This is a genomic window from Pseudomonas nitroreducens TX1 (assembly GCF_000313755.1).
GTDB lineage: Bacteria > Pseudomonadota > Gammaproteobacteria > Pseudomonadales > Pseudomonadaceae > Pseudomonas > Pseudomonas nitroreducens_A.
This window is the reverse complement of the sequence record NZ_AMZB01000131.1, coordinates 1-56,988: the sequence shown is the minus strand read 5'-3', so window position 1 is coordinate 56,988 and position 56,988 is coordinate 1. Positions and strand designations below refer to the sequence as shown.

The window sequence follows — 56,988 nt, the reverse complement described above, 5'->3', positions numbered from 1 at the left end:
GAATTCTGATGCAGGACAACGGGGGGTTTCAACTGTCTGATATCGCCATACGCCCGCACAACGGGCGCTGCAGCGGCAAAGCATGCAGCGCGGGCACCGCTGTGGCATAATGAGCGGCTTTGCCAGACGCCTGTCGACCTCGGTCGACAAGAACGCCTTCCCTGCCCGCCTGCGCCGTCTGCGCCCGGCGCGCACCATGTCCAGCCAAGGGTCAGTCAGTTGATTTCCACCGCCAATATCACCATGCAGTTTGGCGCCAAGCCGCTGTTCGAGAACGTTTCCGTCAAATTCGGCAACGGCAACCGCTACGGCCTGATCGGCGCCAACGGTTGCGGCAAGTCCACCTTCATGAAGATCCTCGGTGGCGAGCTGGAGCCGTCCAGTGGCCAGGTGATGCTGGAAAACGGCGTACGTCTGGGCAAGCTGCGCCAGGACCAGTTCGCCTATGAAGACTTCAGCGTGATCGACACCGTGATCATGGGCCACGAGGAACTGTGGAAGGTCAAGGCCGAGCGCGACCGCATCTACTCCCTGCCGGAGATGAGCGAGGAAGACGGCATGGCCGTGGCCGAACTGGAAGTGCAGTTCGCCGAGTTCGACGGCTACACCGCCGAATCCCGCGCCGGCGAGCTGCTGCTGGGCCTGGGCATTCCGCTGGACCAGCACTTCGGCCCGATGAGCGCCGTGGCTCCGGGCTGGAAGCTGCGCGTGCTGCTGGCCCAGGCGCTGTTCTCCGATCCGGACCTGCTGCTGCTGGACGAACCGACCAACCACCTGGACATCAACACCATCCGCTGGCTGGAAAACGTCATCACGGCGCGTAACAGCACCATGATCATCATTTCCCACGACCGCCACTTCCTGAACAGCGTCTGCACCCACATGGCGGACCTGGACTACGGGGAGCTGCGCCTGTTCCCGGGCAACTACGACGAGTACATGACCGCGGCCGAACAGGCCCGAGAGCGCCTGCTGTCGGACAACGCCAAGAAGAAAGCCCAGATCGCCGAGCTGCAGACCTTCGTCAGCCGCTTCTCGGCCAACGCCTCCAAGGCCAAGCAGGCCACCAGCCGTGCGCGCCAGATCGACAAGATCCAGCTGGAAGAGGTCAAGCCGTCCAGCCGCGTCAGCCCGTTCATCCGCTTCGAGCAGCACAAGAAGCTGCACCGCCAGGCAGTGACCCTGGAGAAAGTCAGCCAGGGCTTCGACGGTGTCGCGCTGTTCAAGAACCTGAGCCTGCAGGTGGAAGCCGGCGAGCGCATCGCCATCATCGGCCCGAACGGCATCGGCAAGACCACCCTGCTGCGCACCCTGGTCGGCGAGATGGCGCCCACCTCCGGCGAGGTGAAGTGGACCGACAGCGCAGACGTGGGTTACTTCGCCCAGGACCATGCCGAGGACTTCGAGGACGATTACAACCTGTTCGACTGGATGGCCCAGTGGACCCAGGGCGGCGAGCAACTGGTGCGCGGCACCCTCGGCCGCATGCTGTTCTCCAACGACGACATCAAGAAGTCGGTGAAGGTGATCTCCGGTGGCGAAAAGGGCCGCATGCTGTTCGGCAAGCTGATCCTCAAGCGCCCCAACGTGCTGGTGATGGATGAGCCGACCAACCACCTGGACATGGAATCCATCGAGGCACTCAACCTCGCGCTGGAAAACTACCCCGGCACCCTGATCTTCGTCAGCCATGACCGCGAGTTCGTGTCCTCCCTGGCCACCCGCATCATCGAACTGTCTGAGAACGGCGTGACCGACTTCAGCGGCACCTACGACGACTACCTGCGCAGCCAGGGCGTGATCGTCTGACCTGCGCCCCGCCGTGACGAAAAAGCCCCGCCAATGCGGGGCTTCTTCTTTTCCCTGCGCTGGCGTCAGGAGCGGCGGGGGCCGGTTCGCGAGCAAGCTCGCTGACGAAAAACACACGCAATGCTCAGCGGCCGGAAGTCTGCATCGTCGCGCTTCCGAGGCTGACGTCGAAGAACTCCGCCGCCGAGGCGGCCAGGTCGCGGTGGATCGCCTTGCGGTCCAGCCCCTGGGTGTCGGCACACAGGTCGGGGGTGGCTTCCATTTCCTCATCCGAACAGGGCGACATGAAGACGAAGTGCCCTGCCCCGTCCAGCACCCTCAGGTCCGCCTGCTGCGGCAGCTTGCGCGCCAGCGCGGCGGCGTTTTTCTTCCAGTCGAGGATATGGTCGTTGTTGCCGGTGTAGAGCAGCACGGGCACCTGCACGTCCTCCAGCTCATGGACGCCGTACATCAGGCTCAGCGGCGCGAGCAGGAGCAAGGCGCCAACGCGCGGGTCTGCCATGGGCACCAGATCGTTCCGGTCGGCGCGCACCTCACCCTTCTCGCTGCAGGCGTCGCGGTCGTCGGGGTGCCGCTGGCAGTATTTGATCAGCCGATCCAGCCTGGGCTGTGCGCCGGCCAGGATCAGCGCGGTTTCGCCACCCGCCGAATAGCCAATCACTCCGACCTTGCGTGGATCGGCAATGGCCGCAACCTTCGGATCGAGCAGTGCGGCACTGATGGTTTCCGACACCTGCAATGGCCGCCCATACAGGTTGCTCACCGCGCCCAGGCGGCTGTGGTCATGCAGGTTGTCGCCGGGATGCAGCAAGGTCACCACCACGAAGCCCTTGCGCACCAGTGCCTGGACCAGGTCGCGGTGGGCCAGCGGGGTGCCGTAGTTGCCGTGGGACATCACCAGCAGCGGGAAGCGGCCATTGGCGGTCTGCCCCTCGTAGGCGACATCGAGGATGAAGTTGCCCAGGTGCAGCGGCTGTTCGGGGGCGCGTGTAGGGTAGAAAGCGATGGCCTTCATTGGCTGCTGGTCCAGTGGATCGCTCACCTGCAGGCGGTGAAAACCCACATTCCAGCCCTGTGCCGCCCAACTCGCGGTACTGAAGGTAACGAGCAGCAGCAACCAGAACAAGCGCCTCGCCATGGTGCAATTCGCCCCCGATGTGTCCCCGGATCAGGCGCCACGAGGCCTTGTTGGTGAATGCTCAGCCCCCCGGGCGCCGCCTGCAGGAAATCACTGCATAGTACGCGCCAGTCGGGCTCGCTCCGCGTCCGCAGACAGGCGGCGCTGTCCGGACACAAAAACGCCCCGCATGGGCGGGGCGTTTTCTTCTCAGGGCAGCGATCAGGCAGCGGCGAACTGGCTGGCGATGCTCGCCTGGGCGCCGGCGATGGCGTTGCGGCGGGGTTCGTCGCCATAGGCCAGGCCTTCAGCACGAACGACCTCGATGTCGGTGATGCCGAGGAAGTTCAGTACCAGTTCGAGGTAATTCTCGTGGGCGATGCCGGAGGGTTGGCCTGCATGGATGCCGCCGGCGGTGGAGACGATGATCACCTTCTTGCCGCCCGCCAGGCCTTCCGGGCCGTTCTCGGTGTAGCGGAAAGTCTTGCCAGCGACGGCGATGCGGTCGATCCAGGCCTTCAGCTGGCTGGGAATGGAGAAGTTGTACATCGGAGCACCGATGACGATGGCATCGGCGCCGAGGAACTCTTCGATGCTCTTCTCGCCCAGGGCGGCTTCGTGCTTCTGCGCAGCATCGCGCAGCTCTGCCGGAGTGCCGGCGGCAACCAGGCTGGCGGAGGACAGGTGGCTGATGGCGTCGGCGGCCAGGTCACGGTAGGTGACTTCGACGCCCGGCTCGGCGGCGGCCCAGGCAGCGACCAGTTCGGCGCTCAGTTGGCGGGAAGCGGAGTTGTCGCCGAGGATGCTCGAGTCGATATGCAGCAGTTTCATCTGTGTTCTCCAGGAAGGGTGCCACGTGGGTTGGCGGAGGCATTTGTCGTTGGAGGCAAGACTACGCATGTGGCCAATCTTCGATAAGTCGGCAAAAATGCAATGATTCGTCTCATCAGCAGGACAATCCCATGCAGGACCTCAATGACCTCTTCTATTTCGCCAAGGTGGTGGAAGCTGGAGGCTTCGCCGCCGCCGGGCGCCTGCTGGGCCTGCCGAAGTCCCGCCTGTCGCGGCGTGTAGCGGAATTGGAAGCGCGCCTGGATGTGCGCCTGCTGCAACGCACCACGCGAAAACTGGCGCTCACCGACCTCGGCGAGCGCTATTACCGGCACTGCCAGGCGATGCTGGTGGAAGCCGAGATGGCGGACGAAGTGGCCGCACAATTGAGCGCGGAGCCTCGCGGACGGGTGCGCCTTTCGTGCCCGGTGGCACTGGCGGAAACCTCGCTCAACGAAATGCTGCCTGGGTTCCTCGCGGCTTACCCGCAGGTGAATCTGGAGCTGATGCTGACCAACCGCCGCGTCGACCTGCTCAATGAGAGCATCGACGTCGCGCTGCGCGTGCGAGCGCCGGGGGATGAAGACCTGTCGCTGATTTCGCGGCGCCTGCGTCGGGCCAAGACTGCGTTGGTCGCTGCACCTTCATTGCTCGAGGGCGTCGATCTGCATCAGCCGGAGGACCTGGCCGCCCTGCCCGTTCTCGGCGCCATCGATAACGACCGCCGCGTGCACATGAAGCTCACTGGCCCGCTGGGAGAAGTGAAGGAACTGGCATTCGAGGCGCGGCTGGCCGTGGAGGATTTCAACCTGCGCAAGAACGTGGCGCTGGCAGGGCTGGGCGTAACGACACTGCCGTTGCATTACTGCACCCAGGAGCTGGACGACGGTCGTCTGGTGCGCGTGCTTCCCGCCTGGAGCGAGCCGGAGGCCTACCTGCAGGCGGTGTATCCGCACCGGCGCGGCATTCTGCCGGCGGTGCGGGCGTTGCTCGATTATCTGGAGGAAGGCTTCTCGAAAGACGATTGGCCCGTCTGAAGACAGCCCTTACGCCGAAGTCGCCGCCAGGCCCATCAGTGCGCCGATCCAGCCCAGGAGGCGGCCGCCGCTGAGCCAGTCGACCCAGAACAACTGGTGCAGCAGGACGATGGACCAGAACACCAGCTGGAAGGACAGCTTGCGGGTCTTGTGGCGAAACACCTGTTGAGCGAGAAAGGCGCCCGGCCAACCGCCGAGCAGTTCCAGCAGATGCAGGCTTTGTTCGGGGGTGCGCCAGTCGTTGCGCTCGGCGCTGCGCTTATCCCGCCAGTAGGCGAGGAAGGCCAGGACGCTGAACACCGGATAGAGCAGCAGGAACCAGACGAAATAGCTGTCCTTCAGCCAGAGCACCGAGCCGATGACGGGCAGCGCCAGCAGCACCGCAAGGACTGCCAGCGCCTTGCCCAGGGAGCGTTTCGGGGCGCTGGGAAAGGCCACTTCGCGGCCGCTGCGAACGCGCTCGCGGGTGGCCGCGGCGACCGGCTTGCGGCGGATCGCCGGGGTATCGATGGCCAGCCCGGCAAGACGGGCGTGGTCGGCGCGGGGGCGGCCGTCCTTGCCGGTGCCTTCGACATAGCAGACCTGGTCGCCCGCTTCCGGCCGGCGGTCGCCGCGGAAGTCGGAAATGTGCAGGAAGACTTCCTTGCCGCCGGCCTGGGGACGGATGAAGCCGAAGCCCTTGTCATCGTCCCAGCGGCTGATGGTGCCGTTCTTTTCCACGTTCACTCGCTATCGGATCAGGGTTTGACGCTGCTCCAGTCGATCAGGGCGAACTGCCAGGTCGCCAGGATCAGCAGGCCGAACACGATACGGTACCAGGCGAAGGCCGCATAGCTGTGGTTGGCGATGAACTTCAGGAGCCCGCGCACGGCGATCATGGCAAAGATGAACGAGGTGACGAAGCCGATGGCGAACACCGGCAGGTCCGCGGGCTGGAAGATGTCCCGGTACTTGTAGCCCGAGTAGACCGCAGCGCCGACCATGGTCGGCATGGCGAGGAAGAAGGAGAATTCGGTGGCCGCCTTGCGCGACAGGCCGAACAGCAGGCCGCCGATGATGGTGGCGCCGGAGCGCGAGGTGCCCGGAATCAACGCCAGGCACTGGCAGCAACCGACTTTCAGGGCCTCCTTCCAGGTCATGTCGTCCACGGTTTCGGATTGGATCACGTGCTGGCGCTTCTCCGCCCAGAGCATGATCACGCCGCCCACCACCAGCGCCACGGCCACGGTGATCGGGTTGAACAGGTAATAGTGGATGTAGTCGGCAAAGGCCACGCCCAGCACCACCGCCGGGAAGAAGGCGATCAGCAGGTTGACCGTGAAGCGCTGCGCCTTGCGCTGGGTAGGCAGGCCGCAGACGATATCGAGGATCTTGCGGCGGAACTCCCAGACCACCGCCAGGATGGCTGCCAACTGGATGATGATGTTGAAGGCTTCGGCGCGCTCGCCGCCAAAGCCGATGAGATCCGCCACGATGATCTGATGGCCGGTGCTGGAAATCGGCAGGAACTCGGTAAGCCCCTCGACCACGCCCAGGATGAAGGCCTGAAAGGCGCTCCACAAATCCATGCTACTTCCCCCGCGAGGCACACTGGCTCGCACACTTCTAATGGTTATTCCGCTGCCAGCTCCCGGCGCGCCGGCGCCGCAGCGGCGTCGGCATGCTAATGCATTGCCTGCGGATGGCTATGAAATTCACAAAAATTTCTCGCAACCAGCGCCCGCAGCGGAGATGTTGGCAGTTCGGTAAAAAAGCTCGGCTGTCCTCGCCCGCCAGATGCAGACAACGGTGAACCCAACCGGTTCGTGCCATCATGCAAAATGCCTAATTCCTTGAAAACACAGCGCTACGCAAATACCCGAAAGGTTAAGAAACACCCTGTTGTGTTAGCCCGGTGACACACTGGACCGCGCGCAGACGCAGCGCTCAGCAGCTTGCCCGTTTTCGCCCAGCGTTGTGTTTCAGCCAAGCGACAGAATCCGCCTCGATTGTGCTTTGCCCCCGTACCAAGGCTCTCGCCACGGTTTTCCGCGCTCGTTCCGTATCAGCCATGAAACGCGCCGCGCCGTGATGGCGCGCATGGCGTTACGCCATGTCATTGATTCTGAATAGCTGTATAAAAGCGGCACGCCCCCTGCTCCACCCTGGTACCGCTGGTTAGGGCTCAGCGCACCAAGAAGGATCGCCATCATGGGGAACACCGACTCACGGATAGCCATCATCCTCGTCACGCTTGCCTGCGGCGCGGCCAGCGTATCGCTGTTCCCTGTCGCACTCGCCGGCGACGGCACCATCGTCCTGCAACGCCAGGTGCAACCCCGCGTCGCCACGCGGCCGACCGACATTCCCGACCCGAACCCTGTCACCGTCAACCCGAACATCTCCGAGCAGGTCGTGCGCCAGACCGGCAACGCCGAGTTGAGCGACAGCGACTTCGCCGGCGTCACCAGCGGCTCGAGCCTGCAGCGGCACATCCTGCCCGGCGGTCAATTGGTGGGCATGGACAACGGCGCCAACCAGGCTCTCAACGGCAACGCGCTGGGCGCCGGCGCGGCAGGCGGGGGCGCCGGCATCTCCAACTCGGTGAACCGCACCGTACAGCAGGGACTCTCGCCCCTGCGCATGCTGACGGGGGACCGCTGAGATGAACGCGCGCCTGCACGCTCTTGCTCTCCTGATCTGCAGCGTCTCGGCCCTGGCCGCGGATCCTTCGATGATCAACAACGCCAGCATCGACAGCGCCGTGCGCAATTACCGAGGCGTCGCCAGCGTTAACCAGGCGGCTGGTGACGCGCAGCAACAGGCCAACGGACGCGCCATCGCCATCGGCAGCAATGCCCAGGCCACCACTGAGTTCCGGCAAGTGGTCAACGCCAAGGTCGACCTCGGCCAGGCGGCGTCGGCCAGCATCGCCGGCAACGCCTTCAGCAACGGCAATGGCGCACTGGGCGTGAACCAGGCCGCCGGCACCGCCAACCAGCAAGTGAACGCCATGCGGATCAGCGTCAGTGCCGTGCCGCAGAGCGTCGATGACAGCGTGCTTTCCCAGCAGAACGTCGCGCTGCCAGTGAACTCAGGCTCAACGGATTCCACCACGGGCAACCGGCAGGTCGTCACCAGCGACCAGGCCTTTGCCGGCAGCCGTGGCGTCGTGCAGATGAGCCAGAGCGCCGGGGTGGGCAATCGCATTGCCAACACCCTGAGCATCCGGGTCGCGGACTGACCCACGCCAACTCCTAAAACACTAAGCACGCCAACAAGCAAGGAGATACACCATGAAACCGACAATGGCTCTCAAGCCACTGGTTTTCGCCGTCGCAGCGGTCATGGCTGTAGCAGTGCACGCGGATAACCGTAACAACAACGGTCACGGCCATGGCAACGGCCACGGTCATGAACAACATCAACCCAAGCCTCCGTACGATCCCTACAAGGACCCGCGGATCGACGCAGGCGCCAGCGCCACGGTGGAGGACACCCAGGAGAGCAGCGACAACACCGTCGTCAACATGGGCACCAAGAACACCGCTAACGTCGACGGATCGCTGGGGAGCGCATCCGGCAACGTGGGTGTCAACGTGGCCGGCGGCGACCTGAACCAGCAGGCCAACGCTGCCGCGCTGGCGACCGCGGATGAGAAATTCATCTTCGGCTCCGCCTTTGCCTCCACCGAAGTGACCCAGACCAACACCGGCAACACAGCCCTGAACCTGTCCACCACCAACAAGGCGACGCTCAACAACTCGGCGAATGGCGCGTCCGGCAACATCGGCATCAACGTCGCCGCCGGCAACTACAACCAACAGAAGAACGACATGGCCGCTGCCGTCTCCGGCGGCGCCACTGCCGAGTCCTACAGCGGTGCAACCCAGACCTCCACGGGCAACACCGTGGGTAACGTGGCCTTCCTGACCTACGAGAAGGAAACCCTGAAGTCCGAGTTCAAGGCCCACGGCACCTACAAGGGCGCTGGCACCGGCTACGTGGTCGACGAGGCCGGCTATGGCGGGCACGACAGCCGCAATGGCGGCGGCAAGACCGACAAGGATCCGCTGTTCTTCGTCGAGGCCGGCACAGTCGACCTGAAGGGCCAGGCCACCTACCAGGTCCTGGTCCCCACTGGCTGGAAGGACCCGGTCAAGAACGACGCCAACCTGAGCAACTCGCTCAACAACGTGTCGGGTAACGTCGGGGCCAACGTCGCGGCAGGGGTCGGCAACCAGCAGAGCAACTCGCTGTCCATCGCCGCAGGCTGCAAATCCTGCCTGTAGCGACACGGCGTAGCACCTGGAGGCTCCGGCAACGGAGCCTCCCTTCTCCGCAAGCCATCCGAAGGCGTCACGATCATGCGTACGTCCGCCCTGCTTTTGCTCGCCCTCTTCAGCCTCACGACGCAGGCTGCGCAGCTCCCCTTCGCCGTCCTTCCCGGCGGGGCGATGGCCTACAAGCAGGTCGAGAGCATCCGCGAGCGCAAGTTCAGCAACCTGGTCCAGCAGAAGACCGACTTCAGCTGCGGCGCTGCCGCGCTAGCGACGATCCTCCGCCAGGCCTATACGCTGGACGTGGACGAGGAGTTCGTGATCAAGGGGATGCTGGTGCGCGCCGACCCGGACCTGGTGCGCACCCAGGGCTTCTCGATGCTGGACATGAAGACCTACCTCGAAGGCATCGGCATGCGCGCACGCGGGTACCGGATCCCGCCGGCGTCCCTGGAGAAGCTGACGATCCCGGTGATAGTGCTGATGGACATCCGTGGCTACAAACACTTCGTCGTGATGCAGAGGGCCTACAAGGGCTACGTCTATATCGGCGACCCGGTGCTCGGCCACAAGCGCTTCACCCAGGAAGATTTTCTCAAAGGCTGGAACGGCATCATCTTCGCCGTCATCGGTCCGGGCTACGAGCAGGCCAATGCCCTGATGAACCCGCCCGACCCACTGACGGCCAGGGACCGAATCAACGCGTTCAGCCCGGTCAAGGATGCGGAGCTCATGGAATTCGGCTTCATCCAGAGCGACTTCCTCTAGGACCGCACAAGAACGGAAGGCAGGAATCCTTCCGGGGAGAACCCCAATGAAAGTGATCCCATTGCTTGCCGCCACCTGCCTGGTAGCCTGCCTGCCGGTCCAGGCGGAAAGCGTCTTCAAGCCGATCGAGTTGAAGGATCAGGAGCTGGCCCAACTTCGCGGCAAGTACGTGATGCCTGGCCGGGTCATCAGCTTCGGCATCGTCATGAGCAGCACCTGGAAGAACGCCGTGGGCGACAACATCGGCGCCAGGGTCAGCATGCAGGTCCAGGAGTCGACCATCAAACCGCAGTTCTACGTGACCACCATCGATGAACCAGCCACCGGCAACCCGGCTCCGCCCGCGGCGGGCACTGGCACCGTTACCGGAGGCGCCGGACTCAACCAGACCCAGGGCGTCACCCAGAGCGTCCGCGCGGCAGGCGACTACAACACGGCCGCCAACACCGTCAGCATCGATGTCAAGGAAGCCAACCAGGCGCCGCCCATGGCAGCCCCGCAAGGAACGCCGCTGGACGCCACCCCCGTCACCGCCAGTAACGGCGCCGGCACCGTCAGCGTGACGGCGGGCAATGGAGGCATCCAGCTGGCGATCAACGCCAACGGCCAGGGCGCCGCCATGCAGCAACTGGCCGCCGGCGGGCTGCTCCAGGCCGCGCAGATGGTGGGCGGGAATAATGCCGTCAACAACCTGGCACAGCTCAGCGTGGTACTCAAAAACAACCTTCCGTCGTCTGGAGCGCTGGACTGCAATCTCGACCAACTCAAAGGGCTTCGCACCATGGGTATGTGATTTCGCTCCAGTGCGACTGTGAGGTCCAACCTAAAACAAGGACAGCGCGCCATGCACCGATCGCTCTCGCTAGGAACTGCAATCTGTGTATCCGCATTACTCCCCTCGACCTTCGCCGCCGCAGCGACGGAGGCCGAGGTGGAGACGTTGAAACAGGAGCTGCTGGAACTCAAGCAGCGCTATGAGGCGCAGCAGAAGGCGCTGATGGTGCTCGAGCAACGGGTCAGGCAGGTCGAGGAAGCACCGGCCGCACCCGCCCAGCCCAAGCGTCTGGTCACCTCCACCGGCAAGCCGACGCCGCCGGGAACCGGCACTACCGTCGCCTCCAGCGGCAGCTCCTATGGCGAGTCGCTCAAGGACGACGCCGGCCCGCCCAAAAGCGTGGAGAACCTCTACGATGAAGCCAGCGGATTCTTCGGCAACGGCGCTTTCAGTTTCGAGACCGGTATCACCTACACCCACTACGACACCAAGCAACTGATCCTCAACGGCTTCCTCGCACTGGACACGATCTTCCTGGGCAATATCGGCGTGGACAATATCAATGCCGACAACTGGACCCTGGACCTCACCGGCCGCTACAACTGGAACAACCGCTGGCAGTTCGACATAAACGCCCCCGTCGTGTACCGCGAGAGCACCTTCGAATCGGCCGGCGCCGGCAACTCCACCGCGCAGTCCACCGACGAGAAGGTCACTCGCGACCCGACCCTGGGCGACGTCAACGTCGGCATCGCCTACAAGTTCATGGACGAGACCGAGTCACGCCCCGACGCGGTGGTGAGCCTGCGCATCAAGGCCCCCACCGGCAAGGAACCCTACGGCATCAAGCTCAAGCGCGCCTCGGACAACGACAACCTGAACGTGCCCGAGTCCCTGCCCACCGGCAACGGCGTCTGGTCGATCACGCCCGGCATCTCGCTGGTCAAGACCGTCGACCCCGCCGTGTTGTTCGGCAGCTTCTCCTACACCTACAACCTCGAGGAATCCTTCGACGACATCAGCCCTACCCAGGGCGTGAAGCAGAAAGGCAAGGTCGATCTCGGCGACTGGTTCCAGATCGGTGCAGGCGTAGCTTTCGCCCTCAACGAGAAGACCAGCATGTCGTTCTCCTTCTCCGACCTGATCGCCCAGAAGAGCAAGATCAAGGCCGACGGCGGCGACTGGACCACCGTCACCGGCAGCGACGCCAACGCGGCGTACTTCAACTGGGGCCTGACCTACGCCTGGAGTCCCAACCTGACCATCGTGCCGAACCTGTCCATCGGCATCTCGCCGGATGCGCCGGATTTCAGCTTCAGCGTGAAGTTCCCGTATTACTTCTGAGGGCTCGGCTGTCCTGAAAAGGCCCCTGAAGAAAAAAGGCGGGCGACACGCCGTGCCGACCCGCCGAACTGGAGCCAAAGGAGTTTGCGCAGTTACCAGTTGAGGACGGCGCCCACCGCGAAGGTGTCGGTGTCCTCGCTGACGGTGGAGCCCTTGCGGCCGTCGATCTCGTAGACGTTGTATTCAGCGACCAGTTTCAGGTTGTCGTTGATGGTGCGGAAGTAGGCGATGCCCTGGGTGGAATAGTCCGCCGCGCTGCCCAGGCCGTTGCCGTCGTCGCGGGTTTCGCCGGTGGACAGGGCCACGCGGTTCTTGCCCCAGCTGTAGGAGCCCTGCAGCAGCACGCCACGGCTGTCCACTTCACGCAGGGCGGCTTCGCCGGCGTTGTTGGTGAAGAAGGGGTTGATGCCCTTGGCGGTGAAGCCCGAGCCGGTGAGCGAGAAGCCACCCATCTTTGCCTGGATGCCGTACCCCAGCCCCTTGGAGGTCACGCTGTCGACTTCGTCGTTGGTGTTCTTCGAGGTCTGGTAGGCGCCGTTGACCCAGCTGTAGATCTGCGCGCCGCCGACGTCGAACTGGTAGCTGATCTCGCTCTCGTAGCGCGGGTTGTCCTGGTAGGCCTTGTCGTCGAGGCCGTCGCTGGCGTCCTTGTCGATCTGGTTGGTGTCGATCGGATCCATGATGCCGACCGCCACGCGCAGGCCGTCCACCAGGTTGTTGTTGCGGTAGGTGATCTGCGAGGTCGGGAACGGGTACGGGTAGCCGGTACCGATGTTGCCGAAGGACACGCCCTTGCCGTCCACCAGGCCGAGTGTGTCGCTGGCGTTGCCGAAACCGGCGAGCAGTTCGTCGAGGAAGATGTTGGAGCGCGAGAACAGGCCGAAGTCCTTGCCGATCAGCACCTCGCCCCAATCGCCGGCGACGTTGCCGTAGAACTGGCGGACGTCAATGGCGGTGTCCGTACCGTCCTGTTCGCTGTCGTTGATGGTCACCCAGAACGAGGAGCGCCCGGTGAGGGTCAGGTCGTCGATCTTCTTGCCGAAGTTGAAGCCGATGTAGTTGGGCAGGAAGCCCATCTTCACCCGCGACTGGCGCCGGTCATAGGTATCGCCGTTGCGGTCGACGTCGCTATTCACATAGAAGGCGTTGAAGTAGCCGTCGGTAGAAAAGGTCGTGTCGTCCTTGTCGTACAGCGTGATATCGGCGCAAGCCGGCCCGGCCAAGGTGGCGAATGCCAGCGGCAGGAGCTGGCGGCGGACGGCGATGTTGTTCTTGTTCATGGCGCTCTCCGGGTGGGGGTGTCGACTGCGGGACAGTCGTGTCGGAGGCGATTATCGAAACGCCCGATGCCACGCCATACGCTGCTTTGGCGCAAGTTCCGCGGGTCTTGCGGGTGTATTGAAGGCGTGCTGCGCAAGGCTCTGCGACTGCCGAGACCTAGGGCGCGCGGCGATGGTCGCGGGCATCTGCGACCGCCGGGCCGCTACTGCGGACCGCTACTGAGGATCAGTACCTTGGGCAAGCCGCTGGGCGTAAGGCAAAAGTCGCCCGCGGCACCGTCTTGCGGACGGCACCCTTGGTCGAAAGTACGAGGATCAGACGTGGCTGAGCAGCAGCCAGTGACCGTCCTGGGCGGAGGTGAGCGCCGAATGCGCAGCACGAAGCTCGGAGGCGCAGAGGCTCTCCAGTGCCTCGGCCATGAGCTCCCGGTGAGACGGCGCAACACCGGCCAACTGGTCGCTCCAGGCCTGCTGCAAACGCTCGGCGAAGTCGCCCGGCGCGCGCGCCAGTTCGGCAGCCAGCGGAGCACGCAGACGGTCAACGCGCTGCGGGTCCATGCGCTGCAGGGCCTCGCCCTGACGGAAGAGAAAGCTGTCCACCTCCGCCTGCAGCTCCACCGCCGACAGTAGCGGCGACTGCACGGCGAAAAGGATGCCACGCCGCATACCCACCTGGCGGAATCCGCAGTAGAGCGCGTAGGCCAGTTGCCGCTCGCCACGCAGCCAATGGAAGAAGGCCGGCTCCAGTACGCGGGCCAGCAGGCGCCAGGCGGCTTCGTCCGCCGCCGAACGGGATGCCAACGGGCAGAACAGCAGCAGCGCGGCCTCACCCGGCATCTCCAGCACCTGCCGGTGGCGGCCGGGCGGCCCATTGCGCGGTGGCAACGCGCTGGTGGTCGAATAGCCGGCCAGGGTGTCCGGCAGTTCAATACCCAGGGCCAGGGCATCCCAATGAGCCGCCGACCAGTCCGGCAAGGCTTCGCTTTCTCCCACCAGCAGTGCGGGCAGCAGGTCGAGCAACTGGCGGATGGGCATTTCCCCTTCACGGCGCCGGCGCTCAGCCGCCAGTAGCCGAGCGCCCTGCCCCAATACCCTGGCGGAGGGCTTCTGCAGGGCATCGATCGCCGATTCCGCCAGCTCCGCGAGAGGGTTCTTCGCACCGGACAGCAGCAGCGCCCAGTCGCTTTCCATGGCCTCCAGACGCAGCGTGACGCCTTCGTGACGCGCGGCCCCAGCCAGCGGGCGCAGGGCCTGCCGCGCGGCAAGAAAGGCTTGCCGACCCGGCGCCTGGGCAAAGCGCCAGCGCAGGTGCAAAGCCGCAGGCTCCACACCCACGAGGTGCTGCGTCGGGGTGAAGGACCACGGTTCACCACGCAAGGGTTCAACAGTGCGCTGCGGGCTACGTGCAACGTCCAGGGTGAAGCCGGCCGACGTCAGCGACTCGCCGATCACTGACTCGCAGGCAAGCAGTCGAATCATGCGCGAAGCCACCAGTTGGTCCAGCCAAGCCGAAGCCCCAACGCCGCTCACGCTACGCCGCAACTGTTCCAGTGCAGCCGATGACTCATGGGCGGGAGCGGCGGCCAGAAGCTCCGCCGGCAGCTTGCGCAAGGCCTCCAGCCAGGCGAAGAAAGCTGCCTCCACAAGATCGGCTGCCGAGGCTTCAGCCAGCTCGAAATCGAAACGCAGTAACGCCTGGCCGTTGGCGAAACGGCTCAGCCGTGCACGGGCGCCGTCGCCCAGGCCGTTCTGCCCCAGGCAGGCCAACAGCGAGCCAGGCGCCTCGTCGGCCAGCCAGCCTTGCAGTTGCTCCAGCAGCACGCCGCCCGCGCCCGTCATACCGTCCAGGGCGAACGCCAGGACCAGTCGCGGCGCACCGGGCAGACGAAGCTTCAGCTCCTGGCCGCTCAGCGGCAGGAGGGATTCGACGCCAGGAGGATCAACCAGCCCGCCAGACGGGAACACACCCGCCTCGCGCTGGGCCAGGGCTTCCAGTTCCTCCAGCGATTGCGGACCCTGCAGCCAGAGCTCCAGCGCCCCGCCAGCCTGAGAGGCGCGGATGAAATCACGCAGCGCCTTCTGGAACGCCGGGCTTTCCACCTTCAGGCTGTCGCGCCGGCCGGCTACGAAGCGTCCCAGCGGATGCCCAGGCGCTACCGCCAGCGCCAGGGCCGCGTCGATCAGGGTATCGGGGTCGCGGGCGCGGGCAAGGAACTCCGCTTCCAGCACCTCGCGTTCGGCGACCTGCACGGCTTCATCCAGAACCGGTCGCGCGAGCATGTCCACCAGCCGCGCCAATCCATCCTCCAGTGCCATGGCGGGCACTTCGAAGAAGTAGTCGGTATGCCGCGCGCAGGTACTGGCGTTGACCCGCCCGCCTCGGGCCTGTACCCACGGCATCAGGCGCTCGCCCTCGACGAAGCGCTCGCCACAGAGGAACAGCAGGTGCTCGATGAAATGCGCGAGGCCGGGGAAGGCTTGCGGCTCGTCATGGCTGCCACGGGCTATTCGCAGCAACGCAGCGGCGCGGCTGGCGCCGGGAGCATGGACGAGCGCGACGCGCAGGCCGTTGGCGAGGGTCAGGCAGCGCGAGTGATCGCTTGAGGACATCGGCGAGGTGCCTTGAGAGGGATGCTGCAAAGATGACACCTCACCGGAAGAGTGCGAATGCTGCGTTGGTCTAGCGCGCCCCGCAGCGAGGAATATCACTTGGGATAATGCGCCAACCGGGTCGCCCCTGGCGACAGTCACGCGACACTCTGGTCAAGCCAGTTCCGCGCGATAGACCCCCGGCGTCGTGCCGTACCAGCGGCGAAATGCCCGGATGAAGCTGGACTGCTCGTCGAAGCCGAGCCGGTCGGCGATCTGCCCGATGCTGCGGTCTGTCTGCAACAGAAGGTCCTGCGCCAGTAGCCGTCGGTGCTCTTCGACGAGTGCGGTAAAGCTCCAGCCCTCACGCTGCAGTGCCCGATGCAGGGTGCGCGAGGTCAGATGCAGGCGCAGCGCAACCGCCTCCTGCGTTGGATTGTCCGCCAGGCCGTGCAGGATCTCCGCGCAGGCGCGCTCCAGCTCCAACCCCGTCCCGGTTTGCTCCGCGTATTCGATCAGCGACTGTTCCAGCGCTTCTCGGATGGCCTTGCTGCCTTCGCCACGGGGCGTTTCAAGGGCCGCCAGGTCAAGGACCATTTCATCCACTGGCGCGGAAAAGGTCAGCGGCGCCCGCACCATGCGGTGCCAGGCGTCGGCATCGTCCGGTGCAGGGCGACGCAGGCGCACTTCACGCACCGGTGACGACAAGCCCGGTGCGCTGCGCAGGTGCCACAGTTGCCGGCTCATCCAGTAATCAACCTCACACGAGGCCGGGTAGTAGTCGCAATACGGCCGCAGGACGATGCACGCGCGATCGCCCTCCACCTCCAGGCGCTGGTCGATATGCGCGGCGACCAGGGGCCAGAAGTACAGCAGTTGCTGCAGAGCGCTGAATCGGTCTGGCATCAATTGCATCAGGTAGGCCAGCCCCTGCAATTGCACGGGATCCGGCTGACGCGCCAGCTCCAGGCCGATGGCCGGGTCACCGCTGTGCTCCTGCGCCACCTCCCAGAAGCGTCGCGCCAGGAACAGAGGAAGGCGCAGGTTGCTGGCGCGCAACGCTGCCGGGTTGACGCCCCAGGCGGCGAAGAAGCGCGCCATGTCCAGGCCCTTCTGCTCCAGCCCCTGTACCCACGACAGAGTGATGGAGCCGCATAACGCGCCTCTATATCGATGTCCGGGAAAACTATTTGTCCCGTCGCGACTATCTGCCTGCACTGCCCTGCTCCCATCGTGCCCCACAGGCCGCGGTCATTCCGCGGTCAGGACCGGAATGTAGTGGCCAGCCACCGCTTGCGGCAACTGCATTGCGTCCCGACCTGCCAACTACAACAACTACAGGTACGTCCCAGCATGAACCACCTTCGCCTTCCCCGGGGGATCGCGCGCCCCAGCCTGCTTGCTCTCTGCGTTGCCGCCGGCATCAGCCCGCCGGCACAGGCCGCCACCTGGCAGCTCAACGACGACTGGAGCGCCACCACCAACACGACGCTCAGCCTGGGTACCAGCTGGTCGCTGGAAAACCCGGACAAGCACCTGCTGACCGGAGCCGACGCCCGCAGCATCCGCCGCGAGGGCAGCGGCATCAATTACAACGGCGACGATGGCAAGCTCAACTATCGCCGGAACGACACGATCTCGACCCTGTTCAAGGGCCTGACCGACCTGGACGTGCAGGACGGTTCCCAGGGCGTGTTCCTGCGTTTCAAATACTGGTACGACCAGGCGATGGAAGACGGCAACGGCGACTTCCAGAAGTTTGACGACTCAGGCTGGCAGGACCTCGCCAGATTCAAGGGCTTCGAGAACCTCGACGCCTATGCATGGAAGGACTTCCAGGTTGCCGACCGCAAGCTCGGCGTGAAGGTCGGCAAGCAGGTGCTCAGCTGGGGCGAGGCGCTGTTCCTGCAGAACGGCATCAACGCCATCAACCCGCTGGACGTATCGGCCTTCAACCGCCCTGGCGTCGAACTCAAGGAAGGCCAGTTGCCGGTGGAGATGGTCAGCTTCAACTACGACCTGGCCGACTCACTGAGCCTCGAAGGCTTCTGGCAATACAACTTCCGCCCCTCGGTGCTCGACGGTTGCGGCACCTTCTTCAGCGCCAACGACAACATCGCCGAAGGCTGCCAGGTGGACTACATGGTCTCCGGCGGCACCGGCACCACCGCGCAGGCGTTGGCCCAGGGGCGCTACCTGCAACGCAGCGCAACCGACTACCCCAGCGACACCGGCCAGTACGGCCTGGCCATGCACTACGTGATCGAGGCGCTGAACGACGCCGACCTGGGCGTCTACTACGCCAACTATCACAGCCGCACCCCGTTGATCAACGGGGTGATCGCACGTACCGGGCCCGCCTCGGCGACGCGCACCAACCTGAACAGCGGTGACTACTTCACCGTCTACCCCGAGGACATTCACCTGTTCGGCCTGAGCCTGAGCGGTGTCGTCGGCACCACCGCACTCTTCGGCGAATTGAGTTACCGCCCGAACATGCCGCTGGGCTACAACCCGGCAGACCTGGTGGCTTTGCTTTCCGGGCAGAGCAACACGCCGATCCAGCCCATGACGCCCGCCGAACTGGCCGGCGCCCGCGGAGACGAAGTGCAGGGTTACGTGCGGCTGCCGGTCTGGCAGTTCAGCCTGGGCGCCACGGACACGGTGAACAACGTGCTGGGCGCAACACGCCTTGCCTGGGCCGGCGAGGCCGGGGCGAACCTTATCCAGGGTATCGGCGATGACCGCCTGGGCCGCGCCGGCTCGTTCGGTCGCACACCTCCCACCAACGGCGCGCTGTGCAGCGCCGCCTCCGCCGCAGGGACGCCGGGAGGCGTGACGAGCGCGCAACTGGCCAACTACAACGCCGACAACTGCAACACCGACGGTTTGATGGACCACTTCTCCTGGGGCTACCGCCTGCGCCTGGCGCTCAACTACGAGGACCTGCTGCCGGCGACGGTGGTCACGCCCTCGGTGAACTGGCGCCACGACGTGCAGGGCTACGGCCCGAATTTCCAGGAAGGCCAGCAGGCCGCCAGCCTCGCCCTGACCTTCGACTACCGCAACAACTACTCGCTCGAGCTGGCCTACAACAGCTTCTTCGGCTCCAACGAGTTCTCCACCGTCGATGACCGCGACTTCGCCTCCGTCACCCTGAAAGCGAGCTTCTAGCCATGAGCCACATTCTTCGCAAACTACCGCTGGCGGTCGCGCTACTGGCCGCCTGCAGCCTGGCCCAGGCCAAGCAGACCGACGCCGCACAACTGGACAACAAACTCACACCACTGGGCGCCGAGCGCGCTGGCAACGCCGACGGCAGCATTCCCGCCTGGACCGGCGGCCTCAAGGCCGGCGCAGCGGCTATCGGCACCGACGGCGACTACGCCGACCCTTACGCCGGCGAACAGCCACTGTATGTCGTCAACAAGGCCAACCTGGCGCAGTACAAGGACACGCTCAGCGCCGGCCAGCAAGCGATGTTCGCGCGCTACCCGGACTACCGCATGCGTGTGTTCCCCAGCCATCGCAGTGCGGTGATTCCCCAGGCCTACCAGGACGAGTCGCGCAAGAACCTCACCCAGGTCAACCTGGCCGACAACGGCAACGGCCTGACCGGCTATCACTTCGGCGTGCCCTTCCCGCAACCCACCCAAGCGCTGGAGGTGTTGTGGAACCACCTGACACGCTACCGCGGCGGCTCGATCCTGCGCGACTTCTCCTCTGCCACCGTGCAAGCCAAGGGCGACTACACCCTGGTCACGTACCGGCAACTGGTGGGCTTCCGCGAGAAAATCAGCGACCTCGACCCCGAGGCGAACCTGCTCTATTACACCCGCGTACAGACCAACAGCCCATCGCGCTATGCCGGTGAAGTGACGCTGGTGCAGGAACCGATCAACCAGGTCTCCACGCCCCGTGCCGCCTGGCAGTATATACCCGGCCAGCGGCGCGTGCGCCGTGCCCCCACGGTCGCCTACGACAACAGCGCACGCTACAGCTTCGGCCAGGTGGTCTCCGACAGCGTGGACGGTTTCAACGGTGCGCCGGATCGCTATGACTGGAAGCTGATCGGCAAGCGCGACCTGCTGGTTGGCTACAACGCCTTCGCCCTGGCCAGCAAGAAGGTCAGCTACGACGAGCTGCTCAAACCCGGCTACCTCAACCCCGACCTCAACCGCTACGAGAAACACCGCGTCTGGGTCATCGAAGCCACGCTCAAACCTGGCGCGCGCCATGTCTACGGCAAGCGGCGCTTCTACCTTGACGAGGACACCTGGCAGATCATGGCCAGCGACATCTACGACAACCGCGGCGAGCTATGGCGCAACTACGAGTCGTTCCTGACCCAATACCATGACCTGCAATTGCCGATGACCGCCGTGGAAACCACCTACGACCTGATCTCCGGCCTCTACGCGGTGAACTACCTGACCAATGGCATCGACCACCGCACCGAGTTCGGCAAGCCCGTGAAGGAAGCCGAGTTCACCCCCGCCGAACTCAAGCGCCTGGGCAAGTAAGCCTAACAGCAGGGGCTCATTGCGCCCCTGCCTCCACCCCTCTTCAGGATCGATCGCACATGCCACTTTCCACCCGAACCCGCTGGGGCCTGGGCCTGACCGGCGCCGCCCTGCTCGCTGGCGCTTGCGCCGGCTACAGCCTGTACCAGCAGGCCCGCGCCACCGCCGAAGCCTATGCATTCGGCTATCCGCTGGTGATCATGGAGCTGACCAAGCAGTACCAGCTTGGCCGTGGCGAGACCGCGGTGAACCAGCTCAATCACCGCACGCGCTTCCCCGATTACCGCTTCAACAGCGTCGTCGCACCGAACGTCGACACGCTCTACTCGCTGGCACACCTGGATCTGCGTGCCGAGCCGGTGGTGCTGAGCATCCCGGATTCTGCCGGGCACTACTACATGATGCCCATCCTCGATGCCTGGACCAATGTGGTCATCAGCCCCGGCACCCGCACCCTCGGTGATTCGGCCCAGCGCTACCTGATCGTCGGGCCCGATTGGCAAGGCACCGTGCCCGAGGGCATGCAACTGGTCCGCCTGCCGACCCAGATGGGTTGGATCATCGGCCGCTTCAAGAGCAGCGGCCCGCGGGACTATGCCGAGGTCAATGCGCAGCAGCGGCGATTCGGCCTTGAACCGCTCAGCCATTGGCAGAAGTCCGACGCACCAACGCGGAAAGACCCGGCCATGGCCCGCCTGCCTCGCCTGAGTACCGACCTGCCGCCTGACCAGCAACTGGCACAGTGGACCCAGGCCGAATTCTTCTCGACGCTCTGCCAACTGCTTCCCAGCAACCCACCCAGTGCCGCCGATGCACCGCAAATGCAGCGTATTCACGACGCCGGGCTACTGAGCAAGGATTGCCACCCTCAGCAATCGGCCTGGCAGCGACTGGGCAGCCACATCGGCTTTCGCAAGGTGACCGAGCTGATGGCGCATGCCGAAGAGCTACGCGACAAGATGCCCGCCGTCAATGGTTGGAAGGTCAGCTACGACCTGGGCGATTACGCCGACCGCTACGCCCAGCGCGCACTGGTGGCGAAGATCGGCCTGGGGGCCAACACCGCGGACGATGCGGTCTACCCCAATACCCGCGCCGACACGGACGGCCAGTTGCTCAGTGGCAAGCACCGCTACCTGATCCATTTCGACAAGGCCCAGCTGCCGCCGGTGAAGGGCTTCTGGTCGCTGACCCTGTACAACACGCACCTGCTGCTCGCCGACAACCCGCTGGACCGCTATGCCATCGGCGACCGCGACGACCTGCATTACAACCCGGATGGCTCGCTGGACCTGTACATCCAGCACGAGGCGCCATCCCGCCCGGAACTGCAGAACAACTGGCTACCCGCACCGGAAAACGAGTTCAGCCTGTTCCTGCGCCTGTACTGGCCGAAACCGGAAGTCCTCAAGCGCGACTGGCGACCGCCGCAGGTACAGCGCCAGTCCTGAGCGGCGGCCACTCGATTTTCATCGGCAACTCCTGACTGCTCCACTTGCGCCCCGGTCCCCGCCGGGGCTTTTTTTGCCGTGACCGTTGAAGGCAGAGGCCACGCCGGTCATGCTCGATATCCGCCGCCACTCGCCACGCCCCCGATGTCCATGAGCCACCCCACTCCTGCCGCTGACACGCCTGTCCCCAGCACCCTGGCCACGGTGGTCCGCTGCCTGGCGACAACCCTGCGCGAGCACTACGGCATTGACCCATTGCCGGTGCTGCGGCAGGTGGGGATCGACCCCGAGATCATGGACGACCCCGCCGCGCGGCTGCCGATGACCTCGTTGAGCCCGCTCTGGCTGCGCTGCGTCGAAGTCACCGGGGACGTACATTTCGGCATCCGCGCGGTGCGCTACCACCAGCCCTCGAACCTCTATGGAATGGACCTTGCCCTGTACGCCTGCGCGACCCTGGGCGAAGCCGTGCAGCGTCACGTGCAACTGGTCAATCTGGTCAGCACCGTGGGGCAGCCGGACCTGATGCAGGACGAACACGGTGACTGGCGCATGGAGTTCCGGGTCAAGGACAACTATGTACCGACCAGCGTCGCGCGGGACTTCTACTGGCACTTCCACGTGCGCATGTTCGAGCGTCTCGCCGGCCGCCCGGCGACCAGCTTCCTGCGCGGCATGGAACTGGCCCGTCCCGCTCCCCACGATCTGTGCGCCTGGGAGGAGCTGGAAGTACCGGTGCACTTCGGGCTCCCGGTCAGCGCCCTCATCTTCCGTGGCACAAGCTGGGATTTGCCATTGCCCGGCGCCAACCCGCGCCTGCTCGCCCAGGTCGAACGGCCGATCCTGCAATACCTGGCCCACCATGGGATGCCGCTGCCCCTCAGCGCGCTGCGTGCTCGGCTGGCAGAGCAATTGTCGGAGCGGACTTCCGCGGAGCAACTCGCCCTCTGCCTCGGGATTCCCCTTGGGCAACTGACCAGCACCCTGCAGCAGCATGGGTTGAGCTTTGCCCAACTGCTCGACCAGACTCGCGAGGCACAAGTGCTGCTGCTCTTGCGCGCACCGCAATGGTCGATGCAGCAGATCGCCGAGCGTGTCGGTTTCAGCGGCGCGAGCAGCCTTATCCGAGCCTTTCACCGCTGGCAGAACATGACACCATTGGCCTATCGCAAACTGCACCTTGCACCCAGGCACTAGCTCGTAGCTCGCCCAGACACTACCCTCGCCGTTTCCCATGCTTGCCCAGGAAGCCTGATATGCCCACCGCCCTGCTGATCATCGACGTCCAGTCCGACCTGTGTACCGGCGACTACGCCTGCTTCGACATCGACAACGTGCTGCAGCGCATCAATGGCCTGAGTCGCGCCGCGCGTGAGGCCGGCGTGCCGGTGGTGCTGGTGCAGCACGAGGACGATGACCTGCAGTATGGCAGCGCCGGCTGGCAGCTGGAAACGCGCCTGCTCACCGCCCCTGCGGACCTGAAGGTGCGCAAGACCACCCCGGACTCCTTCCTGCGCACCGACCTGGCCGAGCAGCTCGACGCGCACGGCATCGACCACCTGGTGATCTGTGGCCTGCAGAGCGACTACTGCGTCGATACCACCACCCGCCGCGCCCTGGCGCAAGGCTATGCGGTTACGCTGGTGAGCGACTCCCACTCCACCGTCGACAATGCCGTGCTCAGCGCCGCGCAGATCAGCGCGCACCACAACGCGGTACTGGGCAGCATCAGCAGCTTCGGCAAGCGCGCCAAGGTTATCCCGGCTGCCGACGTGCAGTTCTGAAGCCCGCGAGGCCATCGCCGTGAATTTCGACTGGAACGACATCCCGATCCTCCTCGCCCTCGCCCGCCACGGCAGCATGAGCGCCGCCGGCCGCGCGCTGGGCGTCGACCCCTCGACCATGAGCCGGCGCCTGGTGGCGGCGGAAACCGCGCTGCAGACCCGCCTGTTCATCCGCGACAACGCCGGCTACAAGGCCACCGACGCCGGCACGGCCTTCCTCGGTTATGCCGAACGCATCCTCGGCGACGTGCAGAGCATGCTGCTGGAGACGCGCAACGAGGCCAGCGCCATCAGCGGCTCGGTACGCATCACCGCGGTAGACTTCCTCTTCAGCCACTGGCTGGTGCAGCACATGCCGCAACTGGCACGCACTTACCCAAACCTGCAATTGCAGCTGATTCCGGCGAACCGCGCGCTGTCCTTCACCCGCCGCGAGGCCGACTTCGCCCTGCGCCTGGCGCGTCCGGCCGAAGACGCCGCATTGGTGATGCGCAAGGTCGCCGACATCGGTTTCGCCATCTACGCCGCCAGACCCTTCGCCCAGGTCCCGGCCGAACAGTGGCCGCAGCAACCCTGGCTGGGCTACGGCGAAGACCTGGATGACACGCCGGAGATGTGCTGGCTGCGCCGCTGCGTCCCGGACGCCAATTTCGCCCTGCGCGCGAGCAGCGTGACCACGCTGATCCACGCCTGCGAAAGCGGCCTGGGCATGGCGTTGCTGCCCTGCTTCCTCGGCGAGCGCGAGGGACTGGTGCGCCTCTCCGGCGCGGTGGTCGTGCGGGAAATCTGGCTGCTGGCCCACCGCGATGCCGGCCGTATCGGTCGTTTCCAGGCAGTCAGCGACTGGCTGCGTGACGTATTCGACCAGGACGCCGCGCAGCTCAGCGGTGAACACCTGGATGCACGCGTGCTGGGGCCGGTGGAGATCAGCCGGGGCTGATCATGAAAAAGCCCGGATGTCTCGCGACATCCGGGCTTACCGCTGCAGGGGCCGAATGCGTGGTTACGGCTGGACCGGCGGCAGGTACTGCAGGGTGGTGCCCAGCGCCCAGAGCAGGAACAGCACCAGCGGCACATGGACGAGCAGCTGGACGAAGCTGAAGCCGATCAGGTCGCGGGCCTTGAGGCCCAGCACGCCCAGCAGCGGCAGCATGTAGAACGGGTTGATCAGGTTCGGCAGCGCCTCGGCGGCGTTGTAGATCTGCACCGCCCAGCCCAGGTGGTATTGCAGCTCGTTGGCCACCTGCATCACATACGGCGCCTCGATGATCCACTTGCCGCCGCCGGACGGGATGAAGAAGCCCAGCACCGCCGAGTACACGCCCATCAGCAGCGCGTAGGTGTCGTGGGAGGCGATCTGCACGAAGAAGGTGGAGATGTGGTGGGCGATGGTGGAACCGTCGCCGCCCTTCACCGTGGTCAGGATCGCGGCGATGGAGCCGTACAGCGGGAACTGGATCAACACCCCGGTGGTGGTCGGCACGGCGCGCGCCACGGCGTCGAGGAAGTTGCGCGGGCGCCAGTGCAGCAGCGCGCCAGCCATGAGGAACAGCAGGTTGTAGGTATTCAGCCCGGAGATCGCGGTAATCGCCGGCTTGGTGCTGAATTCGTGGACCAGCCAGCCGGCGGCCAGGGCCACCAGCATGAGGATCAGTAGCGGGCTGTGCTCCAGCCATTCGCCCGGGCGGGTGGCCTTCGGCGCGCTGGGCGGAGTGAAGCTGACGTCCACGCCGCAGGCCTTGGCGTCACGTGCGCTGGCCGCACCGGGTGCGGTCATGTAGGCGATGACCAGCGACACCAGCACCAGGGCCAGCAGCATGACGCCGGACTGCCAGAGGAAGATGGTCTCGGTGAAAGGAATGACGCCGGTGATCGCCAGGATCGACGGCGGCAGGCTGGCCGGGTTGGCCTGCAGCTGCGCGGCGGACGACGACAGGCCCAGCGCCCACACCGCGCCCAGGCCAAGGTAGGCCGCAGCGCCTGCGGCGCGGTAGTCCATCTTCAGGTCTTCGCGGCGCGCCAGGGCGCGCACCAGCAGGCCGCCGAACACCAGGGAAAGACCCCAGTTGAGCAGCGAGGCGACCATGGAAATGACCGCGACCCAGGCAACCGCCGTGCGGCCGTTCTTCGGCACGCGGGCAAACAGGTCGATGAGCTTGGAGGCCGGGCCGGAGCTGGCAACGACATAGCCGCCGATGACCACGAAGGCCATCTGCATGGTGAAGGGGATCAGGCTCCAGAAGCCGTCACCGAAGGCCTTGGCGGTCTCGGTGGCCGGCGCGCCGATGGCCAGCGCGGCGACGCTGACGATCAGCACCGCCAGCGCGGCGAAGACCCAGGAGTCGGGGAACCAGCGTTCGGCCCAGTTGGAGCAGGCCATGGCGAAGCGTGCCGAGCGGCTGTCCTGCAGGGCCGTGCCGGCGTTGTGCACGTGGGAATTCATAAGGCTCTACCTCGTTGTTCTTGTAATGGCTCATCGTCGAACGGGGCTTGTGGCAATACCCGTCCTGGAATGAAAAACCGCCCGGCCTGCGTGGGGCCGAGCGGTGACGCAAGGGTTTGCCGGCGCCGGGGGACGCCGGAAACCGCGGCGGGATGTTCGTCTGTCGGTGTGCCCACCCACCATCCCGCCTGCCGGTACGGCATTGCTACATGCCGGCCGGCGCTCGCCAATCAATCGTTGGTCGAATGGCCTCAGTCCCGCTCCTTCAATCCCGGAGCAGAGCCATCGCCACACCCTGGCCGCCGCCGATGCACAGGGTCGCCAGGCCCTTCTTCGCATCGCGGCGGAGCATTTCATGGAGCAGCGTCACCAGCACCCGGGCCCCCGAAGCGCCGATCGGGTGGCCAAGGGCGACGGCGCCGCCATTGACGTTGACCTTCTCGGCGTTCCAGCCCAGCTCCTTGCCGACCGACAGGGCCTGAGCGGCGAAGGCTTCGTTGGCTTCGATCAATTCGACCTCGTCGAGGCTCCAGCCGGCCTTCTCCAGGCAGCGGCGGGTTGCGGTGACCGGGGCGATGCCCATGATCGACGGGTCGACGCCGCTGCTGGCATAGGCTTGGATGCGCGCCAGTACCGGCAGGTTCAGGCGGCGTGCACGTTCGGCGCTCATCAGCAGCACGGCGGCGGCGCCATCGTTGAGGGTGGAGGCGTTGCCGGCCGTGACCGTGCCGTCCTTCTTGAAGGCCGGCTTGAGCTTGCCCAGGGATTCGGCGGTGGTGCCGGCGCGCGGTTGCTCATCGGTGTCGAAGGCCACCGGGTCGCCCTTGCGCTGGGGGATCAGCACGGGGGTGATCTCGTCCTTGAAGCGACCGGCTTCGATGGCCGAGGCGGCCTTGAGCTGGGACTGCGCGGCAAAGGCATCCTGCGCCTCGCGGCTGATGCCGAATTTTTCCGCCAGGTTCTCGGCGGTGATGCCCATGTGATAGTCGTTGAAGGCGTCGATCAGGCCGTCGCGCAGCAGGGCGTCCTGCAGCTCGGCGTGGCCCATGCGCAGGCCGGTACGTGCCTTGGGCAGCACGTAGGGCGCCAGGCTCATGCTCTCCTGGCCGCCGGCGATGATGGCGTCGGCGTCGCCGCAACGGATCGCCTGGACGCCGAGGAACAGCGCCTTAAGGCCGGAGCCGCAGAGCTTGTTGATGGTCATCGACGGCACCTCCACCGGCAGGCCGGCGCCAATGGCGGCCTGGCGCGCGGGGTTCTGCCCGGCGCCGGCGGTGAGCACCTGGCCGAGGATGACTTCGTCGATCTGGTCGGCTTTCACGCCGCTGCGCTCGAGCAGCGAACGGATGACCAGGCTGCCCAGTTCATGGGCGGGAATGTTCGCCAGGCTGCCCTGGAAGGCGCCGATGGCGGTACGGGTGGCGGCGACAATCACTACGTCTTGCATCTGAATTCTCCGGGGCGGTCGGACTTTGTAGGAGCGAGCTTGCTCGCGAACCGACTGAGGCACCCAAGCCAGAGCGTTCGCGAGCAAGCTCGCTCCTACAGGGTATCAGTGAGTCAGAAAGTCATTTCCTTCACATCGTCCGGCACGATCAGGCGGCCGGCGGTCTTCTCGGCGATCTCGGCGACGCTCACGCCCGGCGCGGTCTCGCGCAGGATGAAGGCGCCGTCCTCGATCTCCAGGTAGGCCAGGTCGGTCAGCACCTTGCGGATGCAGCCGGCGCCGGTCAGCGGCAGCGAGCAGCGCTCCAGCAGCTTGGATTCGCCGTCCTTGGAGGCGTGGGTCATGGTGACGATGATGTTGTCCGCGCCGGCCACCAGGTCCATGGCGCCGCCCATGCCTTTCACCAGCTTGCCGGGGATCATCCAGGAGGCGATGTTGCCCTGCACGTCCACCTCGAAGGCACCGAGCACGGTGAGGTCGACGTGGCCGCCACGGATCATCGCGAAGGATTCGGCGGAGGAGAAAATCGAGGCGCCCTTCACGGCGGTGACCGTCTGTTTGCCGGCGTTGATCATGTCGGCGTCAACTTCGTCTTCGGTGGGGAACGCGCCCATGCCGAGCAGGCCGTTCTCCGATTGCAGCATCACCTCCATGCCCTCGGGCACGTAGTTGGCGACCAGGGTCGGGATGCCGATGCCCAGGTTCACGTAGAAGCCGTCCTGCAGCTCGCGCGCCACGCGCTGAGCCATCTGTTCGCGGGTAAGTGCCATGGCTGAATCTCTTCTCTTGTTCAATGCGGTTGAAGATCGAGCGAGCTAGCGACTGGCTAGGCGGATTTGAAACGAGGACGCGGAGTTTGAATGCCCTGAATGAGCAGGCCTCGTTTCCCGCCGCCAGGCCGACGCGCAGCCGATCCTTAGCGAGTCGTGCGCTTTTCGATGCGCTTCTCGAAGGAGCCTTGGATGATGCGGTCGACATAGATGCCGGGGGTGTGGATCTGGGTCGGGTCCAGCTCGCCCGGCTCGACGATCTCCTCCACCTCGACGACCGTGATGCGGCCCGCGGTGGCGACTACCGGATTGAAGTTCTGCGCGGTGTGGCGGTAGATGACGTTGCCGTAGTGGTCGGCCTTCCAGCCCTTGACGATGGCGAAGTCGCCGGTGATGGCGCGCTCCATTACATAGTGGCGGCCTTCGAACTCGCGCACTTCCTTGCCGTCAGCGACCGGAGTGCCGTAGCCGGTGGCGGTGAAAAAAGCAGGGATACCGGCGCCACCAGCGCGGAGTTTTTCCGCCAGCGTGCCCTGCGGGGTCAGTTCGACCTCCAGTTCACCGGACAGCAGCTGCTGCTCGAACAGCGCGTTCTCGCCCACGTAGGAAGCGATCATCTTGCGGATCTGGCGGTCCTCCAGCAGCACGCCGAGGCCGAAGCCGTCGATGCCACAGTTGTTGGAGACGACGGTCAGGCCCTTCACACCCATCCTGCGGATCTGCCCGATGAGGTTTTCCGGGATGCCGCAGAGGCCGAAGCCGCCCGCCAATACCGTCATGTCGTCGGTGAGCCCGGCAAGGGCTTCCTCGTAACTGCCTACACGCTTGTCGAGTCCTGCCATGTTGCTGCTGCCTCTTGTATTTGGAATGTCCGACCCATCGGTCAGAGAGCGAATGCAGCTTCACGGGTGGAGACTGATTTGTTAAGTTTGTTTTTCCAATTGATTGATTTGGCTTACCTATCAATGACGGTCAAGCAACTGCGCGCGTTCCTCGCCGTCGCCCAGACCCTGAGCTTCGCCCAGGCCTGCGAGCGCCTGCACCTGTCGCAACCGGCGCTGAGCCTGGCGATCAAGAGCCTGGAAGAGTCCCTGGGCGGCCAGTTGCTGGTGCGCACCACCCGCAGCGTGGCGCTCACGCCCGAGGGCGAAACACTGCTGCCGCTGGCCCGCCGCCTGCTGGCGGATTGGGATAATGCCGAGGAAGTGATGCATCAGCACTTCACCCTGCAGCTGGGCAAGGTCTCCATCGCCGCCATGCCCTCCTTCGCCGGCAATCTTCTGCCTGCCGTGCTGCGTGCATTCCGCGACCGTCACCCGAAAGTGAACGTTGCGGTGCACGACGTGATCAACGAGCAGGTGCTGGAGATGGTGCGCAACCATCGGGTGGAACTGGGGATTGCCCTGGAGCCGGACAGCCTCGACGGACTGGCTTTCACGCCTTTCTACACCGACCGTTTCATCGCCGTACTGCCGGCAGATTCAGCTCTGGCGAACGAATCGCGGATCACCTGGGAGCAGTTGCTGGAAGACCATTTCATCACCCTGCAACGCCCATCGGCCGTGCGTCTGCTGCTGGAAGAACAGCTGCAGGGGCGACTTCCGGTGGCGTTCGAGAGCCATCAACTGGTGACGGTGGGCCGGATGGTGGCCGAGGGGCTTGGCGTCAGCGCCGTACCGCGCCTGTGCAGGCAGCAGATGGAAGAGCTGGGCGCGCGCTGCGTGGCCCTCGACGAGCCGCGCATCGAGCGCCGTGTGGGATTGTTCTGCCTGGCCGAACACCAGCTCTCCAGCGCCGCGCAGGCATTGAGCGATGTGCTGGTGAAGGGGACGGACTGGGCGGGGATGGAGCGGGAGTGAACAGGGATTTGCAGGAGCGCGCCTGCTCGCGAACCGGCCCCATTGCTGGGCTGTTCGCGAGCAAGGACCAGGCGTCCCCCTCGGTCCTGCGAAGGCTCTCTCCCCGAAGGTTGCTCGCTCTGCCCACCACCCTCTCCCCCCGCCCTCTCCCTGAAGGGAGAGGGAGCCGAATCGGCATGAAGCGCAGCTATGGTTCCCCCTGATGCCGAGGCGTCAGGAACGCACTGTCGCCGAGCTTCACTCGGATACCCCCGCTCCCTTCAGGGCTGGGGAGAGGGCCCGCCCGAGCACCGAAGCCTCAGACAGTCAAACCTCTCCCCCCATCCCCAAACTCACCTCCCGCGCCATCGCCAGCAGCGCTTGGGCCGCCTCGCCATGAGCTTCGGCGGCAAAGCTCGCCTGTGAGCCGACCACGGTAATCACCCCGGCCAGTTCGCGCCCGGTCTTGAACAGCGGCACCGACAGCGCGTTCACTCCAGGCATCAGCAACCCGTGGATCGCATGCAGCCCTTCGCTGCGAATGCCCTCCAGCACTGACTGGTCCGCGCCCTCCTCCAGCCCGGCCTTGAACGCTGCAAACACCAGCCCGGTGGACGAGCCGTACAGCGGCAGCACCGAGCCCACCTGGGTGACCAGCGTCACCATGCCCTGGGCCGGCTCCACCTGCACCACGGTCGGCCCGTGGCTGCCCCAGATGGCAAGGAAACAGGTCTGCCCCAGCGCGTCGCGCAGATCGGCCAGCGCCGGGCTGGCCACCTTCACCACATCCAGCCGGCGGATCGCGGCCAGCCCGACATACAACGCCTCACGTCCCAGGCCGTAATGGTTGGTCAGCGGGTCCTGTTCGGCGAAGCCGCTGGCGATCAGCGCCTGCAAGTAGCGGTGGACCTTCGCCGCCGGCATGTCCAGGTACTCGCCCAGGCGCTTGAGCGAGGTGCTCGGCGCGAGGTCCGCCAGGGCCTTGAGGATCTGCGTGCCCACCTCGGCGGACTGTACTTTCGCGCCCTTCGTCGGGACGGAGTCTTCAGCGTCGTTCATGGTCTTCAACTTAAAGGAACTCCCAGACGGGCTTGACGGCCCGTCACTACGAAATTACGTTAATCGTAATTGGATTACGATAACAAGAGAAACCACCATGACCGCCTCCCCTGCCTACCAATCCGGCTTTGGCAATGAATTCGCCAGCGAGGCCCTTCCCGGCGCCCTGCCCGTTGGCATGAACTCGCCACAGCAGGTGCCGCTGGGCCTCTACGCCGAGCAGTTCTCCGGCACCGCCTTCACCGTGCCGCGCAGCGAGGCGCGGCGCACCTGGATGTACCGCATCCGGCCGTCCGCCGCGCACCCGTGCTTCGAGCGCCTGGAGCGGCAGATCACCGGCAGCGCCCTCGGCCCGGTCACACCCAACCGCCTGCGCTGGAACAGTTTCGACATCCCGCAGGAGCCTACCGACTTCGTCGACGGCCTGCTATGCATGGCCGCCAACGCCGACGCCGAGGCCGTGAGCGGCGTCAGCCTGTATGCCTACCGCGCCAACATCTCGATGCGCCGGGTGTTCTTCAACGCCGACGGCGAGCTGCTGATCGTGCCCCAGGCGGGCCGCCTGCGCCTGGTCACCGAGTTGGGCGTACTGGAGCTGGAGCCGCTGGAGATCGCCGTTATCCCGCGCGGCATGCGCCTGCGCGTCGAGTTGCTGGAAGCCGAAGCCGCCGGCTATGTGGCCGAGAACCACGGCGCCGCGCTGCGCCTGCCGGACCTCGGTCCCATCGGTAGCAACGGCCTGGCCAATCCGCGCGACTTCCTCGCCCCGGTGGCGCACTACGAAGACGTGGAAGCCCCGGTTCAGCTGGTGCAGAAGTTCCTCGGCGAACTCTGGGCCACCCAGCTCGACCACTCGCCGCTCGACGTCGTCGCCTGGCACGGCAACAACGTGCCCTACAAATACGACCTGCGCCGCTTCAACACCATCGGTTCGATCAGTTACGACCATCCGGACCCGTCCATCTTCACCGTGCTGACCTCGCCCAGCGACACCCACGGCATGGCCAACATGGACTTCGTGATCTTCCCACCGCGCTGGATGGTGGCCGAGAGCACCTTCCGTCCGCCGTGGTTCCACCGCAACCTGATGAACGAATTCATGGGCTTGATCCAGGGCGTGTACGACGCCAAGGCCGACGGTTTCGTCCCCGGCGGCGCCTCGCTGCACAACTGCATGAGCGCCCACGGCCCGGACAACGCCACCACCGTGCAGGCCATCACCGCCGACCTCAAACCCCACAAGATCGACAAGACCATGGCCTTCATGTTCGAGACCGGCCGCGTGCTGCGCCCCAGCCGCTTCGCCCTCGACTGCCCGCAACTGCAGCGCGACTACGACAGCTGCTGGAGCGGCATGCAGAAGACCTTCGCCCCATCCCAGGAGCAATGACATGAGCGTCGCCCACAACGCACAAAGCTGGATCGAATCGGCCAACGGCCACCCGGACTTTCCCCTGCAGAACCTGCCGCTGGGCGTGTTCAGCCCACCCGGCGACTCGCCCAGAGGCGGCGTCGCCATCGGCGACTACATCTTCGACCTGAGGACCGCCTGCGAAACCGGCCTCTTCCACGGCGCCGCCCACCAGGCCGCGCTGGTGGCAAGCGGCGACAGCCTCAACGCCTTCTTCGCCCTTGGCGGCACGGCCCGCCGCACCCTGCGTGACGCCTTGATCCACCTGCTCAGCGAAGGCTGCGGCGAACAGAAGCGCATGGAACACCTGGGCGCTGCGCTGCTCAAGCCACAGGCCGCGTGCCGTATGCACCTGCCGGCCAGGGTCGGCGACTACACCGACTTCTACGTCGGCATCCACCACGCGCAGAACGTCGGCAAGCTGTTCCGCCCGGACAACCCGCTGCTGCCCAACTACAAGTACGTGCCCATCGGCTACCACGGCCGCGCCTCCACCGTTGTGCCCTCCGGCACCGAAGTGCGCCGCCCCAACGGCCAGACCCTGCCCGCCGGCGCCGAGGCACCGGTGTTCGGCCCCTGCGCACGGATGGACCTGGAGCTGGAACTGGGCATCTGGATCGGCCAGGGCAACGACCAGGGCAAGGCCATTCCGATAGACGCCGCCTCTGGCCACATCGCCGGCTTCTGCCTGCTCAACGACTGGTCCGCGCGCGACGTACAGGCCTGGGAATACCAGCCGCTGGGGCCGTTCCTGTCGAAAAGCTTCGCCACCACGGTGTCGCCCTGGGTGGTCACCGCCGAGGCGCTGGAGCCTTTCCGCGTCGCCCAGCCGACCCGACCGGAAGGCGATCCGCAGCCGCTGCCGTACCTCTATGACGAGACCGACCAGCAGCACGGCGCGCTGGACATCGAACTGGAAGTCCTGCTGCACACCGCACGCATGCGCCGCGAGCACCAGGGTCCGGAGCGCATCGCCCTGAGCAACACGCTGAACATGTACTGGACCGTCGCCCAGATGGTGGCGCACCACAGCGTCAACGGCTGTCGCCTGCAAGCGGGCGACCTGTTCGGTTCCGGCACCCTCTCCGGCGAAACCCCGGACAGCTTCGGCAGCCTGCTGGAGCTCACCTTCGGCGGCAAGCAGGCGCTGGTGCTGGGCAACGGCGAGGAACGCCGCTTCCTCGAAGACGGCGACGAGGTCATCCTCCGCGCCCGCTGCCGCCGCGAGGGGCATGCGTCCATCGGCTTCGGCGAGTGCCGTGGGCGGATTCTGCCGGCGCATTGAGGCCGCCGCGCCAGCCTTAGCCGCCGGATCTCCGGCGCACGTTGTGCGTTCGCGGGCATACCCCGCCCCTACAAGCAGCATCTGCTCTTCGTAGGCGCGAGCTTGCTCGCGAACCGTCCCAGCTGCGTTGCCGTCGGTTGTTCGCGAGCAAGCTCGCTCCTGCAAGTCCAATCTTGTCCACTTCCCGCAAAAAAAACGGGCCCGAAGGCCCGCTGCAAAACGAGGGTGTTGCTCGAACGATCAATCAGTGCGCAATGCACACCGACTTGATCTCGGTATAGGCCTCGACCACGGCGCGGCCGAACTCGCGGCCCATGCCCGACTGCTTGACGCCGCCGAAGGGCATGCTCGGGTCGAGCAGCACGTGGGCGTTGACCCACACGGTGCCGGACTCGATGCGCGGCACCAGGTTCATCGCCTTGGACAGGTCGTTGGTCCACAGGCTCGCGCCCAGGCCGTATTCGCTGTCGTTGGCCATGGCAATGGCCTCGTCATCCTCGTCGAATGGCAGCACCGCCAGCACCGGGCCGAAGACTTCGTCACGGGCCACGGCCATCTGCATGGTCACATCGGCCAGCACGGTGGGCTGCACATAGAAGCCGCTACCGCCGACCTGCCCGCCGCCGCAGACGATGCGCGCGCCCTGCTCGCCGGCACGGGCGATGTGTTCCAGCACGCTGCGCTGCTGCTTGGCCGAAACCAGCGGGTTGATCTGCGCAGTCGGGTCCATGCCCTCGCCCAGGCTCATGCCTGCGACGGCAGCGGCCAGTTTCTCGACGAATTCGTCGTAGCGTGAACGGTGCACATAGAAGCGCGAAGCGGCGGCGCAGACCTGGCCGTTGTTCAGCAGGCCGCCCAACAGCGCGCCTTGCACGGCGTTGTCGATGTTGGCATCTGCCAGCACGATCATCGGGTTCTTGCCCCCCAGTTCCAGGGCAAAGCGGGTCATGTTCTGCACGGCCGCCAGGCCGACGCTGCGACCTACCGCGGTGGAGCCGGTGAAGGACACCTTGTTGACCAGCTTGTGGCTGGCCAGGCCGCCGCCGATGCGCGGGCCGTCGCCGGTCACCAGGTTGAACACGCCGGCCGGTACGCCGGCCTCGAAGGCCAGTTCGGCCAGGCGCAGGGCAGTCAGCGGGGTTTCCGAAGCGGGCTTGATTACCACGCTGTTGCCGGTGGCCAACGCCGGGATCAGCTTCCACACGGCGATCATCAGCGGGAAGTTCCACGGCACGATGCCGGCCACCACGCCCAGCGGCTCGCGGCGGGTGTAGGCGGTGAACTTGGCGCCCGGCGGCAGCGGGATGGAGACGTTCAGCGACTGTCCTTCGATCTTGGTCGCCCAGCCGGCCATGTAGCGCATGAACTCGACGGTGGCGCCCACATCCAGCATGCGCGAGAGAGTGATCGACTTGCCCTGGCTGAGGGTTTCCAGCTGGGCCAGTTCTTCGCCGTTGGCTTCCACCAGGTCGGCGAAGCGCAGCAGGATGCGCTCCCGGTCGGCCGGACGCAGGTCGGCCCAGACGCGGGACTTGTAGGCCGCCTGGGCGGACTGCACGGCACGGTCGAGCAGGTCAGTGTCGATGTCGGCGACGCTGGAGATGGCCTGGCCGGTAGCCGGGTTCAGTACCTCGGTGCGTGCGCCTTCGGGCACCACCCAGGCGCCGTCGATGAAGCAGCCATGCTTGCGGGCAAGGAAGGCAGTGACCTGAGGCAGGGTCTGTGTGACGTTCATGGTCTCTCCTGATGGATCAGTGCTGCTGGCTCAGCCAGCAGGTGAGCGCCCGCCGCTCGGCCGCGTCGGCCAGGCCTGCGAAGGGCATGTAGGTTCCGGGCACGGCGGCCTGGGGCTGGCTGACGAAGGCGTCGAGGTTGTCCCGCGACCAGACTGCGGCCTTGCCCTTCATCGCCTGGGAATAGCTGAAGCCGGCGAGCGAACCGGCCATGCGGCCGACCACGCCATGCAGGTTGGGGCCCATCATGCCGGGGCCGTCGGCCTTGGCGGTGTGGCAGATCGAGCAGTCGCGGGCGAAGACGGTCTCACCCTTCTGGGAGTCGCTTGCCGGGCAGTCGCCAGCGAACGCCAGGATCGGTTGCAGCAGCGCGCCGGCCAGCAGCAGGCCAAGGGCGCGGAATCGGAGCGGGTTGCGGGACATCGGGAAATCACCTTCGAGTACAGCGTGCGGCCGAGAAGGCGCGCGTCATCGAAGGGGATTGTTGCCAGCGGCGCCGGGGAGGGTCTTTTCCTCTGTGCCAGTCGTGTTGGCGGGAGTGCCAGGATGGCGGGAAAGAGGCGCTTTCGTAGGAGCGGATCCTATCCGCGATCAGGCCGGTAGGCCTGCAACAAGGGAATTGCGCCGCTGATGCGGCGCTCGTGGAGAGGTCCCCCTTTCATGGAAAGGTCGGCGCGGTTGCCAGCCCTCTCCCCCCGCCCTCTCCCTGAAGGGAGAGGGAGCCATCCGTGCCGGCTGACGCATCGGCTTCAGGCTGCGCCGATCCAGTCCCCTCTCCCTTCAGGGAGAGGGTTAGGGAGAGGGAGGCCGACACAAACGATCGATATACGGTACTCGCGCCTCTATTTTAGTTGGCGTAACGCTTGCGATACTCGCCCGGCGACACCCCGAAGCGGCCCTTGAACGCCGTGGAGAAGTAGCTCGAATCGGAGAAACCCCAGGCATAACCCAGCGCTGACAGCTTCTGCTCGAACTGGGCGTTGCGCAGGGTTTCGGCGCAGAAGTCCAGGCGGCGGTTCTTGATGTACTGCGCCACCACCAGGCCCTTCTTGGCGAACATGCGGTACAGGCCCCGCACCGAGATGCCCACTTCGCGGGCGATCAGTTCGGGGCAGAGTTCTTCGGCACCGATGTGCTGGTCGATGAAGGCCGTGGCCTTGCGGAACATGCGTTCGTGGTTGTCCTGTTCGGCGTCCTGGCTGGCCAGCGCGGGGCGCAGCAGGGTCACCAGGGCGTCAAGGGTCGCTTCGCTTTCCAGCATGCCGAGGCTTTCCTGCTGGCTGGTCTCGACGATCAGGCGGTTGGCGAGTACGGCGATCGGCGAGCTGGCCGGGATCTTCGACGCGCAGGTCACCTCCGACATGCGCAGGCCGCGCTCGATCACCTGGCGCGGCAGGATCAGGGAGAGTTGCCGGGACTCCTCCAGGTAGGTCATGTCGCTGGGCCGGCTGGCGTCGATGAGGGTGATGTCACCGCGTGACAGTTCCACCCGGTTGTCGCCCTGCTCCAGGCGCGAGCGCCCTTCGAGCTGGAACACCGCGTAATAGTGCCCGCCCGCGCTGCTGCCGACTTCCTTGCTGGTCCGGTACAGGTGCACCTGGGCCATGTCTACCACGGAAAGCTTGATTGCGCCGCCCTGGTATTCCCGCAACCGTCCATGGAACTGGGGGCCGAGGGTTCGTGCATCGAAACGACCGCACGCCCGGTTGACCTGTCCCAGCCACGCCTCGAAAGCGTCATCCCTCAATGTCGATGAAGAATTCATGACCTGCAGAGCCTCACACGCATTGATTGTTGTTATTCAGCGACGGCCTCCAGGGCCTGTCGTCATCGTCCGTCGCCCATCTTCTCAGGAAGACTCACGTCGGTGTCCCCACCCTGCAACCGCAGCGCTGCAGAGAGGGAGGCATTTTTCACGCCAACTCCTGTCAGTTCAATCCGCCAAAGCGCTTGTAGAAGCTCTCGCCGACATCCGGTAACGGGCCGTCGGCGGTCTCCAGGTTGCGGTTCAGCCAGTCTTCGGCCTTGGCGTGGATCAGTCGGTAGATATTGCGGCACAGCTGCCGCGCCGCGCGACCTTCCCAATCGCCCGGGAGCAGCTCATCGGGCAACTGTGGGTCACGCAGGAGCAGCCGGCGGTATTCGTGGATCAACAAGGTGCGCGCCAGGAAGCAGTCTTCCGGGCGCAACTGGTCCTGTTCGCGCAGCGCCTGCCAGAGCGGGCGGAACAGCTGGATGAATTCGCTGTAGTGCTCGCCGAGCTCGTCGATCTTCCAGCTCTCGCGCACCTGCAGGCGCATGGCGCGGGAGGCCAGCACGTCCTGGGCGCGGGTTTCGAAGACGATGCAGTCGTCGGCTACGTCCAGGTCCTGCAGGGTTGCCATGACGTCGCTACGGTCGGCTCGCGGGCAGGCCATGACGGTCGGTGAAATGGCGCCGAAGCCTTGCCATTCCAGTTCCTCGCGGACCTGCTTGCGCTTGTCGGCGGCGATCTGCGAGAGCATTACCAGGGTCCAGGCGCCGTCCCAGGCCGGCAGGCTGGAGCTGTAGACGCGCTTGAAGGCCTTCTCGAAGCGCCGCCGGCCAGTGCCGGTCAGGCTGTAGTAGCTGCGCCGGCCAACCTTTTCGGCGGTCAGCCAGTCTTCCTTGGTCAGGCGGAAGATCGAGGTGCGGATCAGCCGCTCGTTGATGCCGAAGGGTTCCAGCAGATTGATCAGGCTGCCCAGCCAGACGGTACCGCCGTGGGGTTCGATGGCATCGCCATAGAGGGTGATGATCAGCGAGCTGGCGCGGATCGGCGTCTGCTCCTGGAAGCGGTTGATCAGCTGATTCAGCGGTGCTAGAGCGGTCATGGCACGTTGCGCAGTCGAAGGAGCGGCGACTATACCTGTCCGCCGCATCGCCTGGCCATTGGTGCGAACCCCAGTATTCATGCGCCCTTCCCTGCTTCTGCCTTGGGCCGGAAACCGGAGTCGCCCAGGCGTGGGCGTTCTGCTTCCATCTCCGCCAGCGGCTGGCATTCCACCAGGCCGGCGATGCAGCGCTTGGCCAGGGCCTGGTATTCCTCCGTACCACGGCGCTTCCAGGCGATTTCCTCATCGCTGAGGCTACGCTTGACGCTGGCCGGCGCGCCCATCACCAGGCTTTGCGGAGCGCACTCGAACTTGGCCTTGACGAAGGCCGTGGCTGAAACGATGGAGCGCGGGCCGATCTGCGCATAATCCATCACCACGGCGTTCATGCCGACCAGCGCGTCCTCGCCGATGCGGCAGCCGTGCAGTACCGCACCGTGGCCGATGTGGCCGTTGCGTTCGACGATGGTGTCACTGTCAGGGAAGCCATGCATGACGCAGGTGTCCTGAAGGTTCGCGCCTTCTTCGAGGACGATCCGCCCAAAATCGCCGCGCAGCGCCGCCAGAGGGCCGATATAGCAGCCCGGGCCGACGATGACGTCGCCGATCAACACGGCAGTGGGATGGACATAGGCGGTCGGATGAACGACCGGGCGCACGCCTTCGAGGCTATAGCAGGGCATCGGGTTCTCCTGAGGCGCTGCCGGTCTTTGGCATCACCGCACAAAGCGCTTTGTTCTGTTGTAAATCTTGTATCACATCAAGGCAAGCACATCCAATCTAAATCTGACGTATCACTTCTGTACGTCCTCAACCTGACCGATGATAAGCTCCACAAACCCGATAACACGCTGGATTCAAGACAGATAACAGCCACCCCTGCCACCACGCTTTGGCACCACAAGAAAACTATTAGACACGCTATTAAACTTTTTTGTTGTTTTTTCGTATCACTTCAGGCCTATACTGCGAAAAGGCCGGAGACGGGCAACGCCTGCCTCCCATAATTCCAATACAGCCGGCCAAGCAGCCGCGCGTGCAGCCTGAGGACGATGTCATGCCTCGCACCCTTGCCGTTCAGATGCCTGAAGCGGGCGTCCGCCTGATCACCCTGCAGCGCCCCGAAGCGTTGAACGCCCTGAACACCGAACTGCTCGGCGAACTGGCCGCCGAACTCGACGCCGCCGAGCAGGACAGCGAAACCCGTGCAGTAGTGCTCACCGGCAGCCGCAAGGCCTTCGCCGCCGGCGCCGACATCAAGGAAATGGCCGAGCGCGACCTGGTCGGCATCCTCAACGACCCGCGCGTCGGCTACTGGCAGCGCATCGCCGCCTTCTCCAAACCGCTGATCGCCGCCGTCAACGGCTTCGCCCTGGGGGGCGGCTGCGAGCTGGCGATGCACGCCGACATCCTCGTCGCCGGCGAAGACGCTCGCTTCGGCCAGCCGGAAATCAACCTCGGCATCATGCCTGGGGCCGGCGGCACGCAGCGCCTGCTGCGCGCCGTGGGCAAGCCGCTGGCCATGCAGATGGTGCTCACCGGCGAGGCCATCGACGCCCGCCACGCCCAGCGCGCCGGCCTGGTCAGCGAGATCACCCAACCCGAATTCAGCGTCGAGCGCGCCCTGCAGATCGCCCGCAGCATCGCCGCCAAGGCACCGCTGGCCGTACGCCTGGCCAAGGAAGCGCTGCTCAAGGCCCAGGACACGGACCTCGCCAGCGGCCTGCGCTTCGAACGCCACGCCTTCACCCTGTTGGCCGGCACCGCCGACCGCGATGAAGGCATCCGCGCCTTCCAGGAAAAACGCAAAGCGACCTACCAGGGCCGCTGAGCGTTCGCCCCTTTCTCCCCATTTCTGCCTATTGATGGAGCGAGTCCGCCCATGAACTTCGAGCACATCCTGTTTTCCATCGAGGACGGCGTCGCCCTCCTCAGCCTGAACCGCCCGGAGCAGCTCAACAGCTTCAACGCCGCCATGCACGGCGAAGTGCGCGAGGCGCTCAAGCAGGTCCGACAGAACCCGGAAACCCGCGTCCTGCTGCTGACCGGCGAAGGCCGCGGCTTCTGCGCCGGGCAGGACCTGTCCGACCGCAACGTTGCGCCGGGCGCCGAGATGCCCGACCTGGGCCAGTCCATCGAGCAGTTCTACAACCCGCTGATCCGCACCCTGCGCGACCTGCCGCTGCCGGTCATCTGCGCGGTCAACGGCGTGGCCGCCGGCGCCGGCGCCAACATCCCGCTGGCCTGCGACCTGGTCCTGGCGGCGCGCTCGGCCAGTTTCATCCAGGCCTTCTGCAAGATCGGCCTGATCCCCGATTCCGGCGGCACCTGGACCCTGCCGCGCCTGGTCGGCATGGCCCGCGCCAAGGCGCTCGCACTGCTGGGCAATCGCCTCTCCGCCGAGCAGGCCGAGCAGTGGGGCCTGATCTACCAGGTGGTGGATGACGCCAACCTGCGCGAGGAAGCCCTGAAGCTCGCCCGCCACCTCGCCACCCAGCCGACCTACGGCCTGGCGCTGATCAAGCGCAGCCTCAACGCCAGCCTGAGCAACAGCTTCGACGAGCAGCTGGAGCTGGAGCGCGACCTGCAACGCCTGGCCGGCCGCAGCGAGGACTACCGCGAGGGCGTGTCCGCCTTCATGGAAAAACGCACCCCCAGCTTCAAGGGCCGCTGATCGATGAACGCACTTTCGAAAAACGCCAAAGTCGCGGTGATCGGCGCCGGCGCCATGGGTGCAGGCATCGCCCAGGTCGCCGCGCAGGCCGGCCACCCGGTGAAGCTGCACGATAACCGCCCCGGCGCCGCCGCCCAGGCCATCGACGGCATTGACCGCCAGCTCGGCCGCCTGGTGGAGAAAGGCAAGCTGGGCGCCGAGGAACGTGCCGCCATCGTCGCGCGCCTGCAACCGGTGGAAGCCATCGAGGCGCTGGCCGACTCGAAGCTGGTGATCGAGGCCATCGTCGAGAACCTGGAGCTCAAGCGCGGTCTGTTCCAGCAGCTGGAAACGCTGTGTGGCGAAGACTGCATTCTCGCCAGCAACACCTCTTCGCTGTCCATCACCAGCCTTGCCACCGGCCTCAAGCGCCCACAGCAGGTGGTCGGCATGCACTTTTTCAACCCGGCTCCGCTGATGGCGCTGGTGGAGATCGTCTCCGGCCTCGCCACCGACCCGGCGCTGGCCGACAGCCTCTACGCCACCTCGCTGGCCTGGGGCAAGAAGCCGGTCCACACCAAGTCGACCCCCGGTTTCATCGTCAACCGTGTGGCGCGCCCCTTCTACGCCGAAAGCCTGCGCCTGCTGCAGGAAGGCGCCGCCGACTGCGCCACGCTGGATGCGTTGATGCGCGACGCCGGCGGCTTCCGCATGGGCGCCTTCGAGCTGACCGACCTGATCGGCCATGACGTCAACTACGCCGTCACCTGCTCGGTGTTCGCCGCCTACTACGGCGACTTCCGCTTCCAACCCTCGCTGATCCAGAAGGAGCTGGTGGATGCCGGCCGCCTCGGCCGCAAGAGCGGTCGCGGCTTCTACGACTACGCCGAAGGCGCCGAACGCCCGCAGCCGGCGAGCCTGAGCAGCAGCGCCAGCGTCGCCTCGTGCGTGCTGGAAGGCGACCTGGGCGTTGCCCAGCCGCTGGTGCAACGCCTGAAAAACGCCGGCATCGGGATCACCCAGCGCGCTGGCAACGGCCTGCTGTGCGTCGGCGATGCGGTGATCGCCCTGTCCGATGGCCGCCTCGCCAGCCAGCGCGCCAAGGAAGACGGCCTGCGCAACCTGGTGTTGATCGACCTCGCCCTGGATTACAGCAAGGCCTCGCGCCTGGGCATTTCCTGCTCTGCCGGTACCACACCCGAAGCGCTGGACCAGGCTGTCGCCCTGCTGGCCAGGGCCGGCATCGCCGCCAGCCGCCTGAGCGACACCCCCGGCCTCGCCGTGCTGCGCACCGTCGCCATGCTCGCCAACGAAGGCGCCGATGCGGTGCTGCAGGGTGTCGGCAACGCAGGCGACATCGACCTCGCCATGCAAGCCGGGGTGAACTACCCGCAAGGCCCGCTGGCCTGGGCCGGGCAGATCGGCATCGGCAACGTGCTGCGCGTGCTGGACAACCTGCAGGCCGCCTATGGCGAGGACCGTTATCGCCCGTCCCTGCTGCTGCGCCGCCTGCACGCCGAGGGGAGAACTTTCCATGACTGACGCCACCCAACTGGCCCGCGCCTGCGCCGAGGCCATGTACGAGCGCGACCAGGCCACCCGGCGCATGGGCATCCAGCTGATGGATGCGGGTCCAGGTCGCGCGAAGCTGTCGATGCGCGTGCGCGAGGACATGATCCAGGGCCACGGCACCTGCCACGGCGGCTACCTGTTCGCCCTCGCCGACTCCGCCTTCGCCTTCGCCTGCAACAGCTACAACGACGCCACCGTCGCCATTGGCTGCAGCATCGATTACGTGGCGCCGGCCCGCGAAGGCGACGAGCTGGTCGCCAGCGCCTTCGAGCAGAGCCGCAGCGGCCGTACCGGCAACTACGACGTACGCATCGAAAACCAGCAGGGTCAATTGATCGCCCTGTTCCACGGCAAGTCCTACAAAGTGCGCGGCACCGTGCTGGCGCAGGAGACCTCCGAATGACAGACCTCACTGACGCCCTGATCATCGACGCGGTACGCACGCCGATCGGTCGCTACGCCGGCGCCCTGTCCAGCGTGCGCGCCGACGACCTGGCAGCGATCCCGATGAAGGCCCTGATGCAGCGCCACCCGGAGCTGGACTGGAGCGCCATCGACGACGTGATCTTCGGCTGCGCCAACCAAGCCGGCGAAGACAACCGCAACGTCGCCCACATGGCTTCGCTGCTGGCCGGCCTTCCGGTCACCGTTCCTGGCACCACCCTCAACCGCCTGTGCGGCTCCGGCCTGGACGCCGTGGGCAGCGCCGCCCGCGCCCTGCGCTGCGGCGAGGCCGGACTGATGCTGGCCGGCGGCGTGGAATCGATGTCCCGCGCCCCCTTCGTGATGGGCAAGTCCGAGCAGGCCTTCGGCCGCAGCGCGGAAATCTTCGACACCACCATCGGCTGGCGCTTCGTCAACACACTGATGAAGCAGCAATTCGGCATCGACTCCATGCCCGAGACGGCCGAGAACGTCGCCGAGCAGTTCAACATCAGCCGCGCCGACCAGGACGCCTTCGCCCTGCGCAGCCAGCACAAGGCCGCCGCCGCACAGGCCAATGGCCGACTGGCGAAGGAAATCGTTCCGGTGGCAATCCCCCAGCGCAAAGGCCCGGCCAAGGTCGTCGAGCAGGATGAACACCCGCGCGGCGACACCACCCTGGAGCAGTTGGCCAGGCTCGCCACGCCGTTCCGCGAAGGCGGAAGCGTCACCGCCGGCAACGCCTCGGGCGTCAACGACGGCGCCTGCGCCCTGCTGATGGCGACCCCGGCTGCCGCCGCGCGCCACGGCCTGAAGGCCCGCGCCCGCGTCGTCGCCATGGCCACCGCAGGCGTCGAACCGCGCATCATGGGTATCGGCCCGGTACCGGCGACCCGCAAGGTGCTGGAACTGGCCGGCCTGTCACTGGCCGACATGGACGTGATCGAACTGAATGAAGCCTTCGCCGCCCAGGGCCTTGCAGTCCTGCGCGAACTGGGCCTCGCCGACGACGACGCGCGGGTGAACCCCAACGGCGGCGCCATCGCCCTTGGCCACCCGCTGGGCATGAGCGGTGCGCGCCTGGTCACCACCGCCCTGCATGAACTGGAGGAGCGCGGCGGCCGCTACGCCCTGTGCACCATGTGCATCGGCGTCGGCCAGGGCATCGCCCTGATCATCGAACGGATCTGAACCCACGGAAGGCTCGCACCTCGCACCGCCAGTCGCGAAAGCCGCCGTCTGGCAGGCAGAGCAACGTCTCTGACAGGGGTTCGAAACTTTCCGCGAACGGGGGCGTTATCCTGCTCCCATGACACTCGCAGCCCGCACGCGGGCTGGCGTACAAGAACAAATCGAGTGAACCCATGAACATGTACCATGATGCCGAACGTGCCCTGCTTGACCCGATGGAAACCGCCAGTGTCGACGCGCTGCGCCAGCACCAGCTGGAGCGCCTGCGCTGGAGCCTCAAGCATGCCTACGACAACGTCCCGTTGTACCAGAAGCGCTTTGCCGAAGCCGGTGTACACCCGGACGACCTGACCTCCCTCGACGACCTGGCGAAATTCCCCTTCACCGGCAAGAACGACCTGCGCGACAACTACCCCTACGGCATGTTCGCCGTGCCGCAGAGCGAGATCGTGCGCCTGCACGCGTCCAGCGGCACCACCGGCAAACCCACGGTGGTCGGCTACACGCAGAACGACATCGACACCTGGGCCAATGTGGTGGCGCGCTCCATTCGCGCCGCCGGCGGTCGCAAGGGTGACAAGGTGCATGTGTCCTACGGCTACGGCCTGTTCACCGGCGGCCTGGGCGCTCACTACGGCGCCGAGCGCCTGGGCTGCACCGTGATCCCGATGTCCGGCGGCCAGACCGAGAAGCAGGTCCAGCTGATCCGCGATTTCCAGCCGGACATCATCATGGTCACCCCGTCCTACATGCTCAACATCGCCGACGAGATCGAGCGCCAGGGCGTCGACCCGCACAGCCTCAGGCTGCGCTTGGGCATCTTCGGTGCCGAACCCTGGACGGCCGAACTGCGCCGCGCGGTCGAGGAGCGCATGGGCATCACCGCGCTGGATATCTACGGCCTCTCGGAAATCATGGGCCCGGGCGTCGCCATGGAATGCGCCGAGACCAAGGACGGCCCGACCGTCTGGGAAGACCACTTCTACCCCGAGATCATCGACCCGGCGACCGGCGCCGTGCTGCCTGACGGTCAATACGGCGAGCTGGTGTTCACCTCACTGTCCAAGGAAGCGCTGCCGATGATCCGCTACCGCACCCGCGACCTGACCCGCCTGCTGCCGGGCACCGCGCGACCGATGCGACGGATCGACAAGATCACCGGTCGCAGCGACGACATGCTGATCATCCGTGGCGTCAACGTCTTCCCGACCCAGGTCGAGGAACAGGTGCTGAAGATCAAGCAGCTCGCCGAGTGCTACGAGATCCACCTGCACCGCAACGGCAATCTCGACTGCATCGACGTCCACGTCGAACTGCGCCACGACCTGCAGGCGCTCTCGGCGGACGAGCAGAAGGCCATCGGCAGCGAGCTGGGCAAGCAGATCAAGACCCATATCGGCGTCAGCGCGCGGGTGCTGGTGCAACCTTCCCACAGCCTCAAGCGCTCGGAAGGCAAGGCCTGCCACGTGTACGACAACCGGCCCAAGGGCTGATTGGCCCGCGTCATCAAAAAGCCCCGCTTCGGCGGGGCTTTTTGCTTTTCCGCTTTTTGTAGGAGCGAGCTTGCTCGCGAACCCGCCCAACTTCGTCGCCATTTATTGCACCGTCTCCCCAGCCCTCTCCCTGAAGGGAGAGGGGGCCGGTACGGCGTGAATCGACAAGGAATGAGCTCGCCTGCTGGCAAGCCCTTCAAGCGGACAGGACTGCACCATCGGGCGAGCTGGCACGAATACTCCCTCTCCCTTCAGGGAGAGGGAGCGCCAGCTTCGGAATGCCCCGCCACACCGACCGCCCGTCGCCAAACCCTGCCAATTTGTCGATCCCCCACCCCGCCCTTCGACTATCCCTCAAAGGCAGGCGGCATCCGGCCGTCCGTCCACCCGCAGGAGATGAACGATGAACTATGTCGATGGCTTCCTCGTACCGGTGCCCACCGCCAGCCGCGAGCGCTACATAGAGGTGGCACGCAAGGCGGCGGCGATGTTCAGGGAATATGGCGCGCTCAGCGTCGTCGAGTGCTGGGGTAACGACGTGCCCGAGGGCAAGGTGACCTCCTTCCCCATGGCAGTGAAGCTCAAGGAGGATGAAACCGTGGTGTTCTCCTGGATCACCTGGCCCAGCAAGGAGGCGCGGGACACGGGCATGAAGAAGTTCATGGAAGACCCACGGATGAAGACCGAATTCAGCGACATGCCCTTCGACGGGCAGCGCATGATCTTCGGTGGCTTCGAGGTCATCGTCCAAGCCTGACGCCCGCACCGCCCCGCTCCTCGTAGGAGCGGACCTTGTCCGCGAATCCTATCAAGGCCTGGACAGGAGCCTTCGCGGATAAGATCCGCTCCTACGAAAGCGCCCGACAAACTAGCCCAAATCAACATAAATCGATCACTTTGCGTATCACTTCGTCGCATTCCCGCTCCATTCCCGTCCGTCTTCATTGCCCGGCGACAGCACAAGCAATGCCTGCATATTTGTCTTTATTTCTACGCAAATTCTCGAATTATCTCGGAGATAATTAGCCTTTTCTTGTGCAAACGAACGCCTCCATATCCGCCAAAGCGAGACAAAATCCATTTACGACACATCATTTAGTATTAGACATTCATTTCTGTATCATTTAAAACTACGGCCATGGCCAAGGCCGTCCCACGAACACGACAAAAGGCTGGAGACACAGCATGTACGCACAACTGGTTGAGACCGGCGTGAAGCGCATCAAGGCGCTGGACGAGATGTCGCCGGAAGAACGCGCCTTCCAGGAAAAGATCGATGCCGAGATCAAGATCGAAGCGAAGAACTGGATGCCCGACGCCTACCGCCAGACGCTGATCCGGCAGATTTCCCAGCACGCCCACTCCGAGATCGTCGGCATGCTGCCCGAGGGCAACTGGGTCACCCGAGCGCCGACCTTGAAGCGCAAGCTGCAGCTGATGGCCAAGATCCAGGACGAAGCCGGCCACGGCCTCTACCTCTACAGCGCCATGGAAACCCTGGGCGCCGACCGCGACACCGAGATCGCCAAGCTGCATTCGGGCAAGGCCAAGTATTCGAGCATCTTCAACTACCCGACGCTGAACTGGGCCGACATGGGCGCGGTGGGCTGGCTGGTGGATGGCGCGGCGATCGTCAACCAGGTGGTGCTGCAGCGCACCTCCTACGGCCCGTACTCGCGCGCCATGATCCGCATCTGCAAGGAAGAGAGCTTCCACCAGCGCCAGGGCTACGAAATCCTCCTGACCATGATGCGTCATGGCAACCAGGCGCAGAAGGACATGGTCCAGGACGCCATCAACCGCCTCTGGTGGCCGGCCCTGATGATGTTCGGCCCCAGCGACGCGGATTCCCCCAACAGCGCCCAGTCCATGGCCTGGAAGATCAAGCGCCAGAGCAACGACGAACTGCGCCAGCGCTTCATCGACCAGACCGTGCCGCAACTGGAGCTGCTCGGCTGCACCGCCCCGGACCCGCACCTGAAGTGGAACGAGGAACGCGGCCACTACGACTTCGGCGACATCCAGTGGGAAGAGTTCTACGAAGTGCTCAAGGGCAACGGCCCGTGCAACACCGAGCGCGTCGCCACCCGCCGCAAGGCCATCGAAGACGGCGCCTGGGTCCGCGAAGCCGCGGTCGCCTATGCCCGCAAACAACAACAGAAAAAAGACGCTGCCTGAGCCGCGAGGAGAGAAAAGTCATGTCCGAGTGGACCCTTTTTGAAGTGTTTGTCCGCAGCAAGCACGGCCTGAACCACAAGCACGTCGGCAGCGTCCACGCCGCCGACGCCGCCATGGCCATCGAGAACGCCCGCGAGCTGTACACCCGCCGCAACGAGGGCGTGAGCCTGTGGGTCGTACCCTCCGCGCTGATCACCGCCTCCTCCCCCGACGAGAAGGACCCGCTGTTCGATCCATCGCAGGACAAGGTCTACCGCCACGCCAGCTTCTACGAGCTGCCGCCCGAAGTCGGCCACATGTGAGACGCGTGCGATGAACCCGAACAACGACAAGATCGAATACCTGCTGCGCCTCGCCGACAGCGCCCTGATCCAGGGCCAGCGCCTGTGCGAATGGTGCGGCCACGCCCCGGCGCTGGAAGAAGAACTGGCGCTGATGAACGTCGGCCTCGACCTGGTGGGCCAGGCGCGCAACTGGTACGAGTACGCCGTGGAACTGCTGGACGACGGCCGCGACGCCGACGCCCTGGCCTTCCGCCGCGACGAGCGCGCCTTCCGCAACCTGCTGCTGGTCGAGCAGCCCAACGGCGACTTCGCCGTAACCATGACCAAGCAGTTCCTCTATGACGCCTGGCACTTCCATGTGCTGCACGCGCTGAGCAGCTCCAGCGACGAGCGTGTCAAAGCCATCGCCGCCAAGGGTCTGAAGGAAGTCACCTACCATCTGCGCCGTTCTTCCGAGTGGGTGCAGCGCCTGGGCGACGGTACCGAGCAAAGCCATGCGCGCATGCTCGCGGCGATCCCGCAGGTTTGGCGCTTCACCGTCGAGCTCTGCAATACGGACGAGATCGAGCAGCGCCTGTTCGCCGAAGGTATCGCGCCGAACCCCGAGGAACTGGCTGCCGCGTGGAAATCAAAAGTCGCCGACATCTTCGCCGCCGCGACCCTGCCGGTGCCCGAGCCCGCGGTGAACTTCTACCTCAGCGGCCGCCGCGGCCTGCACACCGAACACCTAGGCATCCTCCTGGCCGAGATGCAGTTCCTCCAGCGGGCCTACCCCGATGCAACCTGGTGAGCTGATTACCAGCGATCGCGGCGCCCGCGCCGGCACGGCTGACGACCTCAGCCGCGCCTGGAGCGTGCTCGGCGCGGTGATGGACCCGGAAGTGCCGGTGGTCAGCGTGGTCGACCTCGGCATCGTGCGCGGGCTCGACTGGCAGGACGGGCACCTGCACGTGGTGGTCACTCCCACCTACTCCGGCTGCCCGGCCACCGAGGTCATCGAGCAGGACATCCAGCACGCCCTGGAACACGCCGGCTTCGCCACGCCGCAACTGGAGCGCCGCCTGAGCCCGGCCTGGACCACCGACTGGATCAGCGACGAGGGCCGCAAGGCGCTGCGCGACTACGGCATCGCCCCGCCGGCCGGCAGCACCAGCAAACGCAGTCTGCTCGGCGAGACCCCGGAAGTGCGTTGCCCGCAATGCGGCAGCCTGCACACCGAGCAGCTCAGCCAGTTCGGCTCCACCGCCTGCAAGGCGCTGTACCGCTGCGTCGATTGTCGAGAACCCTTCGATTACTTCAAGTGCATTTAGAAGCGGAGAAACGTCGCGAGCGCAGGCCAGGCAAGGCGAAAGCGCCTGAGGGAGTGGAGTTGACTGCAGTCAATGAGCATCCCGAAGGAGATTTCAACGCAACATGGGCAAGCGCAGCAGTTTCTCGCCGGAGAAGAACAATGAGCAAGTTCCACAGCCTACGAATCAAGGAAGTGCGCGCCGAAACCCGCGACGCCGTGTCCATCGCCTTCGACGTCCCGGCGGACCTGGCCGACAGCTTCCGCTTCCAGCACGGCCAGCACCTGGTCATGCGCACCCAGCTCGACGGCGAGGAAGTGCGCCGCTCCTACTCCATCTGCAGCGGCGTGAACGACGGCGAGCTGCGCGTGGCCATCAAGCGCGTGCCGGGCGGGCGTTTTTCTGCCTACGCCAACGAGTCGCTGAAGGTCGGCGCCAGCCTGGACGTCATGCCGCCGGCCGGGCACTTCCATGTCGAGCTGGACCCGACGCGCCACGGCAACTACCTGGCGGTCGCCGCCGGCAGCGGCATCACGCCGATCCTGTCGATCGTCAAGACCACCCTGGAAACCGAGCCGAGCAGCCGCGTCACCCTGCTCTACGGCAACCGCTCCAGCAACGCCGCGATGTTCCGCGAACAGCTCGAAGACCTGAAGAACCGCTACCTGCAACGCCTCAACCTGATCTTCGTGTTCAGCCGCGAGCAGCAGGACGTGGACCTCTACAACGGCCGCATCGATGCCGACAAATGCGGCCAGCTGTTCAGCCGCTGGCTCGACGTGAAGAGCCTCGACGCCGCCTTCATCTGCGGCCCGCAAGCAATGACCGAGACCGTGCGCGATCAGCTCAAGGGTAACGGCATGCCGGCCGAGCGCATCCACTTCGAGCTCTTCGCCGCCGCTGGCAGCAGCGAGAAACGCGAAGCTCGCCAGGCCGCCGCCGCGGTCGACAGCGCGAAGAGCCGGATCACCGTCATCAGCGACGGCCGCGAGCTGTCCTTCGAGCTGGCGCGCAACAGCGTCAGCGTGCTCGACGCCGGCAACGAACACGGTGCCGAACTGCCCTACTCCTGCAAGGCCGGCGTGTGCTCGACCTGCAAGTGCAAGGTGGTGTCCGGCGAGGTGGAGATGGACAGCAACTTCGCCCTGGAGGACTACGAAGTTGCTGCCGGCTATGTGCTGAGCTGCCAGGCGTACCCGATCAGCGACAAGGTCGTGCTGGACTTCGACCAGCTCTGATTCATCACCTGTAGGAGCGAGCTTGCTCGCGAACCGCACGCTGCCGTTGCTTCGGTGTGCGCAGAAGGATTCGCGGACAAGGTCCGCTCCTACGGGGTGAGCCCGGCGCGCTTTTCGTAGGAGCGAACTCTGTCCGCGATTCGCCGGCAGAGCCGGCGCCGATCAGTTTCGCGAGCAAGCTCGCGCCTACAAGACACCAACCAGCTCCACCGCCAACGGCCCACAAGGTCTTGGTGGCCCTTATCCGGCGGCTCGTACCGCCACCTGGCTCTTCATATGAAGAATGCGCCGCCGACGCCGACCCGGCGCGGCGGTCACCGGCAGCAGCCGGTCCCCTTGCGTAGCGATCCGGAGGAAGACAACCATGGCCCAAGAGCCAATCCTGCAAAGTTTCATCGGCGGCCGCTGGGTCGGCCAGCACGGCGCCCAGGCGCTGCGTAGCGCGCTCAACGGCCAGACCGTCGCGCGCACCCACGAGGAGGCGCTGGATTTCGCCGAAGCCGTCGCCCATGCCCGCGAGCAGGGCCTGAAAGAACTGATGTCCATGGACTTCCAGCAGCGCGCTCAGCGCCTGAAGGCCCTGGCGCTGTACCTGACCGAGCGCAAGGAACAGCTCTACGAGATTTCCCGCCACAGCGGCGCCACCCGCGCCGACAGCTGGATCGACATCGAAGGCGGCGCCGGTACGCTGTTCGCCTACGCCGGCGTCGGCGGCCGCGAGCTGCCGTCCGGCAACGTGGTCCATGAAGGTCCGGCCATGCCGCTGGGCAAGACCGGCAAGTTCGCCGGCAGCCACATCCTGGTACCGCGCGGCGGCATCGCCGTGCACATCAACGCCTTCAACTTCCCGATCTGGGGGATGCTGGAGAAGTTCGCGCCGAGCTTCCTCGCCGGCATGCCCTGCATCGTCAAACCGGCCACCGCCACCAGCTACATCACCGAAGCCGCCGTGCGCCTGATGCACGAGTCCGGCCTGCTGCCGGCCGGCAGCCTGCAGTTGATCATCGGCGGCACCGGCGACCTGCTGGACCGCTTGCGGGGCCAGGACGTGGTGACCTTCACCGGCTCGGCCGACACCGCCGCCAAGCTGCGCGTGACCCCCAACCTGATCCGTCACTCGGTTCCTTTCAACGCCGAGGCCGATTCGCTCAACTGCGCCATCCTTGCCCCGGACGTCACCCCGGACGATGAAGAATTCGACCTTTTCGTCAAGGAAGTAGCCCGCGAGATGACCGTCAAGGCCGGGCAGAAATGCACCGCCATCCGCCGCGCCATCGTCCCCGCCAAGCATGCCGACGCCGTCGCCGAGCGTCTGCGTGAGCGCCTGGCCAAGGTCGTGGTCGGCGACCCATCGGTGGAAGGCGTGAAGATGGGCGCCCTGGCCTCCCACGCGCAGCAGGCCGATGTCGCCGAGCGCGTGGAAGCCCTGCTGAAATCCAGCGATCTGGTGTTCGGCGCGGAAGATGGCTTCGCCCCCCGTGGCGAGGGCGTCAACGAAGGCGCGTTCTTCGCCCCGACCCTGCTGCGCAGCCGCGACCCGCACGCCGAAGGCGGCGCCCACGACATCGAGGCCTTCGGCCCGGTGACCACCCTGATGGCCTACGACGACATCGATGAAGCCGTCGCGTTGGCCGCGCGCGGCAAGGGCAGCCTGGTGGCCAGCCTGATCACCCGCGACCCGCAGGTCGCGGCGAAAGTCGTTCCGGCCATGGGCGCGCTGCACGGCCGCCTGCACATCCTCGACCGAGAATCCGCCGCCGAATCCACCGGCCACGGCTCGCCGCTGCCGGTGCTCAAGCACGGCGGCCCCGGTCGCGCCGGCGGCGGTGAAGAACTGGGCGGCCTGCGCGCGGTGAAGCACTACCTGCAGCGCACCGCCGTACAGGGTTCGCCAACCATGCTGATGGCCGTCACCGGCGAATACGTGCGCGGCGCCAAGGTCTACGAGACCGAGGTGCACCCGTTCCGCCGCTTCTTCGACGACCTGAAGATCGGCGAATCGCTGCTGACCCATCGCCGCACCGTCACCGAGGCCGACCTGGTGAACTTCGGCTGCCTGTCGGGTGACCACTTCTACATGCACTTCGACGAACTGGCGGCCAAGGACTCGCAGTTCGGCAAGCGCATCGCCCATGGCTACTTCGTGCTCTCGGCGGCGGCCGGCCTGTTCGTCTCCCCCGGCGTCGGCCCGGTGCTGGCCAACTACGGCCTGGACACCCTGCGCTTCATCAACCCGGTGGGCATCGGCGACACCATCCAGGCGCGCCTCACCTGCAAGCGCAAGATCGACCAGGGCAAGAAGAGCCCCAAGGGCGAGCCGCAGGGCGTGGTGGCCTGGGACGTGGAGGTCACCAACCAGCTCGGCGAGCTGGTCGCCAGCTACGACATCCTGACCCTGGTGCTCAAGCGCGCGTGATGCGCTGGGCGTAGCGACTCCAGTGTCCCTCGACCGGCCTTCGGGCCGGTTTTTTATACCCGCGCCCTCGCAGCAGGAGCGCGCTCACTGGCGAGCCGCACTCAAGGCAGAGCCCTGTCACCAGCGCGCCGCAAGAAACTCCGCCACACGCCGGTAATACCCCGCCACCTCTGGCACCAGGTTGCCCATGCGCAGGAAGTCATGGGTCATCCCGCAGCAGCGCTCCGCCTCGACTTCAACGCCCTGCTCCACCAGCGCTCGGGCGTAGGCCAGGCCTTCGTCCAGCAAGGGGTCGAACTCGGCTGCGAGCAGCAGTGCCGGCGCGCTGCCTTGCAGCGCCGCACCGCCATGAATCGGCGAGCAGCGCCAATCACGGCGCTGCGTGACGTCGGGCAGGTATTGTTCGTAGAACCATTCCAGGCTGGCCGTCTCCAGCAGATAACCTTCGGCGAACAACTCCTGGGATTCGCTGCGGGCGCTGGCGTCCGCCGCCGGATAGAACAGCAACTGGGCGCAGGGTTGCCCGGCGCCCTCGCCGGCCAACTCGGCGCAGAGCACGGTAGCCAGCGTGGCCCCCGCACTGTCGCCCCCCACAGCCAGGCGGCGCGGACTCAAGCCGAGACTGGCGGCCGAATCCAGCAGCCAGTTCCAGGCGTCGCGCGCATCGTGGGTAGCGGCCGGGAACGGCGCTTCCGGGGCCAATCGGTAGCCCACCGAAATCACCGAGCAATCGCAGTACGTCGCCAGCAGCCGGCACAAGCCATCGTGGGAATCCAGGCTGCCGACCGTGTAACCACCCCCATGGAAGTAGAGGATCGCCCCGTCGCCAGCCGCAACGGGGCGGTACAGGCGAACCGGCAGTTGCCGGCCTTCGCGCGCCGGGGCCAGCAGTTCCTCCACCGGCATCGACGGCGCGCCGGCCTTGAGCGATTCCGAGGAAGCCTCGAAGTCCTCCCGCGCCTGCTCCACCGGCAGTTCGTGCAGCGCCGGGCGACCCGTGCGGCGGCCGTCGTCGACCATATCCAGGAAGGCGGAAATCTCCGGGTGCAGCATGCCGACCTCATTCATCAATGCGTTCATACCGTGGCCTGCTCCTTGCGCGCGCCGCTTTCCACCTGGGCGCAGCAATGGCCGATCACCCCTTCCAGTTCCATGCGCAGCTGCGCCATCAGCGCCTCAATGCGCGACGGGCGGAACACCCGGCGGCTGAACATGCAGCGCAGGGTCAACTCGCCGTCGTAGACCTGGCCGACGATCTCCAGCCAGTTGTTCATCGGCGTGCTGGCGGCATAGGTGTCGCCGGGCTTTTCCTGCAGCGGCACGAACAGCGCCTGTTCATCGAAGCTCTGGTCGAACTGGCCGAGGTAGTTGAAAGTGACCCGCGGCTCCGCGCGGGCGGCGAGCTGGCGGCGCAGCGCGCTGTCGCCCAGATAACGCAGGGCGCCGTAGCCGATCCCCTTGTCCGGCACCGTGCGCAGCTGCCGGCGGATCGCCGGGATAGCCTGGGCGTAGTCGCCCTGCCCCGGCGTCAGGCGCAGCGGGAACAGGCTGGTGAACCACCCCAGCGTGCGGCTGTGATCGACCGCGTCGAGGATATCCTCGCGGCCATGCCCTTCCAGGCCGATCAGCACCGACTCGCTGTCGCACCATTGGCATAGCGTGCGGCCCAGGGCAGTCAGCAGCAGGTCGTTGATCTGCGTGCGGTAAGCCTCCGGCGCCACCTTCAGCAGGCGCTGGGTCTGCTGGCGGTCCAGCCGCAGGAACAGCTGTTCCAGGTGCGCCATGCGCTCGGCGCCCCGCGGATTGTCGCGCTGCGGCTCCCCCAGGCCCTCGGTTTCGGTCTGCTCCAGCCAGTACGGCAGGTCGGCCTGGGCCAGCTGGCTGTCGGCGTACTCGCGCAGCCCTTCGGCCCAGGCCCGGTAGGTGCTGGTGCGTTCGAAGCGTGGCGCGGGTTCGCCAGTGACCTGCGCGGCGTAGCGCTGTTGCAGCTCCTCCAGCAGGATGCGCCAGGACACGCCGTCCACCCCCAGGTGATGGATCACCAGCAGCAGGCGCTGGGTGCCATCGGCCATGTCGGTGAGCACGCCGCGCAGCAACCGGCCTTCACTGAGGTCCAGGCTGCGCTGCGCCTGGTTGGCGATCAGCAGCGCCTCCTCGGCGTTCGCCGCCTGGCGCTGCCAGAGCAGCGCGCCGGTGATCTCGTTCGCCTCAAGAGTGCGCTGGCGCCACACCCCGTCTGCGCCACAGGCGAAGGACAGGCGCAGGCTGCCGTGTTCGGCCAGCAGGCCTTGCAGCGCCGCTTCCAGCGCATCCGCGTCGAGACGCTGGCGGCACTCCAGCAGCACCGCCTGGTTGAAGTGGTCGGGCTCCTCCAGCTGCTGCTCGAACATCCATTGCTGGATCGGCACCAGGGCGAAGGACTCGCCGTCATCGGCGACCTCCACGGCCGCTGCCGGCGCTACCCCCGCGACGTTTTCCGCGCGCTCCAGCAGGCCGGCGATGGTCTGGTACTGCAGCAGGTCGCGCAGGCGGATTTCCACGCCGTCGCCCAGCGCCTGGCGAGCGCGGGAGACGATCTGCAAACTGAGGATGGAATCGCCGCCCAGGTCGAAGAAGTTGTCGCGGATGCCCACGCGCTCCACCTGCAGCACGTCCTGCCAGATGGCCGCCAGGGCACGCTCGCGCTCATTGCGTGGTGCCTCGTAGGCTTCACCCTGCCAGCTCGGTTCAGGCAGCGCCTTGCGGTCGATCTTGCCGTTGGGCGACAGCGGGAATCGCTCCAGCAGCAGGATCTGCGCCGGCACCATGTAGTCCGGCACCTGCTTGCGGAGGAAGCTGCGTAGCGCGTCGCCTTCCGCTTCACCCACCACGTAGCCGACCAGTTGCTTGCCGCTGATACCGTCGCGGGCGACCACCAGTGCCTCGCTGACCTGCGGGTGATCCTGCAGGCGCGCCTCGATCTCACCCAGTTCGATGCGGAAGCCGCGGATCTTCACCTGGTGGTCGATCCGCCCGACGTAGTCGATCACGCCATCGGCGCGGCCGCGCACCAGGTCGCCGGAGCGGTACAGGCGCCCGCCGTTCGTATCGAACGGATCGGCGACAAAGCGCTCGGCGGTCAGGCCGGCACGCTCGTGGTATCCACGCGCCAGGCCGTCGCCGCCGATGTACAGCTCGCCGGCCACGCCCAGCGGCACCTGGCGCAGTTGCTCGTCGAGGATGTACAGCGTGCGCGCACCGACGCCCTTGCCGATGGGCGCATAGGCGGCATCGCAGGCCGTGGCGCGGTCGGCCTTCCACAGCAGCGGCGTGACCACGGTTTCCGTGGGGCCGTAGCCATTGACCAGGTGTTCGGCGCGCAGCGCGCGTTTGGCCAGTTCGAAGCTGGCATTGGGCACCGCGTCGCCACCGAAGCAGTAGATGCGCACCGGCGGCGGATTGCCGTCACGCAGGGCATGCTCGGCCAGCTGTTGCAGGTAGACCGGCGGGAAGGCCGCGACGCTGACCTGCTTGTCGTGCAACACGCGGTAGGTCTGCTCCGGGGTCCACAGCTCATCGCCGCGCAGCACCAGGCTGCCGCCGTGGACCAGGGTAGTCAGCCAGCGCTCGTGGGCGCCGTCGAAGGCAAAAGACATGAAGTGCAGCTCGCGGGTCGCTGCATCCATCTGGTACAGCTCGCCGATGGCCGCGCAGTGCATGGCCAGCGGGCCGTGGCTCACCGCCACGCCCTTGGGCTTGCCGGTGGAGCCGGAGGTGTAGATCAGGTAGGCGAGGTTTTCCGGCTCCAGGGCCACCACCGGCAGATCACTGTCCCCTGCGCTGAGATCAAGACGGTCCAACTCCAGC

General features: G+C 65.8%; 49 protein-coding genes. 30 read left to right on the top strand and 19 right to left on the bottom strand.

The genetic code is table 11. From position 1 onward, the window contains the following. Positions 1-219 precede the first annotated feature (219 nt). Entirely contained in the window at positions 220-1,809 is a 1,590-nt protein-coding gene (locus C167_RS0124645) for an ABC-F family ATPase (protein WP_017520981.1), read from the top strand. Between the two features lie 124 nt (positions 1,810-1,933). Here the strand turns inward: C167_RS0124645 and C167_RS0124640 are convergent, their stop codons facing one another. Both C167_RS0124640 and C167_RS0124635 read right to left on the bottom strand, forming a co-directional pair. After that, entirely contained in the window at positions 1,934-2,947 is a 1,014-nt protein-coding gene (locus C167_RS0124640) for an alpha/beta hydrolase family protein (protein WP_037006338.1), read from the bottom strand. Positions 2,948-3,148: 201 nt separating this feature from the next. Continuing rightward, positions 3,149-3,757, bottom strand: a complete 609-nt coding sequence (locus tag C167_RS0124635; RefSeq protein WP_017520979.1) for an FMN-dependent NADH-azoreductase — start codon at positions 3,755-3,757, stop codon at positions 3,149-3,151. Between the two features lie 131 nt (positions 3,758-3,888). Between C167_RS0124635 and C167_RS0124630 the strand changes: the two genes are divergently transcribed. Then, positions 3,889-4,794, top strand: a complete 906-nt coding sequence (locus tag C167_RS0124630) for a LysR substrate-binding domain-containing protein (RefSeq protein ID WP_017520978.1) — start codon at positions 3,889-3,891, stop codon at positions 4,792-4,794. A 9-nt stretch (positions 4,795-4,803) separates the two neighbouring features. Here the strand turns inward: C167_RS0124630 and C167_RS0124625 are convergent, their stop codons facing one another. Then, positions 4,804-5,514: a DUF1294 domain-containing protein gene (locus C167_RS0124625; RefSeq protein WP_026079255.1), complete on the bottom strand. Its 711-nt coding sequence runs from the start codon at positions 5,512-5,514 to the stop codon at positions 4,804-4,806. Between the two features lie 17 nt (positions 5,515-5,531). Then, a complete protein-coding gene (locus C167_RS0124620) occupies positions 5,532-6,362 on the bottom strand; it encodes an undecaprenyl-diphosphate phosphatase (protein WP_017520976.1) in 831 nt (276 codons plus the stop codon). Positions 6,363-6,984: 622 nt separating this feature from the next. Here C167_RS0124620 and C167_RS0124615 point away from each other — a divergent pair. From C167_RS0124615 to C167_RS0124590, 6 genes are all read left to right on the top strand, one after another. Continuing rightward, entirely contained in the window at positions 6,985-7,437 is a 453-nt protein-coding gene (locus tag C167_RS0124615) for a hypothetical protein (RefSeq protein WP_017520975.1), read from the top strand. A 1-nt stretch (position 7,438) separates the two neighbouring features. Continuing rightward, the gene (locus C167_RS0124610) at positions 7,439-8,017 is read left to right on the top strand and encodes a hypothetical protein (protein WP_017520974.1); all 579 of its coding nucleotides are present in this window, start codon (positions 7,439-7,441) and stop codon (positions 8,015-8,017) included. A 52-nt stretch (positions 8,018-8,069) separates the two neighbouring features. After that, the gene (locus C167_RS0124605; protein WP_026079254.1) at positions 8,070-9,065 is read left to right on the top strand and encodes a hypothetical protein; all 996 of its coding nucleotides are present in this window, start codon (positions 8,070-8,072) and stop codon (positions 9,063-9,065) included. Positions 9,066-9,140: 75 nt separating this feature from the next. Next, complete coding sequence (locus C167_RS0124600) at positions 9,141-9,821, top strand: C39 family peptidase (protein WP_017520972.1); 681 nt, start codon at positions 9,141-9,143, stop codon at positions 9,819-9,821. A 46-nt stretch (positions 9,822-9,867) separates the two neighbouring features. Continuing rightward, positions 9,868-10,614 carry a hypothetical protein gene (locus C167_RS0124595; RefSeq protein ID WP_017520971.1) on the top strand — a complete coding sequence of 249 codons (747 nt, stop codon included), beginning with the start codon at positions 9,868-9,870 and terminating at the stop codon, positions 10,612-10,614. Between the two features lie 51 nt (positions 10,615-10,665). After that, the gene (locus tag C167_RS0124590) at positions 10,666-11,940 is read left to right on the top strand and encodes a hypothetical protein (RefSeq protein ID WP_026079253.1); all 1,275 of its coding nucleotides are present in this window, start codon (positions 10,666-10,668) and stop codon (positions 11,938-11,940) included. A gap of 92 nt (positions 11,941-12,032) precedes the next feature. On the opposite strand, the gene C167_RS0124585 is transcribed toward C167_RS0124590, so the two are convergent. The 3 genes from C167_RS0124585 to C167_RS0124575 all read right to left on the bottom strand — a co-directional run bounded on the left by C167_RS0124585 (position 12,033) and on the right by C167_RS0124575 (position 16,910). Then, the gene (locus C167_RS0124585; protein ID WP_017520969.1) at positions 12,033-13,220 is read right to left on the bottom strand and encodes a porin; all 1,188 of its coding nucleotides are present in this window, start codon (positions 13,218-13,220) and stop codon (positions 12,033-12,035) included. A gap of 315 nt (positions 13,221-13,535) precedes the next feature. Next, complete coding sequence (pqqF, locus tag C167_RS0124580; protein ID WP_017520968.1) at positions 13,536-15,830, bottom strand: pyrroloquinoline quinone biosynthesis protein PqqF; 2,295 nt, start codon at positions 15,828-15,830, stop codon at positions 13,536-13,538. A gap of 153 nt (positions 15,831-15,983) precedes the next feature. Then, the gene (locus tag C167_RS0124575) at positions 15,984-16,910 is read right to left on the bottom strand and encodes a helix-turn-helix transcriptional regulator (RefSeq protein WP_017520967.1); all 927 of its coding nucleotides are present in this window, start codon (positions 16,908-16,910) and stop codon (positions 15,984-15,986) included. A gap of 252 nt (positions 16,911-17,162) precedes the next feature. On the opposite strand from C167_RS0124575, the gene C167_RS0124570 reads away from it, so the two are divergent. The 6 genes from C167_RS0124570 to C167_RS0124545 all read left to right on the top strand — a co-directional run bounded on the left by C167_RS0124570 (position 17,163) and on the right by C167_RS0124545 (position 24,507). After that, positions 17,163-18,983: a DUF1302 domain-containing protein gene (locus C167_RS0124570; RefSeq protein ID WP_017520966.1), complete on the top strand. Its 1,821-nt coding sequence runs from the start codon at positions 17,163-17,165 to the stop codon at positions 18,981-18,983. A gap of 2 nt (positions 18,984-18,985) precedes the next feature. Next, the gene (locus C167_RS0124565) at positions 18,986-20,332 is read left to right on the top strand and encodes a DUF1329 domain-containing protein (RefSeq protein WP_017520965.1); all 1,347 of its coding nucleotides are present in this window, start codon (positions 18,986-18,988) and stop codon (positions 20,330-20,332) included. A gap of 59 nt (positions 20,333-20,391) precedes the next feature. Beyond that, complete coding sequence (locus C167_RS0124560) at positions 20,392-21,783, top strand: DUF1254 domain-containing protein (protein ID WP_017520964.1); 1,392 nt, start codon at positions 20,392-20,394, stop codon at positions 21,781-21,783. A gap of 150 nt (positions 21,784-21,933) precedes the next feature. Next, the gene (locus C167_RS0124555) at positions 21,934-22,980 is read left to right on the top strand and encodes an AraC family transcriptional regulator (protein WP_017520963.1); all 1,047 of its coding nucleotides are present in this window, start codon (positions 21,934-21,936) and stop codon (positions 22,978-22,980) included. A 59-nt stretch (positions 22,981-23,039) separates the two neighbouring features. Further along, positions 23,040-23,567, top strand: a complete 528-nt coding sequence (locus tag C167_RS0124550; RefSeq protein ID WP_017520962.1) for a cysteine hydrolase family protein — start codon at positions 23,040-23,042, stop codon at positions 23,565-23,567. 19 nt (positions 23,568-23,586) lie between these two features. Further along, on the top strand, positions 23,587-24,507 hold the full coding sequence (locus C167_RS0124545) for a LysR family transcriptional regulator (RefSeq protein ID WP_017520961.1): 921 nt from the start codon (positions 23,587-23,589) through the stop codon (positions 24,505-24,507). A gap of 63 nt (positions 24,508-24,570) precedes the next feature. Here the strand turns inward: C167_RS0124545 and C167_RS0124540 are convergent, their stop codons facing one another. The 4 genes from C167_RS0124540 to C167_RS0124525 all read right to left on the bottom strand — a co-directional run bounded on the left by C167_RS0124540 (position 24,571) and on the right by C167_RS0124525 (position 29,069). Continuing rightward, on the bottom strand, positions 24,571-26,010 hold the full coding sequence (locus C167_RS0124540; RefSeq protein ID WP_017520960.1) for a short-chain fatty acid transporter: 1,440 nt from the start codon (positions 26,008-26,010) through the stop codon (positions 24,571-24,573). Between the two features lie 265 nt (positions 26,011-26,275). Continuing rightward, positions 26,276-27,457 (bottom strand): acetyl-CoA C-acetyltransferase, encoded by a 1,182-nt coding sequence (locus C167_RS0124535; RefSeq protein WP_017520959.1) that lies wholly within the window; start codon positions 27,455-27,457, stop codon positions 26,276-26,278. Between the two features lie 113 nt (positions 27,458-27,570). Then, positions 27,571-28,227 carry a CoA transferase subunit B gene (locus tag C167_RS0124530; protein WP_017520958.1) on the bottom strand — a complete coding sequence of 219 codons (657 nt, stop codon included), beginning with the start codon at positions 28,225-28,227 and terminating at the stop codon, positions 27,571-27,573. 146 nt (positions 28,228-28,373) lie between these two features. Next, positions 28,374-29,069 carry a CoA transferase subunit A gene (locus C167_RS0124525; RefSeq protein WP_017520957.1) on the bottom strand — a complete coding sequence of 232 codons (696 nt, stop codon included), beginning with the start codon at positions 29,067-29,069 and terminating at the stop codon, positions 28,374-28,376. A gap of 123 nt (positions 29,070-29,192) precedes the next feature. Here C167_RS0124525 and C167_RS0124520 point away from each other — a divergent pair, with 123 nt between their 5' ends. Then, positions 29,193-30,086 carry a LysR family transcriptional regulator gene (locus tag C167_RS0124520; RefSeq protein ID WP_017520956.1) on the top strand — a complete coding sequence of 298 codons (894 nt, stop codon included), beginning with the start codon at positions 29,193-29,195 and terminating at the stop codon, positions 30,084-30,086. Between the two features lie 306 nt (positions 30,087-30,392). Here the strand turns inward: C167_RS0124520 and C167_RS0124515 are convergent, their stop codons facing one another. Further along, positions 30,393-31,124, bottom strand: coding sequence for an IclR family transcriptional regulator (locus C167_RS0124515; RefSeq protein ID WP_017520955.1), 732 nt, complete (start codon positions 31,122-31,124; stop codon positions 30,393-30,395). Between the two features lie 97 nt (positions 31,125-31,221). Here C167_RS0124515 and hmgA point away from each other — a divergent pair, with 97 nt between their 5' ends. Next, positions 31,222-32,514 (top strand): homogentisate 1,2-dioxygenase, encoded by a 1,293-nt coding sequence (gene hmgA, locus C167_RS0124510; RefSeq protein WP_017520954.1) that lies wholly within the window; start codon positions 31,222-31,224, stop codon positions 32,512-32,514. 1 nt (position 32,515) lies between these two features. After that, positions 32,516-33,820, top strand: coding sequence for a fumarylacetoacetase (fahA, locus tag C167_RS0124505; RefSeq protein ID WP_017520953.1), 1,305 nt, complete (start codon positions 32,516-32,518; stop codon positions 33,818-33,820). 244 nt (positions 33,821-34,064) lie between these two features. Here fahA and C167_RS0124500 read toward each other — a convergent pair whose 3' ends face one another. The 5 genes from C167_RS0124500 to paaY all read right to left on the bottom strand — a co-directional run bounded on the left by C167_RS0124500 (position 34,065) and on the right by paaY (position 39,088). Beyond that, positions 34,065-35,555 carry an aldehyde dehydrogenase family protein gene (locus tag C167_RS0124500; protein ID WP_017520952.1) on the bottom strand — a complete coding sequence of 497 codons (1,491 nt, stop codon included), beginning with the start codon at positions 35,553-35,555 and terminating at the stop codon, positions 34,065-34,067. A gap of 16 nt (positions 35,556-35,571) precedes the next feature. Then, positions 35,572-35,976 carry a c-type cytochrome gene (locus C167_RS0124495; protein WP_017520951.1) on the bottom strand — a complete coding sequence of 135 codons (405 nt, stop codon included), beginning with the start codon at positions 35,974-35,976 and terminating at the stop codon, positions 35,572-35,574. A gap of 424 nt (positions 35,977-36,400) precedes the next feature. Beyond that, positions 36,401-37,318: a transcriptional regulator FeaR gene (gene feaR, locus C167_RS0124490; RefSeq protein WP_026079251.1), complete on the bottom strand. Its 918-nt coding sequence runs from the start codon at positions 37,316-37,318 to the stop codon at positions 36,401-36,403. A 163-nt stretch (positions 37,319-37,481) separates the two neighbouring features. Then, entirely contained in the window at positions 37,482-38,405 is a 924-nt protein-coding gene (paaX, locus tag C167_RS0124485; RefSeq protein WP_017520949.1) for a phenylacetic acid degradation operon negative regulatory protein PaaX, read from the bottom strand. 77 nt (positions 38,406-38,482) lie between these two features. After that, complete coding sequence (gene paaY / locus C167_RS0124480) at positions 38,483-39,088, bottom strand: phenylacetic acid degradation protein PaaY (RefSeq protein ID WP_017520948.1); 606 nt, start codon at positions 39,086-39,088, stop codon at positions 38,483-38,485. A 374-nt stretch (positions 39,089-39,462) separates the two neighbouring features. On the opposite strand from paaY, the gene paaF reads away from it, so the two are divergent. The 13 genes from paaF to paaZ all read left to right on the top strand — a co-directional run bounded on the left by paaF (position 39,463) and on the right by paaZ (position 53,142). Next, the gene (gene paaF / locus C167_RS0124475) at positions 39,463-40,236 is read left to right on the top strand and encodes a 2,3-dehydroadipyl-CoA hydratase PaaF (RefSeq protein WP_017520947.1); all 774 of its coding nucleotides are present in this window, start codon (positions 39,463-39,465) and stop codon (positions 40,234-40,236) included. 51 nt (positions 40,237-40,287) lie between these two features. Continuing rightward, positions 40,288-41,079: a 2-(1,2-epoxy-1,2-dihydrophenyl)acetyl-CoA isomerase PaaG gene (gene paaG, locus C167_RS0124470; protein ID WP_017520946.1), complete on the top strand. Its 792-nt coding sequence runs from the start codon at positions 40,288-40,290 to the stop codon at positions 41,077-41,079. Between the two features lie 3 nt (positions 41,080-41,082). Continuing rightward, positions 41,083-42,600, top strand: a complete 1,518-nt coding sequence (gene paaH, locus C167_RS0124465; protein WP_017520945.1) for a 3-hydroxyacyl-CoA dehydrogenase PaaH — start codon at positions 41,083-41,085, stop codon at positions 42,598-42,600. After that, positions 42,593-43,033, top strand: a complete 441-nt coding sequence (gene paaI / locus C167_RS0124460) for a hydroxyphenylacetyl-CoA thioesterase PaaI (protein ID WP_017520944.1) — start codon at positions 42,593-42,595, stop codon at positions 43,031-43,033. The genes paaH and paaI overlap by 8 nt, the downstream gene beginning before the upstream one ends. Beyond that, positions 43,030-44,244 carry a 3-oxoadipyl-CoA thiolase gene (gene pcaF, locus C167_RS0124455; RefSeq protein ID WP_017520943.1) on the top strand — a complete coding sequence of 405 codons (1,215 nt, stop codon included), beginning with the start codon at positions 43,030-43,032 and terminating at the stop codon, positions 44,242-44,244. The genes paaI and pcaF overlap by 4 nt, the downstream gene beginning before the upstream one ends. A gap of 173 nt (positions 44,245-44,417) precedes the next feature. Further along, positions 44,418-45,737 carry a phenylacetate--CoA ligase PaaK gene (gene paaK / locus C167_RS0124450; protein ID WP_017520942.1) on the top strand — a complete coding sequence of 440 codons (1,320 nt, stop codon included), beginning with the start codon at positions 44,418-44,420 and terminating at the stop codon, positions 45,735-45,737. Between the two features lie 403 nt (positions 45,738-46,140). After that, positions 46,141-46,494 carry a DUF1428 domain-containing protein gene (locus C167_RS0124445; protein ID WP_017520941.1) on the top strand — a complete coding sequence of 118 codons (354 nt, stop codon included), beginning with the start codon at positions 46,141-46,143 and terminating at the stop codon, positions 46,492-46,494. Positions 46,495-46,922: 428 nt separating this feature from the next. Then, complete coding sequence (gene paaA, locus C167_RS0124440) at positions 46,923-47,915, top strand: 1,2-phenylacetyl-CoA epoxidase subunit PaaA (protein ID WP_017520940.1); 993 nt, start codon at positions 46,923-46,925, stop codon at positions 47,913-47,915. A 20-nt stretch (positions 47,916-47,935) separates the two neighbouring features. Then, a complete protein-coding gene (gene paaB, locus C167_RS0124435) occupies positions 47,936-48,217 on the top strand; it encodes a 1,2-phenylacetyl-CoA epoxidase subunit PaaB (RefSeq protein WP_017520939.1) in 282 nt (93 codons plus the stop codon). A 10-nt stretch (positions 48,218-48,227) separates the two neighbouring features. Continuing rightward, on the top strand, positions 48,228-48,989 hold the full coding sequence (gene paaC, locus C167_RS0124430) for a 1,2-phenylacetyl-CoA epoxidase subunit PaaC (RefSeq protein ID WP_017520938.1): 762 nt from the start codon (positions 48,228-48,230) through the stop codon (positions 48,987-48,989). Then, positions 48,976-49,509 (top strand): 1,2-phenylacetyl-CoA epoxidase subunit PaaD, encoded by a 534-nt coding sequence (paaD, locus tag C167_RS0124425; RefSeq protein ID WP_017520937.1) that lies wholly within the window; start codon positions 48,976-48,978, stop codon positions 49,507-49,509. Before paaC ends, paaD begins: the two co-directional genes overlap by 14 nt. Before the next feature lie 140 nt (positions 49,510-49,649). Then, positions 49,650-50,726 (top strand): 1,2-phenylacetyl-CoA epoxidase subunit PaaE, encoded by a 1,077-nt coding sequence (paaE, locus tag C167_RS0124420; RefSeq protein WP_017520936.1) that lies wholly within the window; start codon positions 49,650-49,652, stop codon positions 50,724-50,726. A gap of 364 nt (positions 50,727-51,090) precedes the next feature. After that, positions 51,091-53,142, top strand: a complete 2,052-nt coding sequence (paaZ, locus tag C167_RS0124415) for a phenylacetic acid degradation bifunctional protein PaaZ (protein ID WP_017520935.1) — start codon at positions 51,091-51,093, stop codon at positions 53,140-53,142. Between the two features lie 117 nt (positions 53,143-53,259). Here the strand turns inward: paaZ and C167_RS0124410 are convergent, their stop codons facing one another. Together C167_RS0124410 and C167_RS0124405 are read right to left on the bottom strand one after the other, a co-directional pair. Next, positions 53,260-54,222 carry an alpha/beta hydrolase gene (locus C167_RS0124410; RefSeq protein ID WP_017520934.1) on the bottom strand — a complete coding sequence of 321 codons (963 nt, stop codon included), beginning with the start codon at positions 54,220-54,222 and terminating at the stop codon, positions 53,260-53,262. Then, on the bottom strand, positions 54,219-56,988 hold a 2,770-nt coding region (locus C167_RS0124405), incomplete at its 5' end, for a condensation domain-containing protein (protein ID WP_026079250.1). The genes C167_RS0124410 and C167_RS0124405, both read right to left, overlap by 4 nt.

Excerpts from the sequence above, each read along its gene's own strand:
- C167_RS0124605 (WP_026079254.1), top strand. The coding sequence starts at position 8,070 with ATGAAACCGACAATGGCTCTCAAGCCACTGGTTTTCGCCGTCGCAGCG.
- C167_RS0124445 (WP_017520941.1), top strand. The coding sequence starts at position 46,141 with ATGAACTATGTCGATGGCTTCCTCGTACCGGTGCCCACCGCCAGCCGC.
- C167_RS0124560 (WP_017520964.1), top strand. The coding sequence starts at position 20,392 with ATGCCACTTTCCACCCGAACCCGCTGGGGCCTGGGCCTGACCGGCGCC.
- C167_RS0124590 (WP_026079253.1), top strand. The coding sequence starts at position 10,666 with ATGCACCGATCGCTCTCGCTAGGAACTGCAATCTGTGTATCCGCATTA.
- C167_RS0124555 (WP_017520963.1), top strand. The coding sequence starts at position 21,934 with ATGAGCCACCCCACTCCTGCCGCTGACACGCCTGTCCCCAGCACCCTG.
- C167_RS0124525 (WP_017520957.1), bottom strand. The coding sequence starts at position 29,069 with ATGGCAGGACTCGACAAGCGTGTAGGCAGTTACGAGGAAGCCCTTGCC.
- C167_RS0124600 (WP_017520972.1), top strand. The coding sequence starts at position 9,141 with ATGCGTACGTCCGCCCTGCTTTTGCTCGCCCTCTTCAGCCTCACGACG.
- C167_RS0124535 (WP_017520959.1), bottom strand. The coding sequence starts at position 27,457 with ATGCAAGACGTAGTGATTGTCGCCGCCACCCGTACCGCCATCGGCGCC.
- paaB (WP_017520939.1), top strand. The coding sequence starts at position 47,936 with ATGTCCGAGTGGACCCTTTTTGAAGTGTTTGTCCGCAGCAAGCACGGC.
- C167_RS0124570 (WP_017520966.1), top strand. The coding sequence starts at position 17,163 with ATGAACCACCTTCGCCTTCCCCGGGGGATCGCGCGCCCCAGCCTGCTT.
- hmgA (WP_017520954.1), top strand. The coding sequence starts at position 31,222 with ATGACCGCCTCCCCTGCCTACCAATCCGGCTTTGGCAATGAATTCGCC.
- pcaF (WP_017520943.1), top strand. The coding sequence starts at position 43,030 with ATGACAGACCTCACTGACGCCCTGATCATCGACGCGGTACGCACGCCG.
- C167_RS0124635 (WP_017520979.1), bottom strand. The coding sequence starts at position 3,757 with ATGAAACTGCTGCATATCGACTCGAGCATCCTCGGCGACAACTCCGCT.
- paaY (WP_017520948.1), bottom strand. The coding sequence starts at position 39,088 with ATGCCCTGCTATAGCCTCGAAGGCGTGCGCCCGGTCGTTCATCCGACC.
- fahA (WP_017520953.1), top strand. The coding sequence starts at position 32,516 with ATGAGCGTCGCCCACAACGCACAAAGCTGGATCGAATCGGCCAACGGC.
- C167_RS0124565 (WP_017520965.1), top strand. The coding sequence starts at position 18,986 with ATGAGCCACATTCTTCGCAAACTACCGCTGGCGGTCGCGCTACTGGCC.
- C167_RS0124575 (WP_017520967.1), bottom strand. The coding sequence starts at position 16,910 with ATGGCGCGCTTCTTCGCCGCCTGGGGCGTCAACCCGGCAGCGTTGCGC.
- paaF (WP_017520947.1), top strand. The coding sequence starts at position 39,463 with ATGCCTCGCACCCTTGCCGTTCAGATGCCTGAAGCGGGCGTCCGCCTG.
- paaI (WP_017520944.1), top strand. The coding sequence starts at position 42,593 with ATGACTGACGCCACCCAACTGGCCCGCGCCTGCGCCGAGGCCATGTAC.
- C167_RS0124500 (WP_017520952.1), bottom strand. The coding sequence starts at position 35,555 with ATGAACGTCACACAGACCCTGCCTCAGGTCACTGCCTTCCTTGCCCGC.
- C167_RS0124620 (WP_017520976.1), bottom strand. The coding sequence starts at position 6,362 with ATGGATTTGTGGAGCGCCTTTCAGGCCTTCATCCTGGGCGTGGTCGAG.
- C167_RS0124410 (WP_017520934.1), bottom strand. The coding sequence starts at position 54,222 with ATGAACGCATTGATGAATGAGGTCGGCATGCTGCACCCGGAGATTTCC.
- paaH (WP_017520945.1), top strand. The coding sequence starts at position 41,083 with ATGAACGCACTTTCGAAAAACGCCAAAGTCGCGGTGATCGGCGCCGGC.
- paaZ (WP_017520935.1), top strand. The coding sequence starts at position 51,091 with ATGGCCCAAGAGCCAATCCTGCAAAGTTTCATCGGCGGCCGCTGGGTC.
- C167_RS0124630 (WP_017520978.1), top strand. The coding sequence starts at position 3,889 with ATGCAGGACCTCAATGACCTCTTCTATTTCGCCAAGGTGGTGGAAGCT.
- C167_RS0124515 (WP_017520955.1), bottom strand. The coding sequence starts at position 31,124 with ATGAACGACGCTGAAGACTCCGTCCCGACGAAGGGCGCGAAAGTACAG.
- paaC (WP_017520938.1), top strand. The coding sequence starts at position 48,228 with ATGAACCCGAACAACGACAAGATCGAATACCTGCTGCGCCTCGCCGAC.
- C167_RS0124615 (WP_017520975.1), top strand. The coding sequence starts at position 6,985 with ATGGGGAACACCGACTCACGGATAGCCATCATCCTCGTCACGCTTGCC.
- C167_RS0124550 (WP_017520962.1), top strand. The coding sequence starts at position 23,040 with ATGCCCACCGCCCTGCTGATCATCGACGTCCAGTCCGACCTGTGTACC.
- paaK (WP_017520942.1), top strand. The coding sequence starts at position 44,418 with ATGAACATGTACCATGATGCCGAACGTGCCCTGCTTGACCCGATGGAA.
- paaG (WP_017520946.1), top strand. The coding sequence starts at position 40,288 with ATGAACTTCGAGCACATCCTGTTTTCCATCGAGGACGGCGTCGCCCTC.
- C167_RS0124520 (WP_017520956.1), top strand. The coding sequence starts at position 29,193 with ATGACGGTCAAGCAACTGCGCGCGTTCCTCGCCGTCGCCCAGACCCTG.
- C167_RS0124495 (WP_017520951.1), bottom strand. The coding sequence starts at position 35,976 with ATGTCCCGCAACCCGCTCCGATTCCGCGCCCTTGGCCTGCTGCTGGCC.
- paaX (WP_017520949.1), bottom strand. The coding sequence starts at position 38,405 with ATGACCGCTCTAGCACCGCTGAATCAGCTGATCAACCGCTTCCAGGAG.
- C167_RS0124640 (WP_037006338.1), bottom strand. The coding sequence starts at position 2,947 with ATGGCGAGGCGCTTGTTCTGGTTGCTGCTGCTCGTTACCTTCAGTACC.
- paaD (WP_017520937.1), top strand. The coding sequence starts at position 48,976 with ATGCAACCTGGTGAGCTGATTACCAGCGATCGCGGCGCCCGCGCCGGC.
- paaA (WP_017520940.1), top strand. The coding sequence starts at position 46,923 with ATGTACGCACAACTGGTTGAGACCGGCGTGAAGCGCATCAAGGCGCTG.
- C167_RS0124540 (WP_017520960.1), bottom strand. The coding sequence starts at position 26,010 with ATGAATTCCCACGTGCACAACGCCGGCACGGCCCTGCAGGACAGCCGC.
- C167_RS0124530 (WP_017520958.1), bottom strand. The coding sequence starts at position 28,227 with ATGGCACTTACCCGCGAACAGATGGCTCAGCGCGTGGCGCGCGAGCTG.
- C167_RS0124595 (WP_017520971.1), top strand. The coding sequence starts at position 9,868 with ATGAAAGTGATCCCATTGCTTGCCGCCACCTGCCTGGTAGCCTGCCTG.
- feaR (WP_026079251.1), bottom strand. The coding sequence starts at position 37,318 with ATGAATTCTTCATCGACATTGAGGGATGACGCTTTCGAGGCGTGGCTG.
- pqqF (WP_017520968.1), bottom strand. The coding sequence starts at position 15,830 with ATGTCCTCAAGCGATCACTCGCGCTGCCTGACCCTCGCCAACGGCCTG.
- paaE (WP_017520936.1), top strand. The coding sequence starts at position 49,650 with ATGAGCAAGTTCCACAGCCTACGAATCAAGGAAGTGCGCGCCGAAACC.
- C167_RS0124610 (WP_017520974.1), top strand. The coding sequence starts at position 7,439 with ATGAACGCGCGCCTGCACGCTCTTGCTCTCCTGATCTGCAGCGTCTCG.
- C167_RS0124585 (WP_017520969.1), bottom strand. The coding sequence starts at position 13,220 with ATGAACAAGAACAACATCGCCGTCCGCCGCCAGCTCCTGCCGCTGGCA.